Annotated in this window: 38 protein-coding genes and 1 riboswitch; of the genes, 28 read left to right on the forward strand and 10 right to left on the reverse strand. The window is 64.3% G+C overall.

The window, feature by feature from the left end:
* Positions 1–625: 625 nt before the first annotated feature.
* The gene (locus CAG44_RS25560; RefSeq protein WP_085693244.1) at positions 626–2479 is read right to left on the reverse strand and encodes a sigma-54-dependent Fis family transcriptional regulator; all 1854 of its coding nucleotides are present in this window, start codon (positions 2477–2479) and stop codon (positions 626–628) included.
* Positions 2480–2763: 284 nt separating this feature from the next.
* On the opposite strand from CAG44_RS25560, the gene CAG44_RS25565 reads away from it, so the two are divergent.
* The 7 genes from CAG44_RS25565 to CAG44_RS25600 all read left to right on the forward strand — a co-directional run bounded on the left by CAG44_RS25565 (position 2764) and on the right by CAG44_RS25600 (position 10896).
* Positions 2764–3819 carry an ATP-NAD kinase family protein gene (locus tag CAG44_RS25565; protein ID WP_085591936.1) on the forward strand — a complete coding sequence of 352 codons (1056 nt, stop codon included), beginning with the start codon at positions 2764–2766 and terminating at the stop codon, positions 3817–3819.
* A gap of 22 nt (positions 3820–3841) precedes the next feature.
* Entirely contained in the window at positions 3842–4819 is a 978-nt protein-coding gene (locus CAG44_RS25570; protein ID WP_085592049.1) for a thiamine pyrophosphate-dependent dehydrogenase E1 component subunit alpha, read from the forward strand.
* A gap of 33 nt (positions 4820–4852) precedes the next feature.
* Positions 4853–5875: an alpha-ketoacid dehydrogenase subunit beta gene (locus tag CAG44_RS25575; RefSeq protein ID WP_085693246.1), complete on the forward strand. Its 1023-nt coding sequence runs from the start codon at positions 4853–4855 to the stop codon at positions 5873–5875.
* The gene (locus CAG44_RS25580) at positions 5872–6978 is read left to right on the forward strand and encodes an acetoin dehydrogenase dihydrolipoyllysine-residue acetyltransferase subunit (protein ID WP_085693248.1); all 1107 of its coding nucleotides are present in this window, start codon (positions 5872–5874) and stop codon (positions 6976–6978) included. Before CAG44_RS25575 ends, CAG44_RS25580 begins: the two co-directional genes overlap by 4 nt.
* A gap of 52 nt (positions 6979–7030) precedes the next feature.
* Complete coding sequence (locus tag CAG44_RS25585; RefSeq protein WP_230386520.1) at positions 7031–8095, forward strand: 2,3-butanediol dehydrogenase; 1065 nt, start codon at positions 7031–7033, stop codon at positions 8093–8095.
* 395 nt (positions 8096–8490) lie between these two features.
* Positions 8491–10224 carry a C13 family peptidase gene (locus CAG44_RS25595; protein WP_085693252.1) on the forward strand — a complete coding sequence of 578 codons (1734 nt, stop codon included), beginning with the start codon at positions 8491–8493 and terminating at the stop codon, positions 10222–10224.
* Positions 10225–10251: 27 nt separating this feature from the next.
* Positions 10252–10896 (forward strand): oxidoreductase, encoded by a 645-nt coding sequence (locus CAG44_RS25600; RefSeq protein WP_085665404.1) that lies wholly within the window; start codon positions 10252–10254, stop codon positions 10894–10896.
* An 89-nt stretch (positions 10897–10985) separates the two neighbouring features.
* On the opposite strand, the gene CAG44_RS25605 is transcribed toward CAG44_RS25600, so the two are convergent.
* From CAG44_RS25605 to CAG44_RS25620, 4 genes are all read right to left on the reverse strand, one after another.
* Positions 10986–11273: a YceK/YidQ family lipoprotein gene (locus tag CAG44_RS25605; protein WP_046615986.1), complete on the reverse strand. Its 288-nt coding sequence runs from the start codon at positions 11271–11273 to the stop codon at positions 10986–10988.
* Positions 11270–11899, reverse strand: a complete 630-nt coding sequence (gene ubiX, locus CAG44_RS25610) for a flavin prenyltransferase UbiX (RefSeq protein WP_013970698.1) — start codon at positions 11897–11899, stop codon at positions 11270–11272. The genes CAG44_RS25605 and ubiX overlap by 4 nt, the downstream gene beginning before the upstream one ends.
* Positions 11896–13245 carry a UDP-N-acetylmuramate:L-alanyl-gamma-D-glutamyl-meso-diaminopimelate ligase gene (mpl, locus tag CAG44_RS25615; RefSeq protein ID WP_085693254.1) on the reverse strand — a complete coding sequence of 450 codons (1350 nt, stop codon included), beginning with the start codon at positions 13243–13245 and terminating at the stop codon, positions 11896–11898. The genes ubiX and mpl overlap by 4 nt, the downstream gene beginning before the upstream one ends.
* Positions 13246–13311: 66 nt before the next feature.
* A complete protein-coding gene (locus CAG44_RS25620; RefSeq protein WP_085693257.1) occupies positions 13312–15381 on the reverse strand; it encodes a sigma-54-dependent Fis family transcriptional regulator in 2070 nt (689 codons plus the stop codon).
* A gap of 255 nt (positions 15382–15636) precedes the next feature.
* Here CAG44_RS25620 and CAG44_RS25625 point away from each other — a divergent pair, with 255 nt between their 5' ends.
* From CAG44_RS25625 to CAG44_RS25705, 17 genes are all read left to right on the forward strand, one after another.
* On the forward strand, positions 15637–17157 hold the full coding sequence (locus tag CAG44_RS25625; protein WP_025337551.1) for an aldehyde dehydrogenase family protein: 1521 nt from the start codon (positions 15637–15639) through the stop codon (positions 17155–17157).
* A gap of 226 nt (positions 17158–17383) precedes the next feature.
* Positions 17384–18832: an ethanolamine permease gene (eat, locus tag CAG44_RS25630; RefSeq protein WP_013970695.1), complete on the forward strand. Its 1449-nt coding sequence runs from the start codon at positions 17384–17386 to the stop codon at positions 18830–18832.
* A gap of 46 nt (positions 18833–18878) precedes the next feature.
* The gene (locus CAG44_RS25635) at positions 18879–20273 is read left to right on the forward strand and encodes an ethanolamine ammonia-lyase subunit EutB (RefSeq protein WP_025337549.1); all 1395 of its coding nucleotides are present in this window, start codon (positions 18879–18881) and stop codon (positions 20271–20273) included.
* Between the two features lie 8 nt (positions 20274–20281).
* On the forward strand, positions 20282–21100 hold the full coding sequence (gene eutC / locus CAG44_RS25640) for an ethanolamine ammonia-lyase subunit EutC (protein ID WP_085693288.1): 819 nt from the start codon (positions 20282–20284) through the stop codon (positions 21098–21100).
* A 108-nt stretch (positions 21101–21208) separates the two neighbouring features.
* Positions 21209–21667, forward strand: coding sequence for a GNAT family N-acetyltransferase (locus tag CAG44_RS25645; RefSeq protein WP_003257044.1), 459 nt, complete (start codon positions 21209–21211; stop codon positions 21665–21667).
* A 251-nt stretch (positions 21668–21918) separates the two neighbouring features.
* Entirely contained in the window at positions 21919–22566 is a 648-nt protein-coding gene (locus tag CAG44_RS25650; protein ID WP_025337547.1) for a DedA family protein, read from the forward strand.
* A 9-nt stretch (positions 22567–22575) separates the two neighbouring features.
* Positions 22576–23391 carry a zinc-dependent peptidase gene (locus tag CAG44_RS25655; RefSeq protein ID WP_085693259.1) on the forward strand — a complete coding sequence of 272 codons (816 nt, stop codon included), beginning with the start codon at positions 22576–22578 and terminating at the stop codon, positions 23389–23391.
* A 93-nt stretch (positions 23392–23484) separates the two neighbouring features.
* Complete coding sequence (ppa, locus tag CAG44_RS25660) at positions 23485–24012, forward strand: inorganic diphosphatase (RefSeq protein ID WP_003255365.1); 528 nt, start codon at positions 23485–23487, stop codon at positions 24010–24012.
* 358 nt (positions 24013–24370) lie between these two features.
* Positions 24371–25072, forward strand: a complete 702-nt coding sequence (locus CAG44_RS25665) for an XRE family transcriptional regulator (protein WP_085693261.1) — start codon at positions 24371–24373, stop codon at positions 25070–25072.
* Positions 25073–25504: 432 nt separating this feature from the next.
* On the forward strand, positions 25505–26656 hold the full coding sequence (locus CAG44_RS25670) for an efflux RND transporter periplasmic adaptor subunit (RefSeq protein ID WP_085617845.1): 1152 nt from the start codon (positions 25505–25507) through the stop codon (positions 26654–26656).
* Complete coding sequence (locus tag CAG44_RS25675) at positions 26653–27339, forward strand: ABC transporter ATP-binding protein (protein WP_085693263.1); 687 nt, start codon at positions 26653–26655, stop codon at positions 27337–27339. The genes CAG44_RS25670 and CAG44_RS25675 overlap by 4 nt, the downstream gene beginning before the upstream one ends.
* Entirely contained in the window at positions 27339–28550 is a 1212-nt protein-coding gene (locus tag CAG44_RS25680) for an ABC transporter permease (RefSeq protein ID WP_085617883.1), read from the forward strand. Before CAG44_RS25675 ends, CAG44_RS25680 begins: the two co-directional genes overlap by 1 nt.
* Entirely contained in the window at positions 28550–29746 is a 1197-nt protein-coding gene (locus tag CAG44_RS25685; protein WP_085693265.1) for an ABC transporter permease, read from the forward strand. Before CAG44_RS25680 ends, CAG44_RS25685 begins: the two co-directional genes overlap by 1 nt.
* A gap of 333 nt (positions 29747–30079) precedes the next feature.
* Entirely contained in the window at positions 30080–31849 is a 1770-nt protein-coding gene (locus CAG44_RS25690; protein ID WP_085693267.1) for a copper resistance system multicopper oxidase, read from the forward strand.
* Positions 31846–32169: a hypothetical protein gene (locus tag CAG44_RS25695; protein WP_085693269.1), complete on the forward strand. Its 324-nt coding sequence runs from the start codon at positions 31846–31848 to the stop codon at positions 32167–32169. The genes CAG44_RS25690 and CAG44_RS25695 overlap by 4 nt, the downstream gene beginning before the upstream one ends.
* Entirely contained in the window at positions 32159–33106 is a 948-nt protein-coding gene (locus CAG44_RS25700; protein WP_025337538.1) for a copper resistance protein B, read from the forward strand. The genes CAG44_RS25695 and CAG44_RS25700 overlap by 11 nt, the downstream gene beginning before the upstream one ends.
* Before the next feature lie 9 nt (positions 33107–33115).
* A complete protein-coding gene (locus CAG44_RS25705) occupies positions 33116–33793 on the forward strand; it encodes a cytochrome c (RefSeq protein ID WP_085693271.1) in 678 nt (225 codons plus the stop codon).
* A 19-nt stretch (positions 33794–33812) separates the two neighbouring features.
* Here CAG44_RS25705 and CAG44_RS25710 read toward each other — a convergent pair whose 3' ends face one another.
* The 4 genes from CAG44_RS25710 to CAG44_RS25725 form a co-directional block, all read right to left on the reverse strand.
* Complete coding sequence (locus CAG44_RS25710) at positions 33813–34922, reverse strand: NAD(P)/FAD-dependent oxidoreductase (RefSeq protein WP_085693273.1); 1110 nt, start codon at positions 34920–34922, stop codon at positions 33813–33815.
* A 199-nt stretch (positions 34923–35121) separates the two neighbouring features.
* Positions 35122–35385 (reverse strand): DUF3077 domain-containing protein, encoded by a 264-nt coding sequence (locus CAG44_RS25715; protein ID WP_085693275.1) that lies wholly within the window; start codon positions 35383–35385, stop codon positions 35122–35124.
* A gap of 156 nt (positions 35386–35541) precedes the next feature.
* Positions 35542–35784, reverse strand: a complete 243-nt coding sequence (locus CAG44_RS25720; RefSeq protein ID WP_085693277.1) for a hypothetical protein — start codon at positions 35782–35784, stop codon at positions 35542–35544.
* A 326-nt stretch (positions 35785–36110) separates the two neighbouring features.
* On the reverse strand, positions 36111–38288 hold the full coding sequence (locus CAG44_RS25725) for a TonB-dependent siderophore receptor (RefSeq protein WP_085693279.1): 2178 nt from the start codon (positions 38286–38288) through the stop codon (positions 36111–36113).
* A gap of 182 nt (positions 38289–38470) precedes the next feature.
* On the opposite strand from CAG44_RS25725, the gene CAG44_RS25730 reads away from it, so the two are divergent.
* From CAG44_RS25730 to CAG44_RS25740, 3 genes are all read left to right on the forward strand, one after another.
* Positions 38471–39163, forward strand: a complete 693-nt coding sequence (locus CAG44_RS25730) for a response regulator transcription factor (protein WP_025337533.1) — start codon at positions 38471–38473, stop codon at positions 39161–39163.
* Complete coding sequence (locus tag CAG44_RS25735; RefSeq protein WP_085693281.1) at positions 39163–40509, forward strand: sensor histidine kinase; 1347 nt, start codon at positions 39163–39165, stop codon at positions 40507–40509. Before CAG44_RS25730 ends, CAG44_RS25735 begins: the two co-directional genes overlap by 1 nt.
* Before the next feature lie 82 nt (positions 40510–40591).
* Positions 40592–41482 (forward strand): alpha/beta hydrolase, encoded by an 891-nt coding sequence (locus CAG44_RS25740; protein WP_085693282.1) that lies wholly within the window; start codon positions 40592–40594, stop codon positions 41480–41482.
* A gap of 180 nt (positions 41483–41662) precedes the next feature.
* Here the strand turns inward: CAG44_RS25740 and CAG44_RS25745 are convergent, their stop codons facing one another.
* Entirely contained in the window at positions 41663–42868 is a 1206-nt protein-coding gene (locus tag CAG44_RS25745) for an RtcB family protein (RefSeq protein WP_085693284.1), read from the reverse strand.
* Positions 42869–42959: 91 nt separating this feature from the next.
* Positions 42960–43101, forward strand: a riboswitch (FMN riboswitch).
* A gap of 80 nt (positions 43102–43181) precedes the next feature.
* On the opposite strand from CAG44_RS25745, the gene ribB reads away from it, so the two are divergent.
* The gene (ribB, locus tag CAG44_RS25750; RefSeq protein ID WP_085693286.1) at positions 43182–43832 is read left to right on the forward strand and encodes a 3,4-dihydroxy-2-butanone-4-phosphate synthase; all 651 of its coding nucleotides are present in this window, start codon (positions 43182–43184) and stop codon (positions 43830–43832) included.
* Positions 43833–43962: the final 130 nt, after the last annotated feature.

Consider the following 43962-nt stretch of genomic DNA (forward strand, 5'->3'; position numbering starts at 1 on the left):
CACAGCTACAACGGATACGAGACCCCGGTAGCCATGGAGGAAAAACTGAGGGCAGCGGCATAAACCTTAACCGGTGTCCAAAATTACTTGACCAGATCAAGCCAGCTCCCACAGGGATTGCACACGGCTTGAGGTCTATGCGGTCGAGGTGGGAGCCAGGAGTGATCGCGTAGTGTGATGTACTGAAAACCCCGGACTCGTTCCGGGGTTTTTTATTGCCTGTCAGGGCCTCATCGCCGGCAAGCCAGCTCCCACAGGGATTGCACACGGCTTGAGGTCTATGCGGTCGAGGTGGGAGCCAGGAGTGATCGCGTAGTGTGATGTACTGAAAACCCCGGACTCGTTCCGGGGTTTTTTATTGCCTGTCAGGGCCTCATCGCCGGCAAGCCAGCTCCCACAGGGATTGCACACGGCTTGAGGTCTATGCGGTCGAGGTGGGAGCCAGGAGTGATCGCGTAGTGTGATGTACTGAAAACCCCGGACTCGTTCCGGGGTTTTTTATTGCCTGTCAGGGCCTCATCGCCGGCAAGCCAGCTCCCACAGGGATTGCACACGGCTTGAGGTCTATGCGGTCGAGGTGGGAGCTGGCTTGCCGGCGATTGGGCTGCAAAGCAGCCCCCGGGCCCTACCCCTTCATCCGCGGCATCTCGATGTGGTGCTCATGCACCCGCCGGTACAAGGTCGCCCGCGATATTCCCAAAGCCCGCGCCGCATCGGCCGGCTTCCAGCGATGGCGGATCAGCGCATCCAGCAGCAACTGCCGGGCCGGACAAGACATGCTGCTTTCTGCCGAAGCGACCACCTCGCCGCGTACTTCCTGCGGCAGGTCCTGCACCTGCACCCGCCCGCCCTCGCTCACCGCACAGGCATAGCGCAACACCTGCCGCAACTGGCGCAAATTCCCCGGCCAGCGGTAAACCAGCAGCGCCTGTAGCGCATCATCCGCCAACACCACCTCGACCCCGCAGGCCTCGGCTTCCTCGGCCAGCAACTGGTGAATCAACCCCAAGCGGTCCTCACGCTCGCGCAGCGGCGGCAACTCGAAGCGGGCATTGGCCAGGCGGAAGTACAGGTCCTCACGAAAACGCCCATCCTCCACCATCGCCGCCAAATCGCGGTGGGTCGCACAAATCACCTGGATATCCACCCGCTCCCGCCGCGCCGCGCCCAGCGGTGCCACTTCACCCTCGGCCAGCACGCGCAGCAACCGGGTTTGCAGGTTCAGCGGCATGTCGCCGATTTCGTCGAGGAACAGCGTGCCGCCATCGGCCTGCTGCAACAGCCCCTGCATGCCTTTGCTGGAAGCCCCGGTGAAGGCCCCGGCCACATAGCCGAACAGCTCGCTCTCGATCAGGCTTTCCGGAATGGCCGCGCAGTTCAGGGTGACGAACGGGCCATTGCGACGCAGGCTTTGCTGATGCAGCTGGCGAGCGAATACCTCTTTGCCGGCCCCCGTCTCGCCTTGCACAAGCACCGCCAGGTTGCAGTCCTTGACCCGCGTGGCCAGGCGCAAATGCTGCTCGATGCGGGCGTCCTGGGCCTGGCGCAACGGCTGCGCACGCTGGCGCTGGCGGGGTGCGCTGACCCGGCCGTACAGCCCACCCAGGCCCGGCAGGCGCTGGGCAGACGATGCGTTCACGCGGCGCAGCTGGTCCATGTCGAACAGCTCGCCAATGTGCTCGGGCAAACGCCCCAGGTGCTCCACCAGCCGCTGGCGCGCCAGGCTGTTGATCGCCTGCAGGCGGCCATCGCCATCCCAGGCCAGCAGGTAGTCGGGCTGGCTTTCCACATAACCCGGCGTGCCATGGGCACGCATCACCCAATGGCCCTGGGCACTGTGCATGAAGAAGGCATTTTCGATCTCGCGGGCAGTCTGCTCGACCAGTTGGCGGATCAGGTGCTGGCTGCGGCGGTCGTCCGGCGACTGCAAGGCCGAGACATCCACCACGCCCAGCAACTCGCCCAACGGGTCGAACACCGGTGCCGCCGTACAGGTCAGGCCAATGAACGCAGCGCGGAAGTGGTCGCGCTTGTGCACCGTGACCGGCGCCTTGCTGGTCAACACCGCCGCCACACCGCAGGTGCCCTCCTCGCCCTCCGACCAGCAGGTGCCCAGGTAAAGCCCGGCCTTGCGGCAGTCGTTGCGGATGGCCGACTCGACCCGGTAATCGATGGTGCGCCCCAAGGCATCGGTGAGCAGCACACAGTAGTCGGCACCGCGCACCCGCTCATGCAGGCGGGCCACGGCATCGCTGGCGATACGCAGGAACAGTTCGGCGCGCTCGCGGCATTCGTTGAGCAGGCTTTGGGACAGGATGCGCGGCCCCTGCTGGGACCCGGGGTCGAGGCGGTACAGCTCCATGGAACGGCGCCATGAATCGAGAATCAGCGGTGGCACCGGCGCCTGCGGCAGGCGGTCGGCATTCTTCAGCACCCTGCTGACGCAGTCGACATGGGCTCGGGAGTTCGCGGCAAGCATTCAGGCCCTCCGGTTCTCGTTGCTGTTTTTATCGTTGTCCGGCCATTAAGCGCTTCCGGGCATGCCCCGACAAGCACTGCGTGATTACCGGTCGGCTTGAGACGCAGCGTCTCAGCGTCTCGGCAACGTCGGCCCCGCACTGGCACCGGGCGTCTCGCCAGCCAAACCATCAGCCCCTGCCGAAGCGCAAGCAAACCGCTCTATTGCAGCCACTTCAGCCAATCTAAAAAAAGCTGGCACCGCGCTTGCTCCTGCCCTGGCAAACAAAAAATACGAGGTGCGCCATGCCGCTACCCGCCCCGACCATCGGGATCATTGCCAACCCTGCCTCTGGCCGCGACCTGCGCCGCCTGACCGCCAACGCCGGGCTCTATTCGAGCACCGACAAGGCTTCGGCGATCCAGCGCCTGCTGGCCGCCTTCGGTGCCACCGGCATCGGTCAGGTGCTGCTACCCAGTGACATGACCGGCATTGCCGCCGCCGTGCTCAAGGCCAGCCAGGGCCCGGTCGCCCGTGACCAGCACTGGCCTGCCATCAAAATACTCGACCTGCCACTGACCCAGACCGTTGCCGATACCCGCCTGGCCACCCGCCGCATGGTCGAACGCGGTGTGGCGATGATCGCCGTGCTTGGCGGCGACGGCACCCACAAGGCAGTCGCTGCCGAGGCCGGTGACGTACCGCTGCTGACCTTGTCCACCGGCACCAACAATGCCTTCCCCGAACTGCGCGAGGCCACCAGCGCCGGCCTGGCCGGTGGCCTGCTTGCCAGCGGCCGGGTACCGGCCAGCATCGGCCTGCGCCGCAACAAGCGCCTGCTGGTTAAGGTGCCCGAACAACAGCTTGCCGAATGGGCCCTGGTGGAGGTGGCGGTGTCGCCCCAGCGTTTCATCGGCGCTCGGGCACTGAGCCGCAGCGAGGACCTTTGTGAAGTCTTCGCCTGTTTCGCTGAACCCCATGCCATTGGCCTCTCGGCCCTGTGCGGCCTGTGGTGCCCAGTCTCGCGCCAGGACCCGCACGGCGCCTGGGTACGCCTGAACCCCGGCGCCGAGCAGGCGCTGCTGGCGCCGCTGGCACCCGGCCTGCTGCAAGGCTGCGGCATCACCGCCAGCGGCCCGCTGACGCCCGGCGTAGCCCATCGCCTGAGCCTGGCCAGCGGCACCCTGGCATTGGACGGCGAGCGCGAAATCGAATTCGCCGAGCACGACACCCCAACCATCACCCTCGATCACCAAGGCCCGTTGAGCGTGGATGTCGAGGCCGTGCTGGCGCATGCCGCCCGCCATCACCTGCTGGCCGTACCGCGCGGCCACCGGTTGCACCCTGCAAACCCGTGTTGAGACAACCCTGGAGAACAACAAGATGTCCAATCAACTCAGTACCGAACAATTGCTACACGCCTATGAAGTGATGCGCACCATCCGCGCCTTCGAAGAACGCCTGCACGTGGAGTTCGCCACCGGCGAGATCCCCGGCTTCGTCCACCTGTATGCCGGCGAAGAGGCTTCCGCGGCCGGGGTGATGGCCCACCTGCGCGACAGCGACTGCATCGCCTCGACCCACCGCGGTCATGGCCACTGCATCGCCAAGGGGGTGGACGTGTACGGCATGATGGCCGAGATCTACGGCAAGAAGACCGGCGTGTGCGGTGGCAAGGGCGGTTCGATGCATATCGCCGACCTGGAAAAAGGCATGCTCGGCGCCAACGGCATCGTCGGTGCCGGTGCACCGCTGGTGGCCGGGGCCGGGCTGGCGGCCAAGATCAAGGGCAGCGACGATGTGTCGGTGGCCTTCTTCGGCGATGGCGCTTCCAACGAAGGCGCCGTGTTCGAAGCCATGAACATGGCCTCGATCATGAACCTGCCGTGCATCTTCGTGGCCGAGAACAACGGCTACGCCGAAGCCACCGCCTCGACCTGGTCGGTTGCATGCGACCATATCGCCGACCGCGCCGCCGGGTTCGGCATGCCCGGTGTCACCATCGACGGTTTCGACTTCTTTGCCGTGTACGAGGCCGCCGGTGCTGCCATCGAACGTGCACGCTCCGGGCAAGGCCCATCGCTGATCGAGGTCAAGCTCAGCCGCTACTACGGCCATTTCGAAGGCGATGCACAAACCTACCGCGCCCCGGACGAAGTGAAGAACCTGCGCGAATCCCGCGACTGCCTCATGCAGTTCCGCAACAAGACCACCCGCGCCGGCCTGCTCACGGCTGCGCAACTGGACGCCATCGACGCTCGCGTCGAGGACCTGATCGAAGACGCCGTGCGCCGCGCCAAGTCCGATCCCAAGCCACAGCCCGCCGACCTGCTCACCGACGTCTACGTCGCCTACCCCTGAGCTGCGGATTACAAGAACAACAGGAGAATCACCATGGCAAGAAAGATCAGTTACCAGCAGGCCATCAACGAAGCCCTGGCCCAGGAAATGCGCCGCGACAACACGGTGTTCATCATTGGCGAAGACGTTGCCGGCGGCGCCGGTGCCCCCGGCGAAGATGATGCCTGGGGTGGCGTGCTGGGCGTGACCAAGGGCCTTTACCATCAGTTCCCGGGGCGCGTGCTCGACGCGCCGCTGTCGGAAATCGGCTACGTCGGCGCCGCCGTCGGTGCTGCCACCCAGGGCCTGCGCCCGGTGTGCGAGCTGATGTTCGTCGACTTCGCCGGCTGCTGCCTGGACCAGATCCTCAACCAGGCCGCCAAGTTCCGCTACATGTTCGGCGGCAAGGCGGTCACCCCGCTGGTGATGCGCACCATGTACGGCGCCGGCCTGCGCGCGGCAGCCCAGCACTCGCAGATGCTCACCTCGCTGTGGACGCACATTCCCGGCCTGAAGGTGGTCTGCCCGTCCTCGCCGTACGATGCCAAGGGCCTGTTGATACAGGCGATCCGAGACAACGACCCGGTGATCTTCTGCGAGCACAAGCTGCTGTACAGCATGCAAGGCGAGGTACCGGAAGAGGTCTACACCGTGCCGTTCGGCGAAGCCAACTTCCTGCGCGATGGTGACGACGTGACCCTGGTCACCTATGGCCGCATGGTGCATGTGGCGCTGGAAGCAGCCAACAACCTGGCCCGCCAGGGTATCGACTGCGAGGTGCTGGACCTGCGCACCACCAGCCCGCTGGACGAGGACAGCATCCTGGAAAGCGTGGAAAAGACCGGCCGCCTGGTGGTGATCGACGAAGCCAACCCGCGTTGCTCCATGGCCACCGACATCAGCGCGCTGGTGGCACAGAAGGCCTTCGGCGCGCTCAGGGGCCCGATCGAAATGGTCACCGCCCCGCATACTCCTGTGCCGTTCTCCGATGCACTGGAAGACCTGTACATCCCTGACGCGGCGAAGATCGAGGCTGCGGTACGCAAAGTGATCGAAGCCGCAAGGAGTGCCGCATGAGCCAGATCCATACCCTGACCATGCCCAAGTGGGGCCTGTCGATGACCGAGGGCCGGGTGGATACCTGGCTGAAACAGGAAGGTGACGAAATCAACAAGGGCGACGAGGTGCTGGACGTCGAGACCGACAAGATCAGCAGCAGCGTCGAAGCCCCGTTCAGCGGTGTGTTGCGCCGCCAGGTGGCCAGGCCTGATGAAACCCTGCCGGTCGGTGCCCTGCTGGCGGTGGTGGTGGAAGGCGAAGCCGAAGAGGCTGAAATCGATGCCGTGGTGCAGCGCTTCCAGGCCGAGTTCGTCGCCGAGGGTGGCGCCGACCAGGCCCAGGGGCCGGCCCCGCAGAAGGCGCAAGTGGGCGGCCGCCTGCTGCGCTGGTTCGAGCTGGGCGAAGGCGGCACGCCACTGGTGTTGGTGCACGGTTTTGGCGGCGACCTCAACAACTGGCTGTTCAACCACCCGGCGCTGGCTGCCGAGCGACGGGTGATCGCCCTCGACCTGCCGGGCCATGGCGAGTCGGCCAAGGCCCTGCAACGGGGCGACCTGGATGAGTTGAGCGAAACCGTGCTGGCCCTGCTCGACCACCTGGACATCGCCAAGGCCCACCTGGCCGGCCACTCCATGGGCGGCGCGGTCAGCCTGAACGTGGCGCGCCTGGCGCCGCAGCGGGTGGCCAGCCTGAGCCTGGTGGCCAGTGCCGGGCTGGGCGAGGCGATCAACGGGCAGTACCTGCAAGGCTTCGTCGCTGCCGCCAACCGCAATGCCCTCAAGCCGCAGATGGTGCAGCTGTTTGCCGACCCGGCACTGGTCACCCGGCAGATGCTGGAGGACATGCTCAAGTTCAAGCGCCTGGAAGGGGTGGACGACGCGTTGCGCCTGTTGGCATCGGCCATCGCCGACGGCGACCGGCAGCGCCACGACCTGCGCGGGGTGCTGGGGCAGCACCCGGCACAGGTGGTGTGGGGCGGCAAGGACGCGATCATCCCGGCCAGCCATGCCGAAGGGCTGGAGGCTGAAGTGCTGGTGCTGCCCGAGGCTGGGCACATGGTGCAGATGGAGGCGGCCGAACAGGTCAACCAGCAACTGCTCGCGTTCCTGCGCAAGCACTAAGCCCTTTCCGTGAGCCTGGAGAACAACAATGAATGACCTGAGCCACACCCACATGCGTGCCGCCGTCTGGCATGGCCGCAATGATATTCGCGTCGAACAGGTGCCCCTGCCGGCCGACCCTGCGCCCGGCTGGGTACAGATCAAGGTGGACTGGTGCGGCATCTGCGGCTCCGACCTGCACGAATACGTCGCCGGCCCGGTGTTCATCCCGGTGGAGGCACCACACCCGCTGACCGGCATCCAGGGCCAGTGCATCCTCGGCCACGAATTCTGCGGCCAGATCGCCAAGCTGGGTGAAGGCGTGGAAGGTTTTGCCGTCGGTGACCCGGTGGCTGCGGACGCCTGCCAGCATTGCGGCACCTGCTACTACTGCACCCACGGCCTGTACAACATCTGCGAGCGGCTGGCCTTCACCGGCCTGATGAACAACGGCGCCTTTGCCGAACTGGTCAACGTGCCCGCCAACCTGCTGTACCGGCTGCCGCAGGGTTTCCCGGCAGAGGCCGGGGCGCTGATCGAACCGCTGGCGGTGGGCATGCATGCGGTAAAGAAGGCCGGCAGTCTGCTTGGCCAAACGGTGGTGGTAGTTGGAGCCGGCACTATCGGTTTGTGCACCATCATGTGTGCCAAGGCGGCAGGCGCGGCGCAGGTGATCGCCCTGGAAATGTCCTCGGCACGCAAGGCCAAGGCCAAAGAGGTTGGCGCCAGCGTGGTGCTGGACCCCAGCCAGTGCGACGCCCTGGCGGAAATTCGCAAGCTGACTGCCGGGCTGGGGGCGGATGTGAGTTTTGAATGCATCGGCAACAAGCACACGGCCAAGCTGGCTATCGACACCATCCGCAAGGCGGGCAAGTGCGTGTTGGTGGGGATATTCGAGGAGCCTAGCGAATTCAACTTCTTCGAACTGGTGTCCACCGAAAAGCAGGTGCTGGGAGCGTTGGCGTACAACGGCGAGTTTGCCGATGTGATTGCCTTCATCGCTGACGGCAGGCTGGACATTCGCCCGCTGGTGACCGGGCGGATCGGGCTGGAGCAGATTGTCGAGCTGGGCTTCGAGGAGTTGGTCAACAACAAGGAGGAGAACGTGAAGATCATCGTTTCGCCAGGCGTGCGCTGATTGCACCTCAAAGGCAACACGGAACCTGTGGGAGCGGGCGTGCCCGCGAAGCAGGCAACTCGGTGGATGGCACCGGCTCCGCCGGTGTTCGCGGGCACGCCCGCTCCCACAGGGATCGCGCCAGCTTTTTGAAATTGAGCAAGACAGTTGCTCTCACAGGTATTACGCAAAGTTGAAAGTCCCCGCGGAACCTGTGGGAGCGGGCGTGCCCGCGAATCAGGCAACTCGGTGGATGGCACCGGCTCCGCCGGTGTTCGCGGGCACGCCCGCTCCCACAGGTTCCGTGCCAGCTTTTGGATGCAGTGCAGGCTCGAGAGCTGCGCCAGCACATGCCTTCGCTGTTTCAGGATCCCATTCTGCGTCATACTCGGCAGACCTATTGCCCGGTTCTCGCCATGCGTTCACTGCTCCCCGTCACCCTGGTCCTGCTGCTCGCCGCCTGCGGCGATGGCGAATCGCTGCTCCCGCCGGATGCGCGCCTGCCTGACGGTGGGCGGTACCGGGGGCAGGTGGTCGATGGCCTGCTGCAAGGCGAGGGACGGATCGACTATCCCAACGGCAGCTGGTACGCCGGTACCTTCAAGGACGGCCAATGGCACGGCCAGGGCGAATGGCACGGCCGCAACGGCGAGGTGTACCGCGGCCAGTTCGCCGCAGGGCTGTTCCAGGGGCTGGGTGAGCTGAATACCCCGGGCAGCCACTATGCCGGCACCTTCAGCCACGGCCGCCGCGACGGCGAAGGCACCCTCAAGCAAGCCGACCAGACCTACCGCGGCCAGTTCAAGGACGACCTGTACGAAGGCGCCGGCGAGCTGGAACTGGCCGACGGCAGCCGCTACCAGGGCCTGTTCGCCAAGGGCAAGCCCAACGGTGCCGGGGTGCGCAGCGATGCCAGCGGCAACCAGTTCAGCGGCCACTTCATCAACGGCCAGCTGGAAGGCAGCGGCACCTACGACAGCGTCGACGGCGAGCAGTACATCGGTGAGTTCAAGGACAACCGCCTGGAAGGCCGTGGCCGCTACGAAAACGCCGATGGTGATGTGTGGATCGGCGAATTCAAGGACGGCTCGCTGGTCGGCGAAGGCGAACTGCTGGGCAGCGATGGCAGCCACTACAAGGGCACCTTCGCCGACTGGCGCCTGTCGGGCCAGGGCAGCCTGCAACTGGCCGACGGCAGCAAGTACATCGGTGGCTTCCTCAACGATGCCTACCACGGCCAGGGCCGGCTGATCATGACCAACGGCAAGGTCGAAAGCGGCACCTGGAGCAACGGCGTGCGCGTACGGGACCAGAACGGCAAACTGTTGCCCGACCCGCTGGACCTGGCGCTGCTCAACCAGGGCCGTTTGCTGGACGAAGCGCTGGCCCGGGTACCGCGGTCGGCGCCAGCAGTCCAGCTGTACAGCCTGGTGGTGGGCGGCGATGGCCAGCAGAGCGTGTTCATGCGCGAAGCCGACTACGTCAGCAACATGCTCAAGGTGCGCTTTGGCGCCCGTGGCCAGGTGACCTTGGTCAACCACCGCGATCACATGACCACCCGCCCCATGGCCACGCGTGAAAACCTTACCCGCGCCGCCCGCACCCTGGCCGAGCGCAGCGGCCCCGAAGACCTGGTGTTCATCTACCTCACCAGCCATGGCAGCCACGACCACCAGCTGGTGTTCGACCAGCCGCGCCTGCAGCTGGCCGACCTGTCCGCCGATGAACTCGCCAGCGCCCTGGCACCGCTGAAGGACCGCGACAAGGTCATTGTCATATCCGCGTGCTATTCAGGGGGCTATATCGCCCCGCTCAAGGACGAGCGCACGGTGATCATGACCGCCGCCCGGGCCGACCGCGTGTCCTTCGGTTGCTCGGAAGAAGCCGATTTCACCTACTTCGGCGATGCCCTGTTCGCCGAAGCGCTGAACCAGACCGACGACCTGAAACAGGCGTTTGAACTGGCGCGCGCCAGCGTTGCCGAAAGAGAACAAAGGGAAGGTTTCGAGGCCTCCGAACCGCAGCTGTGGGCGCCGCCAAACGTGCTTGAGCACTGGCAGCACCTGCGCCGGCAACAGGCCGAAGAAGCATTGCGTAACGCCGCACAGGCCAACGTGGGGGAACAGGCGCAAACGCCCGGCAGCCACTAAGCTTGTGTGTAACAAGGGAGAGACATCATGTATTTGACGCCTCAGCATGTCCTGCTTGCCGGTGCCACGGGCCTGACAGGTGAACACCTGCTCGACCGCCTGCTCAACGAGCCCACCATCACCCGCGTACTGGCGCCAACCCGCCGGCCACTGGCCGAGCACCCGCACCTGGAAAACCCGGTAGGCGACCCGGCGGTGTTCCTTCCACAGCTGGCCGGGCGGGTCGATATCGCCTACTGCTGCCTGGGCACCACGCTGAAGCAGGCCGGTTCCGAATCGGCCTTCCGCGCGGTGGATCTGGACATGGTGGTGGCGTTCAGCAAGCGCGCCCGGGAGTTGGGCGCACGGCATCTGCTGGTGGTCAGTGCCTTGGGCGCCGACCCGAAATCGTCGGTTTTCTACAACCGGGTCAAGGGCGAGATGGAAGAGGCACTCAAGGCCCAGGATTGGCCGCAGCTGACCATCGTGCGGCCATCGTTGCTGCTGGGCGAGCGGGTCGAGCCGCGGCTCAGCGAACAGTTGGCTTCGCCGTTTGCCAAGCTGATACCTGGGAAGTATCGGGGGATCGAGGCTTGTACCTTGGCCCGGGCGCTGTGGCGGCTGGCGCTGGAGGAAGAGGACGGGGTGCGGATTGTGGAGTCGGATGAGTTGCGCAGGTTGGGCAAGAATTAGGCTTCACTTGTGATGGCCTCTTCGCGGGCACGCCCGCTCCCACAGGTACAGTGATCCCTGTAGGAGCGGGCGTGCCCGCGAAAGGGCCCTTACAGGCCACCAGTGGCCTGGAAGCCTACACCGGCTGCCGTGAGCAGCGACAACGGCAGCAACAAGGTATCGAGCAACATGCTCCCCGGCAGGTCCAGCCCCGGATATGCCGGCGCATCAGCCCCGTAACGATCCAGCGGGCAGCACCCGCCATTGATCACATACAAGTCCAACCGGGTACCGGCATACACCACCGGTGCCCCGGGCTTGTTGGCATCCAGCGTGCGCACCGTGGCGCAGCCACCAAGCAGCACCAGCGCCAGCAAACCCGCCAGCGCTCGCTTCAATCATCCACCCCGAAGTGGTGCTCACCCCAGCGCGGCAACATGTCCTGGGGAATGTTCAGCAGGTTGAGAATGCGCGCCACCACGAAGTCGACCAGGTCGTCGATGGTCTGCGGCTGGTGATAAAAGCCCGGCGCCGCCGGCAGGATCACCGCGCCCATCTGCGACAGTTTGAGCATGTTCTCCAGGTGGATGGTGGAGAACGGCGCTTCGCGCGGCACCAGGATCAGCTGACGACGCTCCTTGAGGGTAACGTCGGCAGCACGTTCGATCAGGTTGTTGCAGGCACCGGTGGCAATCGCCGACAGCGTGCCGGTGGAACAGGGCACCACGACCATTGCCGCCGGGGCGCCGGAGCCCGAGGCCACCGGCGACATCCAGTCTTCCTTGCCATACACGCGAATCTGCCCGTCGGCAGCGCCGGTATATTCAGTGAGGAAGGCCTGCATCGCCTGTGGCTTGGCCGGCAGCACCACGTCCGTCTCGGTAGCCATCACCAGTTGCGCGGCCTTGGAGATCAGGAAGTGCACCTCGCGGTCCTCACGCACCAGGCAGTCGAGCAGGCGCAGGCCATACTGGGCGCCAGAGGCGCCCGTCATGGCCAGGGTGATGCGTTCCGGCCCGCTCACTTGAGTGCCTCGGCCAGCTTGCCGTGCAGGCCGCCGAAGCCGCCGTTGCTCATGATCACCACATGGGTGCCTGGGCGAGCCTGGCCCTTGACCCGCTCGATGATCGCTTCGAGGCTGTCGGCCACCACGCTGGGCACTTTGCATTGCGCGGCGGTTGCAGCCAGGTCCCAGCCAAGGTTGGCCGGGGCGTACCAGATCACCTGGTCGGCGTCGTTGACGCTTTCCGGCAAGCCATCACGGTGGGCACCGAGTTTCATCGAGTTGGAGCGTGGCTCGATCACCGCGATCACCGGGGCCTCGCCAACGCGCTTGCGCAGGCCGTCAAGGGTGGTGGCGATGGCGGTCGGGTGGTGGGCGAAGTCATCGTAGATGGTCACGCCCTGCACTTCGGCAACCTTCTCCATACGCCGCTTGACGCTCTTGAAGGCGCTCAGGCCTTCGATACCCATGGCTGGCACCACGCCTACATGGCGCGCCGCTGCCAGGGTAGCCAGGGCGTTGGCGACGTTGTGCTGGCCAGTCAGCGCCCAGTCCACCACGCCCTGCGCTTCGCCGTCGAACAGCACTTCGAAGCGCGAGCCGTCGGGGCTGAGCAGACGGGCTTGCCACTGGCCACCTTCACCGGTGGTCTGCACCGGGGTCCAGCAACCCATGCCGATCACCCGTTCCAGCGCCAGCTCGGTGGAGGGGTGGATGACCAGGCCTTCGCTGGGGATGGTGCGCACCAGGTGGTGGAACTGCCGCTCGATCGAGGCCAGGTCGGGGAAAATGTCCGCATGGTCGAACTCAAGGTTGTTGAGGATCGCCGTGCGCGGGTGGTAGTGGACGAACTTCGAACGCTTGTCGAAGAAGGCGCTGTCGTACTCGTCGGCTTCGACCACGAAGAACGGCGTATCGCCCAGGCGTGCCGACACCGAGAAGTTCTGCGGCACACCGCCAATCAGGAAGCCCGGGCTCATGCCGGCATGTTCTAGCACCCAGGCCAGCATGCTGCTGGTCGTGGTCTTGCCGTGGGTACCGGCAACGGCCAGCACCCAGCGGCCCTGCAACACGTGGTCGGCCAGCCACTGCGGGCCGGAAACATAGGGCAGGCCCTTGTTCAGCACGTACTCCACCGCCGGGTTGCCACGCGACATGGCGTTGCCGATGACCACCAGGTCTGGCGCCGGGTCCAGCTGGGCCGGGTCATAGCCTTGGGTCAGCTCGATGCCCTGGGCTTCGAGCTGGGTGCTCATCGGGGGATAGACGTTGGCGTCCGAGCCGGTGACGCGGTGGCCAAGTTCCTTGGCCAGCACCGCCAGCGAGCCCATGAAAGTGCCGCAAATACCGAGAATGTGAATATGCATGGTCGACCTCGCAAAACATCGAGGCAGGGTAGCCCAGGGCGCGACAAATCGCACCAGATGTTTCGCTCAGTCGGCCCTGGTGATGCCGTGTTTGCGCAGTTTTCGATACAAGGTATTGCGGCTGATGCCCAAGTGCTCGGCGACACGGGTGAGGTGCCAGTGTTTTGCCTCCAGGGTGGCCAGCAGCGCATGACGCTCGGCATCCTCCAACGCGGCAGGCCCTATCGCCGGCAAGCCAGCTCCCACAGATACAGCTCCAGCTTCGAAAGCCCCATTCACCCTGAGGGAGCAACTGTCTTGTGCTACCTGCTCTGGCCCTATCGCCGGCAAGCCGGCTCCCACAGGGATTGCACATGGCCTGAAGCCACCGCGATCGAGGTGGGAGCTGGCTTGCCGGCGATCGAGGGCGAAGCCCTCGCGAACAATGGCGGGGAGATCAGGGAACACGATCCGGGAGTCTTCGCAAAGCGCCACCAAGGTACGCAGCACGTTGCGCATCTGCCGCACGTTGCCCGGCCAGGCGAAGTCGAGCAGTGCCTGCCGCGCCCTGGGCTCGATATCGATCGGTTCTCCCTGTGCCTCCTGACGCAGCAGAAAGTCCAGCAACTGCGCCTTGTCACTGCGCTCGCGCACCGCAGGCAATGCCACTTCCAGGCCATTCAGCCGGTAATACAGGTCCTCGCGGAAACTGCCCTGCTCTACCCGTTCCAGCAGGTCACGGTGAGTAGCGCTGACAATGCGCACGTCGACCGCCTGCGGCTCGCCACCGATCGGCACCACCTGGCGCTCCTCCAGCACGCGCAGCAGGCGGGTTTGCAGGGCCAGTGGCATGTCGCCAATTTCGTCCAGCAGCAAGGTGCCGCCATCGGCCTGCAGCAGCTTGCCGCGCATGCCTTCCTTGCGCGCACCGGTAAAGCTGCCGCCGCGGTAGCCGAACAGTTCGCTCTCGATCAGGCTCTCCGGGATCGAGGCACAGTTGATGGCAACGAACGGCTTGCCGCGCCGCTCGCTGGCCTGGTGCACGGCCTGGGCAAAGGCCTCCTTGCCACAGCCGGTCTCGCCGCGCAGCAACAGCGGCACATCGCGCTCGAACACCCGCACGCTGCGGCGGAAGTCGTTCTGCAAGGCCGGGTCGAGCAGGCAGATTAGCGGTTCCACTTCCCGTGCGGGTCGCGGCTGGGCGGCCGGCACCGACCACACCGGTGCGCGCGCCTGGCCACGCAGGCTGGCGAACACCTGGCGCCCGTCCAGGGTATGCAGCGGCCAGGCCGTGCTGCCACCGGGCGTGGCGCGGCTGAACAGTTCGTCGTGGCTGCAAGCGAAAAAGCGTTCCAGCGGCTTGCCCAGCACGCCACCACGCACCGTGCCCAGCAGGTTCAGCGCGCTCTGGTTGGCGGCGCAGATGCGCCCGTCACCGTCGAACGCCAGCAGGCCTTCGCTGAACAGGCCGACCGACTCGGCCTGCAGGTGAAAACGCAGCAGCCATTGCTGTTCGAAATGGCGCAGGAAGTAGCAGCTTTCGATCATCTTCGCCGACAGGTTGACCAGGGCCATGGTATGGAACTGGCTCTGCCGGGAAACGTCGGGCCGCGCCGAAGACACATCCAGCACTGCCAGCAGCTCGCCATGCGGGTCGAACACCGGGCTGGCGGAGCAGGTCAGGCCGGTGTGGCGGCCACGAAAGTGCTCGTTCTGGTGGATGGTCAGCGCCTGGCGCTCGACCAGGCAGGTGCCGATGCCGTTGGTGCCCTCGCGCGCCTCGCTCCAGTCAGCGCCCAGCCACAGGCCGGCGCGCTCGAAGCTGCGCCGCTCGGTCGGCGCGCTGACACAATTCAGGATCACCCCACGGGCATCGGTCAGCAGCACTGCATGGCCGGCACCGGAAAGCTGCTGGTGCAGGCTGTTCATTTCATGGTCGGCAATCTGCAGCACCTGGCGCAGGCGCTCGCGGCTTTCCAGCAGGCGCCCATGCTCGAGTACCACCGGGGCCTCGATCACCGACGGGTCGAGGTGGTAGTCCTCCAGGCAGCGCAGCCAGGAGCGGGCGATGGACGGGTCACTGCCACCCTCCCCGGCCCCACCATGGGCGACGGTATGGACTTGCTGGGCATGGCGACTGAAATGATTGCTCTGCATTGTTGTAGTTCTCCGCAGATAGAGAGTCCCGCCAGCATCCTCCACCCGGGAAGGCTTTGCAATGCACCCTCCGGTTACGTGTCGTAAATGGCACAAAGTGTCACCCCCGCGCGTACCGGCGCTGGCACAGCGACCGTGGGCCAGGCCCAAAGAACCGAGCCAAGTCATTGATTTACCTGGTGCTCGAAACGCTGGCCCAACCTTTGCTCTACGCTTTCCAACTCCCTAACAAACACAATAGCCAGGAGACACACCATGCGTTACGCACATCCCGGTACCGAAGGCGCGAAGGTTTCCTTCAAGAGCCGCTACGGCAACTACATCGGTGGTGAGTTCGTTCCTCCGGTAAAGGGGCAGTACTTCGAAAATACCTCCCCGGTGAATGGCAAGCTGATCGCTGAATTCCCTCGCTCCACTGCCGAAGACATCGATAAAGCCCTGGATGCCGCCCACGCTGCGGCCGACGCCTGGGGCCGCACCTCAGTGCAGGACCGCTCCAACGTTCTGCTGAAGATCGCCGACCGTATCGAGCAGAACCTCGAACTGCTGGCAATCACCGAAACCTGGGACAACGGCAAGCCGATCCGCGAAACCCTCAATGCCGACATTCCGCTGGCGGTCGACCACTTCCGCTACTTCGCTGGCTGCATCCGCGCCCAGGAAGGCGGCGCCGCGGAAATCAACGAAGGCACCGTGGCCTACCACATCCATGAGCCACTGGGCGTGGTCGGGCAGATCATCCCGTGGAACTTCCCGATCCTGATGGCCGCCTGGAAGCTTGCCCCGGCACTGGCCGCCGGCAACTGCGTGGTGCTCAAGCCGGCCGAACAGACCCCGCTGGGCATCACCGTGCTGCTGGAAGTGATCGGTGACCTGCTGCCAAAAGGCGTGCTCAACGTGGTGCAAGGCTTTGGCCGCGAAGCCGGTGAAGCACTGGCCACCAGCAAGCGCATCGCCAAGATCGCCTTCACCGGCTCGACCCCGGTCGGCTCGCACATCATGAAATGCGCCGCCGAGAACATCATCCCGTCCACCGTCGAACTGGGCGGCAAGTCGCCGAACGTGTATTTCGAAGACATCATGCAAGCCGAGCCAAGCTTCATCGAGAAGGCGGCCGAAGGCATGGTGCTGGCGTTCTTCAACCAGGGTGAGGTATGCACCTGCCCGTCACGGGCACTGGTACAGGAGTCGATCTACCCGCAGTTCATGGAAGTGGTGATGAAGAAGGTGCTGCAGATCAAGCGCGGCGACCCGCTGGACACCGACACCATGGTCGGCGCCCAGGCCTCGCAACAGCAGTTCGAGAAGATCCTGTCGTACCTCGACATCGCCCAGAAGGAAGGCGCCGAGTTGCTGACCGGCGGCAAGGTCGAGAAACTGGAAGGCTCGCTGGCCACCGGTTACTACATCCAGCCGACCCTGCTCAAGGGCAACAACAAGATGCGTGTGTTCCAGGAAGAAATCTTCGGCCCGGTGGTCAGCGTCACCACGTTCAAGGACGAAGCCGAAGCCCTGGCAATCGCCAACGACACCGAGTTCGGCCTGGGTGCCGGCGTGTGGACCCGCGACATCAACCGTGCCTACCGCATGGGCCGTGGGATCAAGGCTGGCCGCGTGTGGACCAACTGCTACCACCTGTACCCGGCGCATGCCGCGTTCGGTGGCTACAAGAAGTCGGGGGTCGGGCGTGAGACCCACAAGATGATGCTCGACCACTATCAGCAGACCAAGAACCTGCTGGTGAGCTACGACATCAATCCGTTGGGCTTCTTCTAAACCGCGTCGCGGCCTTCGCGGGCTCGCCCGCTCCCACAGGTATTGCACCGGCCTTGAAACTTGTGCAGTCCCTGTGGGAGCGGGCAAGCCCGCGAAGAGGCCAGGCCTGCATATACCAAACCCAGAGCGGTAACCGTGCACCAACCGCTCTGGCTCGCTTCCTGCAGTACCCATCACCATCGGCCCGGAACCCGTCCGGCCACCAAGAAAAACAACAGGTGAATCTATGCCAAGCGATCATTCCGCCGGCTCGCCGGCAGGCTCTTCCGTCGACTTCGAAAAAGTCGGCTCGGACTACTTCCAGCAACGTGAACTGAAAAAAGGCGCCGCCGGCTGGGTCCTGCTGGTCGGCCTGGGCGTGGCCTACGTCATCTCCGGCGACTATGCCGGCTGGAACTTCGGCCTGGCCCAGGGCGGCTGGGGCGGCATGTTCCTCGCCACCCTGCTGATGGCCACCATGTACCTGTGCATGTGCTTCTCGCTGGCCGAACTGTCGTCGATGATCCCCACCGCAGGCGGCGGCTACGGCTTTGCCCGCAGCGCCTTCGGCCCCTGGGGCGGCTTCCTCACCGGGACGGCGATCCTCATCGAGTACGCCATCGCCCCCGCCGCCATCGCGGTGTTCATCGGCGCCTACTGCCAGTCACTGTTCGGCATCGGCGGCTGGATGATCTACCTGGCGTTCTACATCGTGTTCATCGGCATCCACATCTTTGGCGTGGGTGAGGCGTTGAAGCTGATGTTCATCATCACCGCCATCGCCGCCATCGCCCTGGCCGTGTTCCTGGTGAGCATGGTGCCCCATTTTGATGCAGCCAACCTGTTCGACATCGCCAAAACGGACGCAGTGGGCGCCAGCAGTTTCCTGCCGTTCGGCTATGTCGGCGTGTGGGCGGCCATCCCTTATGCCATCTGGTTCTTCCTCGCCGTAGAGGGCGTGCCGCTGGCTGCCGAAGAAACCAAGAACCCCAAGCGTGACCTGCCACGCGGCCTGATCGGCGCCATGCTGGTGCTGCTGGCCTTCGCCCTGCTGATCCTGGTGGTCGGCCCGGGCGGCGCAGGCTCCGAAGCACTGAAAGCGTCCGGCAACCCGCTGGTAGAAGCCTTGTCCAAAGCCTACGGCGGCAGCACCTGGATGGGCGGCTTCGTCAACCTGGTCGGCCTGGCCGGGCTGATCGCCAGCTTCTTCTCGATCATCTACGCCTACTCCCGGCAGATCTTCGCCCTGTCCCGCGCCGGCTACCTGCCGCGCAAACTGTCGGAAACCAACAAGAGCAAGGCCCCGGTACTGGCCTTGATCATCCCCGGGATCATCGGCTTTGCCCTGTCGCTGACCGGCCAGGGTGACCTCCTGATCCTGGTGGCGGTGTTCGGCGCTACCCTGTCGTACGTGCTGATGATGGCCGCGCACATCACCCTGCGCATCCGCCGGCCGAAGATGGAGCGCCCATACCGCACCCCCGGTGGCATCTTCACCTCGGGCCTGGCACTGGTACTGGCCTGCATCGCCGTGGTCGCCGGTTTCCTGGTCGACCCACGGGTGGTGATTGGCGCCGCAGTGATCTATGCGGTATTAATTGCCTACTTTGCTTTCTACAGCCGCCACCACCTGGTCGCGGGTACACCGGAAGAGGAATTCGCCGCGATCCAGAAGGCCGAAGAGGCCTTGCACTGATCGCCGCCACCCGCCGCGGGGCAACCCGCGGCTCTGGAGAGTCTGTATGGCAAGTTTCGTACACACGGTCGGCCATCTGGTCTACCGCTTCGACAGCCTCAAGGAAGTGATGGCCAAGGCCAGCCCCGCCCGCTCGGGGGACTACCTGGCGGGCGTCGCGGCCAGCAACGACGGCGAACGGGTCGCCGCGCAGATGGCCCTGGCCAATATCCCGCTGACGCATTTCCTCAACGAAGCGCTGATCCCTTACGAAGATGATGAAGTCACGCGCCTGATCATCGACACCCACGATGCCCAGGCCTTCGCCCCGGTCAGCCACCTGACCGTGGGTGGCCTGCGCGACTGGCTGCTGAGCGAAGAAGCCAACGAGGACAGCCTGCGCAACCTGGCACCCGGGCTGACGCCGGAAATGGCCGCCGCGGTGTCGAAGATCATGCGCGTGCAGGACCTGGTGCTGGTGGCACAGAAGATCCGCGTGGTCACCCGGTTCCGTGGCACCATGGGCCTGCGCGGTCGCCTGTCGACCCGGCTGCAGCCCAACCACCCGACCGACGAGCCGGCCGGCATCGCCGCCAGCATTCTCGACGGCCTGCTTTACGGCAACGGCGACGCCATGATCGGCATCAACCCGGCCACCGACAGCATCGCCTCGATCTGCGCCCTGCTGGAAATGCTCGACGCCATCATCCAGCGCTACGACATCCCCACCCAGGCCTGCGTGCTGACCCATGTCACCACCTCGATCGAGGCGATCAACCGTGGCGTGCCACTGGACCTGGTGTTCCAGTCCATCGCCGGCACCGAGGCGGCCAACGCCGGGTTCGGCATCAACCTGAACGTGCTGCAGGAAGGCTACGAAGCGGGCCTTTCGCTGAAACGCGGCACCCTCGGGCAGAACTTGATGTACTTCGAAACCGGCCAGGGCAGCGCGCTGTCGGCCAACGCCCACCACGGCGTCGACCAACAGACCTGTGAAACCCGCGCCTATGCCGTGGCCCGCCACTTCAAGCCGTTCCTGGTCAACACCGTGGTCGGTTTTATCGGCCCGGAGTACCTGTACAACGGCAAGCAGATCATCCGCGCCGGCCTCGAAGACCACTTCTGCGGCAAGCTGCTGGGAGTGCCGATGGGTTGCGACATCTGCTACACCAACCACGCCGAAGCCGACCAGGACGACATGGACACCCTGCTGACCCTGCTGGGCGTGGCCGGGATCAACTTCATCATGGGCATCCCCGGCTCCGACGACATCATGCTCAACTACCAGACCACCTCGTTCCACGACGCGCTGTACGCGCGCCAGACCCTGGGCCTGAAGCCCGGGCCGGAGTTCGAGGCATGGCTGGCCCGCACCGGCATCTTCACCCAGGCCGATGGCCGGGTGCGCTTTGGTGACAACCTGCCGCCGGCCTTCCGCCAGGCCTTGGCACAGCTTGCATAGGGATGACCATGGACCACCGCACGCCTACCCCCGACAACCCCTGGCTGGCCCTGCGCAACCTGACCCCGGCGCGCATAGCCCTGGGCCGCACCGGCACCAGCCTGCCGACCGGTGCGCAGCTGGACTTCCAGTTTGCCCACGCCCAGGCCCGCGACGCCGTGCACCTGGCCTTCGACCATGCCGGCCTGGCTACCCAGCTGAGTGACCGCGGGCGCGAAAGCCTGGTGCTGCACAGCGCCGCCAGCGACCGCAACCAGTACCTGCAACGCCCGGACTTGGGGCGACGGCTGAACGAAGATTCGGTTGCCGCGCTGCGCCAGCACGCCCAGGCCAACCCCGGCGGGGTCGACCTGGCCATCGTCGTCGCTGACGGCCTGTCGGCACTGGCCGTGCACCGCCACACCCTGCCGTTCCTGGCGCGCTTCGAGGAACAGGCCGCCGCCGACGGCTGGACCAGCGCCCCGGTGGTGCTGGTGCAGCAGGGCCGCGTGGCAGTGGCCGACGAGGTTGGTGAGCTGCTGGGCGCACGGATGACGGTGATGCTGATCGGCGAACGCCCGGGGCTCAGCTCGCCCGACAGCCTTGGCTTGTACTTCACCTATTCACCGAAGGTCGGCCTGACCGATGCCTACCGCAACTGCATTTCCAACATCCGCCTGGAGGGCCTGAGTTATGGCATGGCGGCGCACCGCTTGCTGTACTTGATGCGCGAAGCCTGCCGGCGCCAGCTTTCCGGGGTGAATCTGAAGGACGAAGCCGAGGTCCATAGCCTGGAGAGTGAACACAGCACCAGCCAGAAAGGTAACTTCCTGCTCGGCAAAGGGTAAAAAACATGTCACGGAAGGCGGATTGCACTTGCACCGCGCATTGGGCAGCATGCCCTTGAAGGCTGATGGCAATCCGCTGTTTCCCCTAATGGACTCTGAGGGCCGCACATGCGCATCATCAAGGCAACCCTGGAACACCTCGATCTGCTCACGCCGATGTTCGTCAAATACCGTGAGTTCTATGGGCAGCTACCCTACCCTGACAGCTCCCGCAGTTTCCTTGAGAAGCGCCTGAAGCGGGATGAGTCGGTGATCTACCTGGCGCTACCCGATGATGACGACGGCAAACTGCTGGGATTCTGCCAGCTGTACCCAAGCTACTCATCGCTGTCGTTGAAGCGGGTATGGATTCTCAACGATATCTACGTGGCCGAGGACTCGCGGCGCATGCTGGTGGCCGACCACCTGATGCGCGAGGCGAAGAAAATGGCCAAGGAAACCAACGCCGTGCGCATGCGGGTGTCGACCAGTGCGGACAATGAGGTAGCGCACAAGACTTACGAATCCATCGGGTTTCGTGAGGATAACGAGTTCAAGAGTTATATCCTGCCGATCAGCCAAGATTGACCTGCACCGGCCTCTTCGCGGGCTCGCCCGCTCCCACAGGCATAGCGGCGCATCTGAAGTCGGTGCTGTACCTGTGGGAGCGGGCGAGCCCGCGAAGAGGCCGGTACAGGAATACCCCCCTGCCGTAACCCCCCGCTACAAACTCCCCGGGCATGTTCCTGACTTAGCCGTATAATGGCCCACCTGTCATGTGTGAAAATTTACCCATCCCCAGGTAACCGAGCCTACGCCCAAGAACACAGGTGCTGTACATGGATTTCAACCCGCTGGACCTTATCCTGCATCTCGATGCCTACCTCGATCTGCTGGTCACCAACTACGGTCCCTGGATCTACGCCATCCTCTTCACCGTGATCTTCTGTGAAACCGGGCTGGTGGTCATGCCCTTCCTGCCCGGCGATTCGCTGCTGTTCATTGCCGGCGCCGTGGCCGCCGGTGGCGGCATGGACCCGTTGCTGCTGGCCGGCCTGCTGATGGCCGCCGCAATCCTCGGCGACAGCACCAACTACGTGATCGGCCGCACGGCCGGCGAGCGGTTGTTCAACAACCCCAACTCGAAGATCTTCCGTCGCGACTACCTGCAGCGTACCCACGACTTCTATGAACGCCACGGCGGCAAGACCGTGACCATGGCGCGCTTCCTGCCCATCCTGCGCACCTTTGCACCGTTCGTCGCCGGCATCGCCCACATGCACTACCCGCGCTTCCTCGGTTTCAGCGTCGCCGGTTCGCTGCTGTGGGTCGGCGGCCTGGTGACCCTGGGCTACTTCTTCGGCAACGTGCCATTCATCAAGCAGCACCTGTCGCTGATGGTGGTTGGCATCATCATCCTGTCGCTGGTGCCGATGATCCTCGGCCTGCTGCGTGGCCGCCTGGGCCGCACGGCCAAGGCCCACTGAAACCTGCAGATGTGGTCGTTCAGCGCCTGGCGGCGCAAGCGCACCCTGGCGCGCTACCCCATCACCCCCCAGCAATGGCAGGCCGTGCGCGAGCGCCTGCCGATGCTGGACGGCATCACGGACGAAGAAGATCGCTGGCTGCGTGAAGCCTGCATCCTGTTCCTGCTCGACAAGCACCTCACCTGCCTGCCCGGCGTCGAGCCGGACGACGAGCAGCGCCTGTTGCTGGCGGCCCAGGCGCAGTTGCCGCTGCTGCACCTGGGCGAGCTGAACTGGTACCAGGGTTTCCACGAAATCATCCTCTACCCCGACGACTTCAAGAGCCCCCAGCGCCACCGCGATGCCAGTGGCGTGGAGCACGTATGGGACGGCGAGCACAGCGGCGAGGCCTGGCAGCAGGGCCCGATCATCCTCGCCTGGAACGGCGTGCTGGCCAGTGGTGGCTGGGAGGCCTACAACCTGGTCATCCATGAACTGGCGCACAAGCTCGACATGCTCAATGGCGATGCCAACGGCCTGCCGCCGCTGCACAGCGGCATGCCCGTGGATGAATGGGCAACCGCCATGCAACAGGCCTATGACGACCTCAACCGCCAGCTGGACGCCAACCCCGAGGCCGAAACCGCCATCGACCCGTATGCCGCAGAGAACCCCGCGGAGTTCTTTGCCGTCACTAGCGAGTACTTCTTTAGTGCCCCCGACCTGCTGCAACAGGCTTATCCACAGGTCTACCGCCAGTTGTCGCTGTTCTACCGCCAGGACCCGCTGGCGCGCCTGTTCCGGCTGCAGGCCGAACACCCGGAATACCGCGAAAGCCACGCCTGACGGGGCCGCACATCAGGCCAGGCGTGGCATGCCCATGCAGAATGTGCCTATAATCGCCGCCACTTTTTTGGTCAAACACGGGGGCACTGCCCAATGAGCTACAGCAAGATTCCGGCGGGCAAAGACCTGCCGAACGACATCTACGTCGCCATCGAGATCCCGGCCAACCACGCGCCGATCAAATACGAGATCGACAAGGACAGCGATACCCTGTTCGTCGACCGTTTCATGGCTACCCCGATGTTCTACCCAGCCAACTACGGCTTCATCCCGAACACCCTGGCCGATGACGGTGATCCGCTGGACGTGCTGGTCGTTACCCCTTACCCGGTAGCCCCAGGTTCGGTTATCCGCGCCCGTCCGGTCGGCGTGCTGAACATGACCGACGACGGCGGCGGCGACGCCAAGGTCATCGCTGTTCCTCACGACAAGCTGTCGCAGCTGTACGTCGACGTGAAGGAATACACCGACCTGCCAGCCCTGCTGATCCAGCAGATCGAGCACTTCTTTGCCAACTACAAAGATCTCGAGAAGGGCAAGTGGGTCAAGATCGAAGGCTGGGAAGGCGCTGACGCCGCCCGTGCCGCGATCACCAAATCGGTTGCTGCCTACAAGGGCTGATGCCGGTTGCATGAAGAACCCCGCCTCGGCGGGGTTTTTTTATGCCTGATGGATGGCTGGTCGCCCTGGAACTAATTGACCTGCCTGCGCAGAAGCAACTGCCTTGCTCAAATTCTAATTGCTGGCGCGATCCCTGTGGGAGCGGGCGTGCCCGCGAACACCGGCGCAGCCGGTGCCAGCCACCGCGTTGGCCTCTTCGCGGGCACGCCCGCTCCCACAGGAACCGTGCACTTGCTTGGGAGAGTAAAAAATCCTACGCAGTCCTACTCCAACGCCCTACAAACAGGCGCTTTTCACACAAGCCCCATCAACATCTGGTTCATATCCTTGCTGGCACCCCGCCGCTACACTCGCCGCCATGAACACATCCGGCGACCGACTCAAAGCCCTCCTCCACGAATGTGGCCTGACCTCTTCCGATTTCGCCGCCCAGCGCAGCGTCACCCCCCAGCACGTCAACAACTGGCTCAAGCGCGGCGTGCCTTTGGCCCGGCTGGACGAAATGGCCGACCTGTTCTGCGTGCATCGTCGCTGGTTGCGCACGGGCGAAGGCCCCAAACACCACAACCCGATCCTGCGCAGCTGCCCGCCAGGGCCGGCGCCCGCCAACCCGCGCACGCCGCTGTCGGCGCAAGGCGGCCGGGCACTGAAGGTGCCCTTTTACGAAATGCACAACGGCCTGCTGTCACCCGTGGCGGGCAAGCACATGTGCCTGCCCGCAAAAGCCCTGAAAGGGTTGGGAGTGCATGCCGACAACGCCATCTGCGTGGCCATGCCCGCCAGCAACATGACCCCGCTGATTCCGCTGCAGGCCACCCTGGCCATCGACCTGGGCATGACCCAGGTGTTCGAGGGCGAAACCTATGCCCTGCTGCACAACGGCGTGCTCAGGGTGAACAACCTCAGCCTCGGCCAGCACGGCACGCTGTACCTGCACAGCCATGATCGGCGCAACTATGCGGTCGAACGCTACACCACCGCCCAGCGCCAGACACAAGGGCTGGAGATTCTGGGCTGGGTGTTCCACTGGTCGCATTTCCGCCAGCAACGGCCCGACTGAAACAACCTGTGCCATTTTTTGCTGGGCATCCTGCGCGCGCCCTTGTATGCTACGCCGCACATTCAGCCCCGACCGGCGCGAGCCGCGGTCCAGAGGGCTCGGCGATATCCCACACGGGCATCTGCCATCTCTTTCAGGCCCTTGATGGCCACACAGTTAAGGCGATTGCGGCTTACCATAAATTAGTCGGAAGCGTCCCCGAGAAGCCGGCCACAAGCCGGCTTTTTAATGCCCGCCATTCTCATCCTCTGAAACTTTCTGCAGCCTTCCCATGGCCGGGGAATCGCCGCTGCATGAGCGAAAAAAATCTCATTCGCCATTTATCTGACACTATACTAACGCTCATCCGAAAATCGTCGGATAAATGACGTTTCGCGTGAAGCTTTCACCCTCCTGATCTAGGCTCAAGCCATATGGGAGGAGGTGTAGTCCATGCGCAAATTATTGATTGGCTCGTCGATCCTGGCTTGTCTCGTGGTGTTGGGCGGCTGGTTGAGTCGACCGCAGCCGGTGCCGGTCAGGCTGCTGGAAGTTGAACGGGGGCCGGTTGAGACGGTGGTGGCCAACACGCGCGCGGGTACGCTGAAGTCCTGTCGACGCTCGCACCTGTCCTTCAATGTCGGCGGCCAGGTTGCCGAGTTGCTGGTCAGCGAGGGCCAGCGGGTCCAGCCGGGTCAGGTGCTCATGCGCCTGCGGCAGGACGAGCAACAGGCCAGGCTGCAGGAAGCCGAGGCGCGGCTGGAGGCCCAGCGCAACACCCGCGAACAGCGCTGCCAGCAAGCTCTGCTGGACCGGCGCGACCTTGATCGCCTGGGCCAGTTGGCCGACCGCAAGTTGATTGCCGCCGATCGCCTCGATCAGGCGGCGACCAAGGCCAACCTGGCGAAGCTGATGTGCAGCGCCAGTGCCGTGCTGATCCGCGAGGCCGACGCCAGCCTGCAGTTGCAGCGCTCACTGCTGGAACAGACAACTCTGCGTGCGCCATTCGCCGGCATCGTTGCAGAAATCAACGGCGAACTCGGCGAGTTCGTCACCCCTTCGCCGCCAGGTATTCCCACGCCGCCGGCAGTCGACCTGATCGACGACAGCTGCCTGTTTGTAGAGGCACCGATCGATGAGGTGGACGCTGCCCGGGTTCACCCAGGAACCGCCGTACGGATCAGCCTGGATGCCTTCCGTGGTCAGCATTTCACCGGCCGCGTCAGCCGCATCGCGCCCTATGTGCGCGAACTGGAGAAGCAGGCGCGCACCGTCGATGTCGAGGTGCGCTTCGACCAGCCGCCGGCAGACCTGGCCCTGCTCACCGGCTATAGCGCCGATGTCGAGATCCTCCTGGAGCAGCATGCGGGCGCCTTGCGCATCCCCACCGAGACCCTGCTGGAGGGGCAGCGTGTGCTGCGATATGACCCGAGCGCCCGGGTGTTGCGCGAGGTGCAGGTGCAAACCGGGCTGAGCAACTGGCGCTGGACCGAGGTGCTTGCAGGGCTGGACGAGGACGCACGCATAGTTGCCAGCCACGAGCAGGAAGGGCTCAAGGATACCGTGGCGGTGATCCCGGTGGATGCCGCGGAGACCGAGAAATGATCCGCCTGCGCGGCGGTAGCCGCAGCTTCCAGTTGGGCGAACAGCAGGTGATGGGGCTGGATGGCCTGGACCTGGACATCGCCGCCGGTGACTACATGGCGGTGATGGGCCCGTCGGGCTCGGGCAAGTCGACCTTGCTGAACATCCTCGGCCTGCTCGATGCGCCGAGCGCCGGCGAATACTGGCTGCAGGGCGAGGCCACGGCGGCGCTGAGCGACGCGCGCCGCGCCCAGTTGCGCAGCCGGCTGATAGGTTTCGTGTTCCAGTCCTACCACCTGATCGCACGGCTGACGGTGCTGGAGAATATCGAGCTGCCGATGGTCCTTGCCGGCATTGGTGCGGCACAACGGCGCAAGCGCAGCAGCCAATTGGTGGCACGGCTGGGGCTGGGCGAGCGCATTGCCCACCGCCCGGCCGAGCTTTCCGGTGGCCAGCGCCAGCGCGTCGCGATCGCCCGGGCGATGGTCATGCAACCGGCGCTGCTGTTGGCCGACGAACCCACCGGCAATCTCGATAGCCAGGCCGGCGCAGAGGTCTTCAGCCTGCTGGAAGAGCTCAACGGCGAGGGGCTGACCCTGATAGTGGTGACCCACGATGCCAACCTGGGCGCCCGCGCACAGCGCCAGCTACACATGCGTGACGGGCGGATCCACAGTATTGCGCCGCAGTGGGCGCTGGCCTGATGCGCGCTGCCGATGCCCTGGGCTTCTGGCTAGGTGCCTTGCGTGGGCATCGCTCACGCAGCCTGATGCTACTGCTGGCCATCGCTATCGGGGTGGTCGCGGTCAATCTGCTCACCGGTCTTGGCGCGGGGGCGCGGGCTTTCGTCCTGAACGAATTCTCGCTGCTCGGGCGCGACATCCTCATCGTTTTCCCGGGGCGCAAGGAAACCACCGGGCGAATGCCGCCGCTCACCGGCCTGACGCCACACGAGTTGACCTTGCAGGATGTCCAGGCCATCACCCGGTTGCCGGGCATCCGCCGGGTCGCGCCGCAGCAGGCCGGGCAGATGGAGGTGATAGTCGGCAACCGCAATCGTGAAGTGCTGACGCTGGGCACCACCCGGGACTTCTTCGCCATTCGCCAACTGGCGGTCGTACAAGGCCAGCCGCTGCCGACGCTGGACCCTGAGCAGGCCGAAGCCGTCTGCGTGATCGGCGGCAAACTCCGGCGCGAGCTGTTCGGAGCTCGCCCGGCCCTGGGTGAATGGTTGCGCGCTGGCGACCGGCGCTTCCGGGTGGTCGGCATTCTCGGTGAGCGGGGCGAATCGCTGGGGATGGATTTCGCCGAGATGTTGATCATCCCGGTGGCCAGCGCCCAGGCCTTGTTCAATAGCGAGGGGTTGTCGCGGGTGTTTGTCGAGGTGCATGGTCCGAGCTTTCTCGACCGTAGCAAGCAGCTGATACTCGCCGCGCTCAAGGAGCGCCACGAGGGTGAGGAGGACGTCACCCTGGTCAGCCAGGACAGCCTGCTCAGCGCCTTCGACCAGATACTCGCGGTGCTGACCCTGGCGGTGGCTGGCATTGCCGCGATCAGCCTGCTGGTGGCAGGCATCCTGATCATGAACGTGACCTGGATTGCAGTGAGCCAGCGCAGCGCCGAGATCGGCCTGCTCAAAGCCATAGGCGTTACGGCGGCGCAGCTGCGCCTGCTGTTCCTCGGCGAGGCGGCGCTGTTGGCCCTGACAGGGGCACTGGCAGGGCTGCTGCTGGCCGAAACCTTGCTCTGGCTGGGGCGCCTGGCGTTCCATCTGCCGCTCTATGCCCCCTGGTGGGCGCGGGCTGGCGCCGTGCTGCTGGCACTCGGCACGGCGCTGCTGTTCGCCTGGCTGCCGGCCGCTCGGGCCTCGGCGCTGGAGCCGGTGGCGGCGCTACGCCCGCCGGGGGCGCACTGATGCGCTGGCAAGATGGTTTCCGGCTGACCAGCTCGGCGCTGACCTGCCGCCCGCTGCGCAGCCTGCTGACCCTGCTCGGGGTAGCGATCGGCATAGCCGCCGTGGCGCTGCTCACGGCCATAGGCGAAGGCGTGCGCGGCTATGTGCTGGAGAACTTCTCGCAGTTTGGTACGCGGATCATCACCGTGCGCCCGGGCAAGACCCAGACCAGCGGCCTCGGCGGCCTGCTTGGCAGCGTGCGGCCACTGACCATCAGTGACACCGACGCCCTGCGGCGCTTGCCGCATGTCGAGGCGGCGGTGCCGATCATTCAGGGCAGCGGGAATATCCAGTTCGGTCAACTGAGCCGGCGCAGCGACATTCTCGGTGGCGGCCATCAGATGGCGCAGGCCTGGCGCATGCAGCTGAGCCTGGGCGAGTTCCTGCCCCCGGCCCGTGACGGCCGTTCGCCGCCCTATGTGGTGCTCGGCCATCAGCTGCGTACCGAGCTGTTCGGGGCGCGCAACCCGCTGGGTGAGCTGATCCGCGTCGGCGGCGTGCGTTTCCGGGTGATCGGCGTGATGGCGGAGAAAGGCCAGTTGCTCGGTTTCAACCTCGACGATATTGCCTACATCCCGGTGGACTGGGCGGAAAGCCTGTTCAACCGCACCGGGGTGGTCAAAGCCCATGTGGTGTTTGGCGCCGGTACCACTTCACGGGCATTGAGCCGGCAGATTCGCGAGGTGCTCGGCGAACGACACGGTGTGGAGGACTTCAGCCTGACCACCCAGGACGACATGCTGCGCAGCTTCAACCGCGTTCTCGGCACCCTGAGCCTGGCCATTGGTGCCTTGGGGGGCATTTCGCTGCTGGTCGGCGCCGTCGGCATTCTCACCATCATGACGACCACTGTGGGCGAGCGCACGGCAGAAATCGGCCTGTTGCGGGCGATTGGCGCCAGTCCGCGGCAGGTACTTGGGCTGTTTCTCGCTGAAGCGACGCTGCTGTCCCTGGCCGGTGGCCTGCTTGGCCTGCTGTTGATGGGCCTGCTGCTGGGGCTACTGCACCTGGCCATGCCGAGCCTGCCCTTGGCGCTGCAACCGCTGTTTCTGCTGCTGGCGCTGCTGCTGGCGGCGGTGCTCGGCATTCTTGCCGGCCTGGCCCCGGCCGTGCGGGCGGCCCGCTTGCATCCGGTGGCGGCGCTGCGCATCGAGTAGCGGCCAGGCCAAAGAGCCGCTTGATGGGGCTGCTTTGCAGCCCTTCGCGGGCACGCCCGCTCCCACAGGACCTGCGCATGTCCTGGCTACAGCGCCATCCCTGTGGGAGCGGGCGTGCCCGCGAAGGGCCGCAAGGCGGCCCCAGATTCTGCCTGCCATGCGCTTCATCAGTCATACCCACCACAAGCTGACAGAAAAGTAATCTGAAGCTCAGCCAACTGACAGCGCAGGTCCGCTAGCGTTGAGGAAGATTGTGGGGGCTTCTCGCCTCACGGGCTGGGGCGTTCAACCGCCTGAATACCAGCAACTTTTCGACTGACTGGACGCAACGGCATGCAAAGCAAAACCACCAGACGCTCCTTCGTCAAAGGCCTGGCCGCTACCGGACTGCTTGGCGGGCTGGGCTTGTGGCGCACGCCGGTCTGGGCCGTGACCAGCCCCGGCCAACCGAATGTGCTGAGCGGCACCGACTTCGACCTCTACATCGGTGAGCTGCCGGTCAACATTACCGGCACTGCACGTACAGCGATGGCAATCAACGGCTCCATTCCCGGGCCCATCCTGCGCTGGCGCGAAGGCGATACCGTCACGCTGCGTGTGCGCAACCGCTTGCAGCAGGACACCTCCATCCACTGGCACGGCATCATCCTGCCGGCGAACATGGACGGCGTGCCGGGCCTGAGCTTCCATGGCATCGCCCCCGACGGCATGTATGAGTACAGGTTCAAGGTCCAGCAGAACGGCACCTACTGGTACCACAGCCACTCCGGTTTCCAGGAGCAGGTCGGGGTGTATGGCGCCCTGGTCATCGACGCGAAAGAGCCTGAGCCGTTCACCTATGACCGAGACTACGTGGTCATGCTCAGCGACTGGACGGATGAAGACCCTGCACGGGTGCTGTCCAAGCTCAAGAAGCAGTCCGACTACTACAACTACCACAAGCGCACGGTGGGTGATTTCGTCAACGATGTGAGCGAAATGGGCTGGTCCGCGGCGGTAGCCGACCGCAAGATGTGGGCCGAGATGAAAATGAGCCCCACCGATCTCGCTGATGTGAGCGGTTACACCTACACCTACCTGATGAACGGCCAGGCCCCGGACGGTAACTGGACGGGCGTGTTCAAGCCGGGCGAGAAAATCCGCCTGCGCTTCATCAACGGCTCGGCCATGACGTATTTCGATGTGCGAATTCCCGGCCTGAAGATGACGGTTGTCGCGGCGGATGGGCAGCATGTCAAACCCGTTGCGGTCGACGAGTTCCGCATCGCCGTTGCCGAAACCTACGATGTCATCGTCGAGCCCGAAAGCGAGCAGGCATATACCATCTTCGCTCAATCCATGGACCGTACCGGGTATTCCAGGGGCACCCTGGCTGTTCGCGAAGGCTTGCAAGCCCCTGTTCCAGCTGTCGATCCACGGCCGATCATTTCCATGAGCGATATGGGCATGGATCACGGCGACATGGCTGGCATGGATCACGGCAGCATGCCAGGCATGGGCCATGGCGACATGGCTGGCATGAACCACGGCGACATGGCCGGCATGGACCATGGCGACATGGCTGGTACCAGCGCGCCCATGCAGAGCCACCCAGACTCCGAGAGCAACAACCCCCTGGTCGACATGCAGACCATGACCCCGACACCAAAACTGGGCGATCCAGGCATCGGCCTGCGTGACAACGGCCGCCGCGTGCTGACCTATTCGGACCTGCGCAGCACCTTCCCGGACCCGGACGGCCGCGCGCCTGGTCGCACAATCGAGCTGCACCTTACCGGCCACATGGAAAAGTTCGCCTGGTCCTTCGACGGCATCAAGTTTTCCGATGCCGAGCCACTGCGCCTCAAGTATGGCGAGCGCCTGCGCATCACCCTGGTCAACGACACCATGATGACCCACCCCATCCACCTGCATGGCATGTGGAGCGACCTGGAGGATGAAAACGGCAACTTCATGGTGCGCAAACACACGATCGACATGCCGCCTGGCTCAAAACGAAGCTATCGCGTCACTGCAGATGCTTTAGGACGTTGGGCCTATCACTGTCACCTGCTGTTCCACATGGAAATGGGCATGTTCCGCGAAGTCCGTGTGGACGAATGAACTGGAGATCCGAGATGAGCAAACCAATGAAACGAAGCGCGTTTTTCCTCTCTGCTGCAATGGCCGGCCTGTTTGCCGTTTATGCCCCGTCGTCGTGGTCCGGCGGCAACAATCAGCAGCCTGCCGATGCCGCAAAAGCCAAGGGCGCCCAAGGCATGGACCATGGTTCGATGAAGGGCATGGATCATGGCGCCATGAAGGGCATGGACCACGGTTCGATGAAGGGTATGGACCATGGCTCGATGCAAGGCATGGACCACGGCAAGATGATGGAATCCCATGGCAGCGACAAAGCCAAGGCAGGGAAAGATGCTCAATAGCCTGGCACGACCATCGCTGCTGGCATTGACCGTTTCGCTCGGCGTGCTGGGCGCTGCGCCCAGCTTCGCCGCTGAAGAAATGGACCATTCGATGATGGACCACGGCAAGATGGATCATGGCAGCATGCCGGGCATGGACCACGGCGCCATGGATCATGGAGCCATGAACCATGAAGCGATGGACCATTCGAAAATGAACCACGGCTCGACGGATACGCCGACGACCAGCCGTACCCCGATCCCGGTGCTGACCGATGCCGACCGCCAGGCAGCCTTCCCCCCATTGGGCGGGCATCAGATGCACGACAGTGCTATCAACAGTTTCTTCCTGCTGGACCAGCTCGAGTACCAGGATGCCGATGAAGGCAGCACGCTGGCCTGGGATGCTTCCGGCTGGGTAGGCGGCGATATCAACCGGCTGTGGATCCGCTCCGAAGGTGAACGTACCAACGGTGTCACCGAGGATGCCGAATTGCAGCTGCTGTACGGCCGCTCGATCAGCCCATGGTGGGATGTGGTTGCCGGGGTGCGCCAGGACTTCAAGCCTGAATCCCCCCAGACCTGGGCGGCGTTCGGTATCCAGGGCATGGCGCTTTACGACTTCGAAGCCGAAGCCACCGCGTTCATTGGCGAGAACGGCCAGACTGCCGCGCGCCTGGAAGGCGACTATGACATTCTGCTGACCAACCGCCTGATCCTGCAGCCGACCGCTGAAGCCAATTTCTATGGCAAGAACGACCCTGTGCGCGGCGTCGGTTCCGGCCTGGCAAATACTGAAGTCGGGCTGCGCCTGCGCTATGAAATAGTCCGCCAGTTCGCCCCTTACATCGGCATCACCTGGAACCGCTCCTACGGCAAGACCGCCGATTTCATCCGCGACGAGGGTGGTGATGTGGATGAAGCGCGTTTCGTGGCCGGTATCCGCATGTGGTTTTGAGAACCAGACATGAAAAGAACAATAACAACGCTTGTTGCAGCAGGCGCGGTGGCCAGCGTGGCCGTACTGGGTGCTGCGTACTCCGGCCTGGTCAACGTCGGGGCCGATGATCCCCATTTCCCCGCCGTGCATGCCTTTCTGGCCATGGCACGGGACCGCTCGATCGCAGTACGGGCCAGGGACATCGAGGTGCCAGACCTGAAAGATGAAGCGCTGATTCGTACCGGCGCCGGTAACTACAATGCCATGTGCATCGGTTGTCACCTTGCCCCTGGCGTCGAAAAGACCGAGCTCAGCCAGGCTCTGTATCCATCGCCCCCCAACCTGACCAAAAGCGGGATTGGTGGCGACCCCGCTGCGGCGTTCTGGATCATCAAGCACGGCATCAAGGCCTCTGGCATGCCGGCCTGGGGCAAGAGCATGGGCGATGAATACATCTGGGGCATCGTCGCCTTCCTGGACCAGCTACCCCAGTTGAACGCCGAACAGTACAAAACGATGGTCGCGGCCAGTGGCGGCCACCAGCATGGTGGTGGCGAAAGTGAAATGCACAACCATGAAGGCCAGCACCGCGGCAACGTGCCTGGCCACCATGGTGAGCAGGTCTCGGGCGCAGGCCAGCATGATGAGGGGCATTCAAAGGCCCATACTCATCGCGATGGCAAGCAGCACATGCATAAAGACTGAAGGCAGCTTCGCACTGCCTTCAGTTGTCACGCAGGGTACGCAGCACGCGATCCGCCAATGCCAGGCAACTGGTCAACCCCGGTGACTCGATGCCAAACAGGTTCACCAGCCCCGGCACACCATGCTCGGCGGGCGTACTGATGACAAAGTCCGCCGCCGGGTCCTGCGGGCCGCTGATTTTCGGGCGGATGCCGCTGTAGGCCGGTTGCAGGCTGGCGTCGGGCAGGTCGGGCCAATAGCGCCGTACGGCGGCATAGAAGCTGTCGCCGCGCCGGGGGTCTACCGGGTAGTCGATATGTTCCACCCACTCCACATCCGGGCCGAAGCGCGCCTGGCCGCCCAGGTCGAGGGTCATGTGCACGCCCAGGCCGGCGTGTTCCGGTGCGGGGTACACCAGGTGCCGAAATGGCGCACGACCGCTCAGGCTGAAATAGCTGCCTTTGCATAGATAGGCCTGGGGCACATGGCCCGGGTCGAGGCCGGTGATGTGCCCAGCGACTTCAACTGCCGATAACCCAGCGCAGTTGACCAGCCGCTGGCAGGTCAGGCCCATCGGCTCGGCACCGCCCATGTCCAGGCTGAAACCGGCCTCGATCACCCGCGCGGCAAGCAGTGGGGTATGCAGTACCAAGGTGGCGCCCGCAGCCTCGGCGTCACCCAGCAGGGCGAGCATCAAGCCATGGGAGTCGATGATGCCGGTGGACGGCGACCACAGCGCGGCGACACATGACAGCGCCGGCTCCAACTCACGCGCCTGGTCGGCGTCGAGCCATTGCAGATCATCGACACCATTGCGCCGGCCCTGCTCCAGAAGGCGCTGCAAGCCTTCGACCTGGGCCGCATCGGTGGCGACGATCAGTTTGCCGAGGCGTTGGTATTCAACGCCCCGACTGTCGCAATAGGCATACAGGCGTTGCTTGCCCTCGACACACAGCTGCGCCTTGAGGCTGCCATCGGGGTAATACAGGCCGGCGTGGATCACCTCGGAGTTGCGCGAGCTGACCCCGACGCCAATGCCCTCGCCCGCCTCCACCACCAGCACTTCATGGCCAGCCTGGGCCAAGGCACGCGCCACCGCCAGGCCGACCACACCGGCCCCGACCACCACACACTCGATATCAACGCTCACCTGCACCTCGCTTGTCGAAAGGCTTGACTGGCCTGTATTACCCCAGGCGCCACTCTAATCAAGCGGGCGATCAGGTGTATACCGACAGGTTTCCAGCGCCTATGAGACCGAGCGCCGCGCGGGCGGCGCTCGGTCTCATAGGCGCTGAAATTGCCAAGGCGAACCCCTTGCGGCCTTCACACAACCTGAAGGCAAATACTCACTGCTTCATACCCAACTCAGCATCATCCATCAGCGCCTTGGCCATCGCACTCAGGTAGTGCGCAGCCCAGATCATCATCGGTTTCTCATCCATCAGGCCGGTGATGGTCAGTTCGCGGACATAGCCCATCAACTCTGAGGACTGCTCGCGGGCATCGCGGCAGGGGATGCCGGGCTCGATGCGGAACAGTGGGTGGGTGCCATGTTCGCCTTGGTAGAACGTGGTCTTGCCGACAGTGAAATGGGTGTCTTCTGTGGTCATTTTTGAATCCCCTGAAAGTTCTCGACTGCCTGGACGGGCCCTTTCGCGGGTGAACCCGCTCCCACAGGTACTGTGCAAGTCTTGAAGACTGTGGTGATCCTGTGGGAGCGGGTTTACCCGCGAAAGGGCCCGCCCAGACAACACATCACTCAAGCCTCAGTGCAAAGTTCTGGCCCCAGTGGGCATCTGCACCTGAATCAATGCCGACTCCAGCAAAGCCCGCAGCGTCTCCAGTTCATGCATCGACGTCATCATCAAAACCGACGCCGGCGACTTGGGCTGCAGCAGCATGGCCTGATGCACAACGGTCGCAGCGCACAGCGCATAGTCCGTGGCCTGGATCAGGGTGTCTTCAAGGGAATGAATATCGTGGGGTGGATCGGGGACAATCTTAAGCATGGTGACACTCTCTATAGGTTGGCTAGAGCTGCCACTCATGACTTGCAGTGTGATGGGTGGCAGCCACGTACGGGTCTGCAAGACCGGCAGAGAGCAAAATCCGGCAGGTTCGAAAACCTCCCGTACGCAGCCACCATTAAGCGCGCGCAATGGCATGCCATTGGCATCGGTGATCGGCATTTTGCTCTGGACAGGCTTGCAGGCCCGGTCGCTGATTTGGCAACGACTGGGCCACACTAGTCCGCCAGGAACACCACCGCAATGGCTCAAGGGCGCTAGGAAGCTATTTCAGAAATGGCCTACGCGCAACGGGAAAAATCTGATTATCAGAAGTCATACCGCGCCCCAACCATCATGCTCCGCGACGGCCCGTAGAAGTTGAACGTCGAGGTCGACCCCACCCGCGACAGGTAGTCCCGGTCGAACAGGTTGTTGATGTTGAAGGTGGCCGTCAGCTTCGAGGTAACCGGATAAGACAGCATTGCATCCACCGTCGCATAGCCTGGCGCGTCGATGCGCACACCGCCGTTCTCGGAATAGAAGTTGCTCATCGCCGAAATACCGCCACCAATGGCCAGGCCGTTCAGCGGCCCTTGGCTGATGGTGTACTTGCTCCACAGCGATGCCTGGTTGCGCGGCATGATGAAGAAGGTGGTTTCGGCATCGCCCTTGAGGGTTTCGGTTTCCATCCAGGTGTAGCCGGCCAGCACTTCCCAGTTCGGCGTCAGCTTGCCGCTCACTTCCACTTCGGCGCCTTTCACACGGGTCTTGCCGGATGCAACAGAGTCAGTGGTAGCGACACCGTCGGCGTCATACACGGTGGTCGCGCGGTTCTTGTCCGTCAGGCGGAACACCGAGAAGCGAGTATTCAGGTCGCCGCCGAAGTAGCTGCTCTTGAGACCGAACTCGTATTGCTCGCCCTCACGCGGCTTGAGCACCCGGCCATTGCTGTCGGTGTCGGACTGCGGCTTGAAAACCTGCGAATAGCTGGCGTACAGCGCATGGTTCTCGGTCAGGTCGTAGACCAGGCCGCCATACGGGGTGAAGTGGCCATCCACGCGCTTGCTGTCGTTGGTGGTGGCGCCGCTGCTGAGGGTAGTGGTGTAGAAATCACCGCGATACCAGCTGAAGCGGCCCCCGGCGATCAGCGCCAGACGCTCGACCGGGTGGAAGGTGACCTTGGAGTACAGGCCGTATTCCTCTTCCTGCATACCGGTCTCGGTGCTGTAGTTGGGCGATGGCTTGGCGAACTGCTTGGGCGAGTATGTATCGACGTTGATGGCGCCCAGGTTGGTTGTGCCGTTGAGGTACTCGGTGTCGTAATTCTTGTAGTCGCTGCCGACCACGAATTCGCTGACCTGGCCGAAGGTTTCGAACGGCTGGCTGTAGCTGGCGTCCAGCGAGTAGGTGTCCTGGGTGAAATCGCGGGCGCTGGCGCGCTCGGAGTTCGCGCCAGTGGTGGCGTTGGTCGCGGTGAAGGCGTACAGGTAATTGGTGTCGCGATGCGAGCCACGGGCTGCGACACGGCCATAGCCGCCGTTGTCGAAGCGGTGGTTCAGCTCGGCGACCAGGTCGGTGGTCTTGCCGTCGAAGTAATTCCAGTCAGCCCCCAGGAACTTCGAATGGCTGAAGTCGGGCACTTCGCCGGACAGCGTTGCCGGATAGCCATTGTGCGGGGTGATGTTCTTCACTTCATGAATCAGGCCGAACGACAGGGTGGTGGCGTCGTCCAGGTCGACGTCCAGCGCACCGTAGTAGCTGTTGCTGGTGTTGGCGTTGTAGTCGACCTCGCCATTGGTGTCGTCACGCGAGGCGATGAAGCGCCCGCGCACGCGGCCGGCATCATCCAGCGGCCCGCTCAGGTCGATTTCTTCGTGGTTGGTGTCCCAGGTGCCATAGCTGCCTTCGACGTGCCCCTGGAACTCGGCGGTCGGGCGCTTGCGCACCATGTTGACGATACCGCCCAGTTCGCTGGTGCTGCTGAACAGCCCGGCCGGGCCACGCATGATCTCGACACGGTCGAATGCCGCCAGCGACGGTACTGTACCGAAGATGCTGGCCATGGGCGCCGGCAGGCCGTCGATATTGAACTCGCTGTACTCGTAGCCACGGGCGTAGATCGACGAACGGCCACTGTCGTTGGTCAGGGTTCGCAGGCCGGCGGTGTACTTGGCCAGGTCATCGAGGTGCACGAACTGGCGGTCCTTGACGTAGTCCTGGGTGTAGACGGTGATCGATTGCGGGATGTCCTTGAGCGCTGCGGGGGTCTTGGTGCCCACGGTGGCGGCATCCACGCTGTAGCCGCCAGTTTCTTCCGACGGCAGCATGTCATACAGGCGGTTGCCTTCGATGGTCAATGCCGGCAGGTCAAGCGCGCTGTCCTCGGCAGACGCCTGAGTCGCTACCGTCTCGGCCAGTGCCGACAACGAGAACGGCGCCAACAGCCCCAGCACCAGCCAGCCCCGACCCCGTCGCGAGTCCCCCAAACTTTTGAAACTGCTCATGACACACCCTTTCCCCAAATGGTAGTAATTCGCAAACGAAACAAGTTGCTTTTTGCGAACGATACCGAAGGGAAATCGGGGGTGCAGCAGGATTAACCTTCTTAACACATCCAGGCGTTGCCCTCGCCCTGCCGGCAATGGGATGATTCGTAACTGATACGAATTCTCATTAAAGGCTCGCCGTGCCCACCTCACTCCTCCTAGCCGAAGACGACGCAAGCCTGCGTCAGGACCTGGAACGCCATTTCCTCAACCGGGGTTTCCGAGTGCACGCATGCGCCACCGGCGTCCAGGCCCTGAATGCCATACAGCAATCACAGTTCGAGCTGGTGCTGCTGGATATCATGCTGCCAGGCATCGACGGCCTCAGCCTGCTCGACGAGTTGCGCCAGCAGCAGGCGGTGCCGGTCATGCTGATGTCGGCGCTGGGGGCCGAGCAGGATCGCATCAGTGGCTTTACCCGGGGCGCGGACGATTACCTGCCCAAGCCCTTCAGCCTGGCCGAGCTGGACGCCCGGGTCGATGCATTGCTGCGGCGTGTGGCGTTCGATCGTGGTACGGCGCTGCGTGCCGACGTCGGCGAGGTGATGCTCGACCAGGACCGCCAGGACGTTATCCACAACGGCAAGGCTGCCGGCCTCACCGCGTCCGAATTCCGCTTGCTGGCCACCCTGCGGGCCCACCCTTCCGAAGCCTTGAGCAAACCATTTCTCTACCAGACCGTGCTGCACCGGGCCTACACCCGCCTGGATCGCGGCCTGGATGTGCATGTGTGCAACCTGCGCCGCAAGCTGGCCGACATCGATGCCCAGCACCTGCAGATCCAGGCCGTACGCGGCCAGGGGTACATCCTGGTCGACACGGAAAAAGCCTGATGCGCCGTCATCCCCTGCTATGGAAACTGGCCGTACTGCAGGTTGGCTTCTGCCTGTTGCTGACCTGGCTGATCTGGACCTGGGGCCTGTCGGTGGAGCGCAGTACCTACTTCCTGTCCCAAGCCGACCAGGACTACCTGGCGCGCTTTGCACAGCAAGCCGAACAGGCATGGGAGCAAGGCGGCGCAGAGGGTGCCGAGGCCTGGCGCAGGCAACTGGAACAGGCCGAGGGCACTTGGGTGGCGCTGGTCGGGCCGCACCTGCAGAGCCTTGGCAGCACCCCACTCAGCGCTGAGGAAGCTAGCCACCTGACCTTCATGCGCAAGCTCGACTGGCCGATGAGCCGGCGCCTGCAGGATGAACTGCCCTACGTCAGCATCGAGTTCCCGCAACACCCCGAGCACGGTCGCCTGGTAATGCAACTGCCCGAACACCTGTTGCCTACCGGCCTGACCCCATGGACCCATGTAATCACCCATGGCGTTGCCCCCACGCTACTCGCCCTGCTGCTGGTTCTGGCGCTGTACCGCCACCTTGTGGTGCCACTGAACCGCCTGCGCGACCGCGCCGACGCCCTGCGTGCCGACGACCTCGACAGCCCGGCCCTGCCCCTGCAGGAGCGGCGCGATGAGCTTGGCGAACTGGCGCAGGCCTTCGAGCACATGGCCGGGCGCCTGCGCCAGAGCCTGGAGCAGCAGCGCCTGTTGCTGCGCACGCTGTCTCACGAACTGCGCACGCCGCTGGCGCGGCTGCGCATCGCCCATGACAGCGGCTTGCCGCCGGCCCAGTTGCGCGAGCGCCTGGACCGCGAGGTCGCCGACATGCAGAAGCTTCTGGAGGACACGCTGGACCTCGCCTGGATGGACACCGAACAGCCCTGCTTGCCGACCGAACCGGTATTGATGGTTTCGGTGTGGGAAGCCTTGTGCCAGGACATTTGCTTCGAAAGCGGCTGGGACCGCGCCCGCCTGCCCTGCTCGCTCGGCACCGACTGCGTGGTGCAAGCCCACCTGGACAGCCTGGCCCAAGCCCTGGAAAACCTGATGCGCAATGCCATCCGCCACTCGCCGGCCGAGGGCCGGGTCAGCCTGGATGGCTGGTTGGAGGGCGACTGCTGGCACCTGCGCCTGAGTGACCAGGGGCCCGGGGTGCCGCACGCCGAGCTCGAACGCATCTTCAAGCCCTACCAGCGGCTGGCCGACAGCGGCGCGGGCTTCGGCCTGGGCCTGGCCATCGCCCGCCGCGCCATCGAACTGCAAGGCGGTCGCTTGTGGGCCAGCAACGGTCACCCAGGCCTGTGCCTGCACATGACTTTGCCGATGGCCCGGGACTGTTTAGAAAGTTAATGCGCTTTACGCTCAATCAGGACTGATTATCATCTTGGCGTTTCTGCCTTGCGCTCCTTGCAAAGCCCTGATGAGACACCTGATGAGCAAGATGACCCTGACGCTGGCTTTGGCACTGGCCCTTGCGGCCCCTGCTGCCCTGGCGCAGCCCGAGCATCAACAGAGGATGGATACCTCGCTGCTGCAGCGCCAGGACCTGGCCTACCGCTTCAGCCAGCTCGACCTGGACTCGGCCGATGGCCAGCGTCATTACCGCTTGTGGGTCGGCAAACCAGACCGCCCGGCGCCAGCGGCGGGTTACCCGGTGCTGTGGATGCTCGATGGCAACGCCGCGCTGGGGACGCTGGACAGCCTGCTGCTGGGCAAGCTTGCCGCCGGCCAGGCGCCATTGCTGGTGGCCGTGGGGTACCAGACCGATCAGCGGATCGAGCGGGTCGGGCGTACCTATGACTACACCCCGGCGTTGCCTGGGCCGGCTGCGCAACTGGACCCGTTGACCGGGCAACCGAGCGGTGGCGTGGACGAGTTCCTCGATCTGCTGAGCGAGCGCATGCGGCCGCTGGTAGCGGGTGTGGCACCGATCGACCTGCAGCGGCAGACGTTGTGGGGGCATTCCTACGGTGGGTTGGCCGTGCTGCATGCGCTGTTCACCCGGCCAGGGGCTTTCAGTGACTATGTGGCAGCCAGCCCTTCGCTGTGGTGGCATGACGGTGCGATCGTGCGTGAGGCGCAGGGGCTTGACCAGCGCCTGGGTAGCAGCCGGCCTCGATTGTTGCTGATGCGCGGGAGTGAGGAGCCGGCTAACCCGCGCATGCCGGTGCAAGGGGATGGAGAACGGGCGGCGCGGGAGCTGGTGGCAGACCTGGCCAAGGTGCCGGGGTTGCAGGCACGGTTCGAGCGGATTGACGGGCTGGGGCATGGGCCGATGTTACCGGCTTCGCTGAAGCGGGTAATTGAAGGGATGTCCCGATAACCTGCACTGGCCTCTTCGCGGGTAAACCCGCTCCCACAACGCCCCCACAGGCTTCACCTTCAGTTGCAACCTGCGCCATCACAGGCTTCATCTTTTCATGGCAACCTGTGCCCCATAGGTTCACTCGATCCCTGTGGGAGCGGGTTTACCCGCGAAGAGGCCGGCACAGGCAGCACCCCGTCAGCCCTTCACACACACCACCTGCCGCAAGGTGTGCACCACCTCCACCAATTCCTGCTGCGCGCGCATCACCGCATCGATGTCCTTGTAGGCCATGGGGATCTCGTCGATCACCTCCTTGTCCTTGCGGCACTCCACATGCGCCGTCGCCCGCCGCTGGTCTTCCACGGTGAAGCGGCTCTTGGCCTTGGTCCGGCTCATCACCCGGCCGGCACCATGGCTGCAGGAACAGAAAGATTCCTCGTTGCCCAGCCCTCGCACGATGAAGCTCTTGGCCCCCATCGAGCCGGGAATGATACCCAACTGCCCTTTCTGCGCCGACACCGCCCCCTTGCGCGTCACCAGCACCTCTCGGCCAAAATGCTGCTCGCGCTGCACATAGTTGTGGTGGCAGTTCACCGCTTCCAGGCTGGCCTCGAACGGTTTGCCCAGCGCCTTGCGAGCCGCACCGACCACCGCCAGCATCATCAGCTCGCGGTTCTGCCTGGCATAATCCTGCGCCCACTCCACCGCTTCGACGTAGTCGGCGAAATGGCGGCTGCCTTCCTCGAAATACGCCAGGTCCTTGTCCGGCAGGTTGGCCAGGTGCTGGCGCATGTCGGCCTGGGCCAGTTCGATGAACAGGTTGCCGATGGCATTGCCCACGCCCCGCGAGCCGCTGTGCAACATGAACCAGACGCGGTCGGCCTCGTCCAGGCACACCTCGATGAAGTGGTTGCCGCCGCCCAGCGTCCCCAGGTGATGGCGGTTATTGGTCCTCTCCAGGCGCGGGTACTTGTCGGTGATAGCCTTGAAGCGCCCGACCAACTGCCCCCAAGCCTTGTCCGCCTTGGCCGGCACATCGGCCCAGGCGCCCTGGTCACGTTTGCCGAAGGTCTTGCCATGCGGCACGGCGTGCTCGATGGCATTGCGCAGGCCATGCAGGTTGTCCGGCAGGTCGCGGGCGTGCAGCGACGTGCGCGCGGCGATCATGCCGCAGCCGATATCCACACCCACCGCGGCGGGGATGATCGCGCCAACCGTGGGTATCACACTGCCGATGGTCGAGCCCTTGCCCAGGTGCACGTCCGGCATCACTGCCAGGTGCTTGAAGATGAACGGCATCCTGGCCGTGTTGAGCAGTTGCTTGCGGGCGTCGTCTTCCACCGGTACGCCGTCGGTCCACAACTTGACCGGCTTGCCGCCGGCGACCTGGAGAATGTCCATGGGGCTGTTCCTCGAATGCATAGCCGAATGATACCGCCAAAGGTCGTAGAGCCGTGGGTTGCCAGCGAGGTGGCAATGTGCTGTATGCTTGGCGGGTCTTCAGGGCGGGGTGAAAGTCCCCACCGGCGGTAAATCGAAAGATGAGCCCGCGAGCGCCCCGGCCATGCCGGGGGTCAGCAGATCTGGTGAGACTCCAGAGCCGACGGTCATAGTCCGGATGAAAGAAGGCGTCAGGCAGGGGCCATCCGGGCGCCCCTGCGCGCGCATTTTGTTCGCCCCGAGACGTTCATCGATCATTCACGAGGAGCGTTTCATGTCCACCAAGCACCACCCGCAATTCCCCAATGTCAGCGCCGCCATCGCCGCCTTCCAGGCCGGGCGCCCTGTGCTGCTGCTCGACGACGACGACCGCGAGGACGAAGCGGACATCATCGCCGCCGCCGAGAACATCTCGCTGCAGACCATGGCCATGATGATTCGCGATTGCAGCGGCATCGTCTGCCTGTGCCTGGACGAGGCCACCGTCGACGAACTGCAACTGGCACCCATGGTGCAGAACAACCAGGCCCGCCATGGCACCGGCTTCACCGTCACCATCGAGGCGGCGGAAGGCATTACCACCGGGGTGTCCGCCCAGGACCGCATCACCACCATTGGCGCGGCACTGCGCTCCACCGCGGAGCAGCGCCAAATCGTCAGCCCGGGGCATGTGTTCCCGCTGCGCGCCCGCAATGGCGGGGTGCTGACCCGCCGTGGCCACACCGAAGGCTCGGTAGACCTGGCACGCCTGGCCGGGTTGCGACCGGCGGCAGTACTGTGCGAACTGATGAACCCCGATGGCACGATGGCCCGTGGCGAACAGGTGGCGGTGTATGCGCGGCAATACAATCTGCCGGTGCTGACCATCGAGGAACTGGCGCGGTACCGTGAGGCCATGCTGGAGCTGGAAGCAGAGCCAGCCTGACAGGCCACCTTGGGGCCATTCGCGGGCTTGCCCGCTCCCACATCTATGGTCCTCCCAGTTTCTGCAATACTGAATCTGGATGCGTAGTTGGCTTGCCGCAATCTATTCGGCGTCGAAGGGTTAAGGTTCG

Source organism: Pseudomonas sp. B13(2017) (assembly GCF_002113245.1).
GTDB classification, from domain to species: Bacteria; Pseudomonadota; Gammaproteobacteria; order Pseudomonadales; family Pseudomonadaceae; genus Aquipseudomonas; species Aquipseudomonas putida_Z.

What these genes read in the sequence shown, in the direction of transcription:
- CAG44_RS25560 (WP_085693244.1), bottom strand. Translation starts at nt 2,479, where the DNA reads ATGCTTGCCGCGAACTCCCGAGCCCATGTCGACTGCGTCAGCAGGGTG.
- CAG44_RS25565 (WP_085591936.1), top strand. Translation starts at nt 2,764, where the DNA reads ATGCCGCTACCCGCCCCGACCATCGGGATCATTGCCAACCCTGCCTCT.
- CAG44_RS25570 (WP_085592049.1), top strand. Translation starts at nt 3,842, where the DNA reads ATGTCCAATCAACTCAGTACCGAACAATTGCTACACGCCTATGAAGTG.
- CAG44_RS25575 (WP_085693246.1), top strand. Translation starts at nt 4,853, where the DNA reads ATGGCAAGAAAGATCAGTTACCAGCAGGCCATCAACGAAGCCCTGGCC.
- CAG44_RS25580 (WP_085693248.1), top strand. Translation starts at nt 5,872, where the DNA reads ATGAGCCAGATCCATACCCTGACCATGCCCAAGTGGGGCCTGTCGATG.
- CAG44_RS25585 (WP_230386520.1), top strand. Translation starts at nt 7,031, where the DNA reads ATGCGTGCCGCCGTCTGGCATGGCCGCAATGATATTCGCGTCGAACAG.
- CAG44_RS25595 (WP_085693252.1), top strand. Translation starts at nt 8,491, where the DNA reads ATGCGTTCACTGCTCCCCGTCACCCTGGTCCTGCTGCTCGCCGCCTGC.
- CAG44_RS25600 (WP_085665404.1), top strand. Translation starts at nt 10,252, where the DNA reads ATGTATTTGACGCCTCAGCATGTCCTGCTTGCCGGTGCCACGGGCCTG.
- mpl (WP_085693254.1), bottom strand. Translation starts at nt 13,245, where the DNA reads ATGCATATTCACATTCTCGGTATTTGCGGCACTTTCATGGGCTCGCTG.
- CAG44_RS25620 (WP_085693257.1), bottom strand. Translation starts at nt 15,381, where the DNA reads ATGCAGAGCAATCATTTCAGTCGCCATGCCCAGCAAGTCCATACCGTC.
- CAG44_RS25625 (WP_025337551.1), top strand. Translation starts at nt 15,637, where the DNA reads ATGCGTTACGCACATCCCGGTACCGAAGGCGCGAAGGTTTCCTTCAAG.
- eat (WP_013970695.1), top strand. Translation starts at nt 17,384, where the DNA reads ATGCCAAGCGATCATTCCGCCGGCTCGCCGGCAGGCTCTTCCGTCGAC.
- CAG44_RS25635 (WP_025337549.1), top strand. Translation starts at nt 18,879, where the DNA reads ATGGCAAGTTTCGTACACACGGTCGGCCATCTGGTCTACCGCTTCGAC.
- eutC (WP_085693288.1), top strand. Translation starts at nt 20,282, where the DNA reads ATGGACCACCGCACGCCTACCCCCGACAACCCCTGGCTGGCCCTGCGC.
- CAG44_RS25645 (WP_003257044.1), top strand. Translation starts at nt 21,209, where the DNA reads ATGCGCATCATCAAGGCAACCCTGGAACACCTCGATCTGCTCACGCCG.
- CAG44_RS25650 (WP_025337547.1), top strand. Translation starts at nt 21,919, where the DNA reads ATGGATTTCAACCCGCTGGACCTTATCCTGCATCTCGATGCCTACCTC.
- CAG44_RS25655 (WP_085693259.1), top strand. Translation starts at nt 22,576, where the DNA reads ATGTGGTCGTTCAGCGCCTGGCGGCGCAAGCGCACCCTGGCGCGCTAC.
- ppa (WP_003255365.1), top strand. Translation starts at nt 23,485, where the DNA reads ATGAGCTACAGCAAGATTCCGGCGGGCAAAGACCTGCCGAACGACATC.
- CAG44_RS25665 (WP_085693261.1), top strand. Translation starts at nt 24,371, where the DNA reads ATGAACACATCCGGCGACCGACTCAAAGCCCTCCTCCACGAATGTGGC.
- CAG44_RS25670 (WP_085617845.1), top strand. Translation starts at nt 25,505, where the DNA reads ATGCGCAAATTATTGATTGGCTCGTCGATCCTGGCTTGTCTCGTGGTG.
- CAG44_RS25675 (WP_085693263.1), top strand. Translation starts at nt 26,653, where the DNA reads ATGATCCGCCTGCGCGGCGGTAGCCGCAGCTTCCAGTTGGGCGAACAG.
- CAG44_RS25680 (WP_085617883.1), top strand. Translation starts at nt 27,339, where the DNA reads ATGCGCGCTGCCGATGCCCTGGGCTTCTGGCTAGGTGCCTTGCGTGGG.
- CAG44_RS25685 (WP_085693265.1), top strand. Translation starts at nt 28,550, where the DNA reads ATGCGCTGGCAAGATGGTTTCCGGCTGACCAGCTCGGCGCTGACCTGC.
- CAG44_RS25690 (WP_085693267.1), top strand. Translation starts at nt 30,080, where the DNA reads ATGCAAAGCAAAACCACCAGACGCTCCTTCGTCAAAGGCCTGGCCGCT.
- CAG44_RS25695 (WP_085693269.1), top strand. Translation starts at nt 31,846, where the DNA reads ATGAACTGGAGATCCGAGATGAGCAAACCAATGAAACGAAGCGCGTTT.
- CAG44_RS25700 (WP_025337538.1), top strand. Translation starts at nt 32,159, where the DNA reads ATGCTCAATAGCCTGGCACGACCATCGCTGCTGGCATTGACCGTTTCG.
- CAG44_RS25705 (WP_085693271.1), top strand. Translation starts at nt 33,116, where the DNA reads ATGAAAAGAACAATAACAACGCTTGTTGCAGCAGGCGCGGTGGCCAGC.
- CAG44_RS25715 (WP_085693275.1), bottom strand. Translation starts at nt 35,385, where the DNA reads ATGACCACAGAAGACACCCATTTCACTGTCGGCAAGACCACGTTCTAC.
- CAG44_RS25720 (WP_085693277.1), bottom strand. Translation starts at nt 35,784, where the DNA reads ATGCTTAAGATTGTCCCCGATCCACCCCACGATATTCATTCCCTTGAA.
- CAG44_RS25725 (WP_085693279.1), bottom strand. Translation starts at nt 38,288, where the DNA reads ATGAGCAGTTTCAAAAGTTTGGGGGACTCGCGACGGGGTCGGGGCTGG.
- CAG44_RS25735 (WP_085693281.1), top strand. Translation starts at nt 39,163, where the DNA reads ATGCGCCGTCATCCCCTGCTATGGAAACTGGCCGTACTGCAGGTTGGC.
- CAG44_RS25740 (WP_085693282.1), top strand. Translation starts at nt 40,592, where the DNA reads ATGAGCAAGATGACCCTGACGCTGGCTTTGGCACTGGCCCTTGCGGCC.
- CAG44_RS25745 (WP_085693284.1), bottom strand. Translation starts at nt 42,868, where the DNA reads ATGGACATTCTCCAGGTCGCCGGCGGCAAGCCGGTCAAGTTGTGGACC.
- ribB (WP_085693286.1), top strand. Translation starts at nt 43,182, where the DNA reads ATGTCCACCAAGCACCACCCGCAATTCCCCAATGTCAGCGCCGCCATC.